Annotated in this window: 45 protein-coding genes and 8 pseudogenes (1 of these 53 running past the window's edge); 25 read left to right on the top strand and 28 right to left on the bottom strand. The window is 68.7% G+C overall.

The features are described 5' to 3' along the window. A protein-coding gene (locus tag KUM49_RS47640; RefSeq protein ID WP_254402901.1) for an NmrA family NAD(P)-binding protein crosses the window boundary here: on the bottom strand, positions 1 to 699 show its 5' portion. 399 nt of this gene lie to the left of the window's left edge; the window shows 699 of its 1,098 coding nt (coding positions 1–699); it begins with the start codon at positions 697 to 699; its stop codon lies off the left edge, out of view. Between the two features lie 90 nt (positions 700 to 789). Here KUM49_RS47640 and KUM49_RS47635 point away from each other — a divergent pair, with 90 nt between their 5' ends. Together KUM49_RS47635 and KUM49_RS47630 are read left to right on the top strand one after the other, a co-directional pair. Next, a complete protein-coding gene (locus KUM49_RS47635; protein ID WP_254402900.1) occupies positions 790 to 1,347 on the top strand; it encodes an AMP-binding protein in 558 nt (185 codons plus the stop codon). A gap of 222 nt (positions 1,348 to 1,569) precedes the next feature. Then, positions 1,570 to 1,806, top strand: coding sequence for a hypothetical protein (locus KUM49_RS47630; protein WP_254402899.1), 237 nt, complete (start codon positions 1,570 to 1,572; stop codon positions 1,804 to 1,806). Between the two features lie 761 nt (positions 1,807 to 2,567). On the opposite strand, the gene KUM49_RS47625 is transcribed toward KUM49_RS47630, so the two are convergent. Together KUM49_RS47625 and KUM49_RS47620 are read right to left on the bottom strand one after the other, a co-directional pair. Continuing rightward, entirely contained in the window at positions 2,568 to 2,903 is a 336-nt protein-coding gene (locus KUM49_RS47625; protein ID WP_217243244.1) for a hypothetical protein, read from the bottom strand. Between the two features lie 210 nt (positions 2,904 to 3,113). Next, positions 3,114 to 5,456 (bottom strand): MMPL family transporter, encoded by a 2,343-nt coding sequence (locus KUM49_RS47620; RefSeq protein ID WP_217243243.1) that lies wholly within the window; start codon positions 5,454 to 5,456, stop codon positions 3,114 to 3,116. A gap of 154 nt (positions 5,457 to 5,610) precedes the next feature. Between KUM49_RS47620 and KUM49_RS47615 the strand changes: the two genes are divergently transcribed. Together KUM49_RS47615 and KUM49_RS47610 are read left to right on the top strand one after the other, a co-directional pair. Continuing rightward, on the top strand, positions 5,611 to 6,258 hold the full coding sequence (locus KUM49_RS47615; protein WP_254402898.1) for a TetR/AcrR family transcriptional regulator: 648 nt from the start codon (positions 5,611 to 5,613) through the stop codon (positions 6,256 to 6,258). A gap of 174 nt (positions 6,259 to 6,432) precedes the next feature. Next, the gene (locus KUM49_RS47610; protein ID WP_217243260.1) at positions 6,433 to 6,588 is read left to right on the top strand and encodes a hypothetical protein; all 156 of its coding nucleotides are present in this window, start codon (positions 6,433 to 6,435) and stop codon (positions 6,586 to 6,588) included. A gap of 443 nt (positions 6,589 to 7,031) precedes the next feature. Here KUM49_RS47610 and KUM49_RS47605 read toward each other — a convergent pair whose 3' ends face one another. Then, on the bottom strand, positions 7,032 to 9,320 hold the full coding sequence (locus tag KUM49_RS47605) for an alpha-L-fucosidase (RefSeq protein WP_308407049.1): 2,289 nt from the start codon (positions 9,318 to 9,320) through the stop codon (positions 7,032 to 7,034). A gap of 639 nt (positions 9,321 to 9,959) precedes the next feature. Here KUM49_RS47605 and KUM49_RS47600 point away from each other — a divergent pair. From KUM49_RS47600 to KUM49_RS47585, 4 genes are all read left to right on the top strand, one after another. After that, a complete protein-coding gene (locus tag KUM49_RS47600; protein ID WP_217243241.1) occupies positions 9,960 to 11,486 on the top strand; it encodes a family 43 glycosylhydrolase in 1,527 nt (508 codons plus the stop codon). A gap of 36 nt (positions 11,487 to 11,522) precedes the next feature. Next, the gene (locus KUM49_RS47595; protein ID WP_217243240.1) at positions 11,523 to 12,968 is read left to right on the top strand and encodes a family 43 glycosylhydrolase; all 1,446 of its coding nucleotides are present in this window, start codon (positions 11,523 to 11,525) and stop codon (positions 12,966 to 12,968) included. 228 nt (positions 12,969 to 13,196) lie between these two features. Further along, positions 13,197 to 13,577 (top strand): hypothetical protein, encoded by a 381-nt coding sequence (locus KUM49_RS47590; protein ID WP_217243239.1) that lies wholly within the window; start codon positions 13,197 to 13,199, stop codon positions 13,575 to 13,577. 43 nt (positions 13,578 to 13,620) lie between these two features. Continuing rightward, a complete protein-coding gene (locus KUM49_RS47585; protein ID WP_217243238.1) occupies positions 13,621 to 16,131 on the top strand; it encodes a DEAD/DEAH box helicase in 2,511 nt (836 codons plus the stop codon). A 312-nt stretch (positions 16,132 to 16,443) separates the two neighbouring features. Here KUM49_RS47585 and KUM49_RS47580 read toward each other — a convergent pair. The 5 genes and pseudogenes from KUM49_RS47580 to KUM49_RS47560 form a co-directional block, all read right to left on the bottom strand. After that, positions 16,444 to 16,925 (bottom strand): annotated as a pseudogene (locus KUM49_RS47580) (VanZ family protein); the annotation flags it as partial. Positions 16,926 to 17,022: 97 nt separating this feature from the next. Next, positions 17,023 to 17,523: a cupin domain-containing protein gene (locus KUM49_RS47575; RefSeq protein ID WP_217243237.1), complete on the bottom strand. Its 501-nt coding sequence runs from the start codon at positions 17,521 to 17,523 to the stop codon at positions 17,023 to 17,025. Between the two features lie 250 nt (positions 17,524 to 17,773). Then, the gene (locus tag KUM49_RS47570; protein WP_217243236.1) at positions 17,774 to 18,724 is read right to left on the bottom strand and encodes an alpha/beta hydrolase; all 951 of its coding nucleotides are present in this window, start codon (positions 18,722 to 18,724) and stop codon (positions 17,774 to 17,776) included. Between the two features lie 29 nt (positions 18,725 to 18,753). Next, positions 18,754 to 19,698, bottom strand: coding sequence for an NADP-dependent oxidoreductase (locus KUM49_RS47565; protein ID WP_217243235.1), 945 nt, complete (start codon positions 19,696 to 19,698; stop codon positions 18,754 to 18,756). 97 nt (positions 19,699 to 19,795) lie between these two features. Further along, positions 19,796 to 20,125, bottom strand: coding sequence for an NAD(P)H-dependent oxidoreductase (locus tag KUM49_RS47560; protein ID WP_254402896.1), 330 nt, complete (start codon positions 20,123 to 20,125; stop codon positions 19,796 to 19,798). 633 nt (positions 20,126 to 20,758) lie between these two features. Here KUM49_RS47560 and KUM49_RS47550 point away from each other — a divergent pair. Then, positions 20,759 to 21,262, top strand: coding sequence for a MarR family winged helix-turn-helix transcriptional regulator (locus KUM49_RS47550; RefSeq protein WP_217243232.1), 504 nt, complete (start codon positions 20,759 to 20,761; stop codon positions 21,260 to 21,262). 250 nt (positions 21,263 to 21,512) lie between these two features. After that, on the top strand, positions 21,513 to 23,570 hold the full coding sequence (locus KUM49_RS47545) for an ATP-binding protein (RefSeq protein ID WP_217243231.1): 2,058 nt from the start codon (positions 21,513 to 21,515) through the stop codon (positions 23,568 to 23,570). Positions 23,571 to 23,966: 396 nt separating this feature from the next. Here the strand turns inward: KUM49_RS47545 and KUM49_RS51020 are convergent, their stop codons facing one another. Continuing rightward, positions 23,967 to 24,392: a hypothetical protein gene (locus tag KUM49_RS51020; RefSeq protein ID WP_374200287.1), complete on the bottom strand. Its 426-nt coding sequence runs from the start codon at positions 24,390 to 24,392 to the stop codon at positions 23,967 to 23,969. Beyond that, positions 24,368 to 24,559 (bottom strand): annotated as a pseudogene (locus KUM49_RS49680) (nucleotide sugar dehydrogenase); the annotation flags it as partial. The pseudogene KUM49_RS49680 and the gene KUM49_RS51020, both read right to left, overlap by 25 nt. Positions 24,560 to 24,582: 23 nt before the next feature. On the opposite strand from KUM49_RS49680, the pseudogene KUM49_RS47535 reads away from it, so the two are divergent. Then, a pseudogene (locus tag KUM49_RS47535) lies at positions 24,583 to 25,170 on the top strand (LysR substrate-binding domain-containing protein); the annotation flags it as partial. Between the two features lie 131 nt (positions 25,171 to 25,301). Here the strand turns inward: KUM49_RS47535 and KUM49_RS47530 are convergent. The 3 genes and pseudogenes from KUM49_RS47530 to KUM49_RS47520 all read right to left on the bottom strand — a co-directional run bounded on the left by KUM49_RS47530 (position 25,302) and on the right by KUM49_RS47520 (position 27,458). Next, on the bottom strand, positions 25,302 to 25,607 hold the full coding sequence (locus KUM49_RS47530; RefSeq protein ID WP_308407046.1) for a DUF4158 domain-containing protein: 306 nt from the start codon (positions 25,605 to 25,607) through the stop codon (positions 25,302 to 25,304). Positions 25,608 to 26,295: 688 nt separating this feature from the next. Next, a pseudogene (locus KUM49_RS47525) lies at positions 26,296 to 26,549 on the bottom strand (decarboxylase); the annotation flags it as partial. 72 nt (positions 26,550 to 26,621) lie between these two features. Beyond that, the gene (locus KUM49_RS47520) at positions 26,622 to 27,458 is read right to left on the bottom strand and encodes an SDR family oxidoreductase (protein ID WP_217243228.1); all 837 of its coding nucleotides are present in this window, start codon (positions 27,456 to 27,458) and stop codon (positions 26,622 to 26,624) included. A 75-nt stretch (positions 27,459 to 27,533) separates the two neighbouring features. Here KUM49_RS47520 and KUM49_RS49675 point away from each other — a divergent pair. Then, positions 27,534 to 27,611: pseudogene (locus KUM49_RS49675) on the top strand (hypothetical protein); the annotation flags it as partial. A gap of 133 nt (positions 27,612 to 27,744) precedes the next feature. On the opposite strand, the gene KUM49_RS47510 reads toward KUM49_RS49675, so the two are convergent. From KUM49_RS47510 to KUM49_RS47475, 8 genes are all read right to left on the bottom strand, one after another. Further along, positions 27,745 to 29,199: a DUF6351 family protein gene (locus tag KUM49_RS47510; protein ID WP_217243227.1), complete on the bottom strand. Its 1,455-nt coding sequence runs from the start codon at positions 29,197 to 29,199 to the stop codon at positions 27,745 to 27,747. 103 nt (positions 29,200 to 29,302) lie between these two features. Next, on the bottom strand, positions 29,303 to 29,629 hold the full coding sequence (locus KUM49_RS47505) for a DUF4387 domain-containing protein (protein WP_217243226.1): 327 nt from the start codon (positions 29,627 to 29,629) through the stop codon (positions 29,303 to 29,305). After that, positions 29,622 to 31,007 (bottom strand): acyclic terpene utilization AtuA family protein, encoded by a 1,386-nt coding sequence (locus tag KUM49_RS47500; RefSeq protein ID WP_217243225.1) that lies wholly within the window; start codon positions 31,005 to 31,007, stop codon positions 29,622 to 29,624. Before KUM49_RS47500 ends, KUM49_RS47505 begins: the two co-directional genes overlap by 8 nt. 42 nt (positions 31,008 to 31,049) lie before the next feature. After that, positions 31,050 to 32,036: a phosphoglycerate dehydrogenase gene (locus KUM49_RS47495; RefSeq protein WP_217243224.1), complete on the bottom strand. Its 987-nt coding sequence runs from the start codon at positions 32,034 to 32,036 to the stop codon at positions 31,050 to 31,052. 61 nt (positions 32,037 to 32,097) lie between these two features. Next, positions 32,098 to 33,372, bottom strand: coding sequence for an MFS transporter (locus KUM49_RS47490; protein ID WP_254402893.1), 1,275 nt, complete (start codon positions 33,370 to 33,372; stop codon positions 32,098 to 32,100). Between the two features lie 190 nt (positions 33,373 to 33,562). Continuing rightward, positions 33,563 to 35,635, bottom strand: a complete 2,073-nt coding sequence (locus tag KUM49_RS47485) for a hydantoinase/oxoprolinase family protein (protein WP_217243223.1) — start codon at positions 35,633 to 35,635, stop codon at positions 33,563 to 33,565. After that, a complete protein-coding gene (locus KUM49_RS47480) occupies positions 35,632 to 37,311 on the bottom strand; it encodes a hydantoinase B/oxoprolinase family protein (protein ID WP_217243222.1) in 1,680 nt (559 codons plus the stop codon). The genes KUM49_RS47485 and KUM49_RS47480 overlap by 4 nt, the downstream gene beginning before the upstream one ends. Next, positions 37,308 to 38,465 carry a tartrate dehydrogenase gene (locus KUM49_RS47475; RefSeq protein ID WP_217243221.1) on the bottom strand — a complete coding sequence of 386 codons (1,158 nt, stop codon included), beginning with the start codon at positions 38,463 to 38,465 and terminating at the stop codon, positions 37,308 to 37,310. The genes KUM49_RS47480 and KUM49_RS47475 overlap by 4 nt, the downstream gene beginning before the upstream one ends. Positions 38,466 to 38,664: 199 nt before the next feature. On the opposite strand from KUM49_RS47475, the gene KUM49_RS47470 reads away from it, so the two are divergent. The 5 genes and pseudogenes from KUM49_RS47470 to KUM49_RS47450 all read left to right on the top strand — a co-directional run. After that, positions 38,665 to 39,591 (top strand): LysR family transcriptional regulator, encoded by a 927-nt coding sequence (locus KUM49_RS47470; protein ID WP_308407044.1) that lies wholly within the window; start codon positions 38,665 to 38,667, stop codon positions 39,589 to 39,591. Between the two features lie 137 nt (positions 39,592 to 39,728). Beyond that, a complete protein-coding gene (locus KUM49_RS47465) occupies positions 39,729 to 41,981 on the top strand; it encodes an MMPL family transporter (protein WP_254402892.1) in 2,253 nt (750 codons plus the stop codon). Between the two features lie 103 nt (positions 41,982 to 42,084). Then, positions 42,085 to 42,804, top strand: a complete 720-nt coding sequence (locus KUM49_RS47460; RefSeq protein ID WP_217243219.1) for a response regulator transcription factor — start codon at positions 42,085 to 42,087, stop codon at positions 42,802 to 42,804. Beyond that, positions 42,801 to 44,216: a HAMP domain-containing sensor histidine kinase gene (locus tag KUM49_RS50585; RefSeq protein WP_217243218.1), complete on the top strand. Its 1,416-nt coding sequence runs from the start codon at positions 42,801 to 42,803 to the stop codon at positions 44,214 to 44,216. The genes KUM49_RS47460 and KUM49_RS50585 overlap by 4 nt, the downstream gene beginning before the upstream one ends. Positions 44,217 to 44,537: 321 nt before the next feature. Then, positions 44,538 to 45,092 (top strand): annotated as a pseudogene (locus KUM49_RS47450) (long-chain fatty acid--CoA ligase); the annotation flags it as partial. Positions 45,093 to 45,151: 59 nt separating this feature from the next. On the opposite strand, the gene KUM49_RS50135 reads toward KUM49_RS47450, so the two are convergent. Next, complete coding sequence (locus KUM49_RS50135; protein WP_217243217.1) at positions 45,152 to 45,832, bottom strand: response regulator transcription factor; 681 nt, start codon at positions 45,830 to 45,832, stop codon at positions 45,152 to 45,154. 609 nt (positions 45,833 to 46,441) lie between these two features. Here KUM49_RS50135 and KUM49_RS50130 point away from each other — a divergent pair. From KUM49_RS50130 to KUM49_RS47405, 7 genes and pseudogenes are all read left to right on the top strand, one after another. Then, positions 46,442 to 46,588 (top strand): alpha/beta hydrolase fold domain-containing protein, encoded by a 147-nt coding sequence (locus KUM49_RS50130; RefSeq protein ID WP_308407043.1) that lies wholly within the window; start codon positions 46,442 to 46,444, stop codon positions 46,586 to 46,588. Between the two features lie 75 nt (positions 46,589 to 46,663). Further along, entirely contained in the window at positions 46,664 to 46,861 is a 198-nt protein-coding gene (locus tag KUM49_RS47435; protein ID WP_217243215.1) for a hypothetical protein, read from the top strand. Between the two features lie 59 nt (positions 46,862 to 46,920). Next, positions 46,921 to 47,406, top strand: a complete 486-nt coding sequence (locus tag KUM49_RS47430) for a MarR family winged helix-turn-helix transcriptional regulator (protein ID WP_217243214.1) — start codon at positions 46,921 to 46,923, stop codon at positions 47,404 to 47,406. Between the two features lie 68 nt (positions 47,407 to 47,474). Further along, positions 47,475 to 48,821 carry an MFS transporter gene (locus KUM49_RS47425; RefSeq protein ID WP_217243254.1) on the top strand — a complete coding sequence of 449 codons (1,347 nt, stop codon included), beginning with the start codon at positions 47,475 to 47,477 and terminating at the stop codon, positions 48,819 to 48,821. 85 nt (positions 48,822 to 48,906) lie between these two features. After that, positions 48,907 to 49,311, top strand: a complete 405-nt coding sequence (locus tag KUM49_RS47420) for a PaaI family thioesterase (RefSeq protein ID WP_217243213.1) — start codon at positions 48,907 to 48,909, stop codon at positions 49,309 to 49,311. A gap of 28 nt (positions 49,312 to 49,339) precedes the next feature. Then, the gene (locus tag KUM49_RS47415; protein ID WP_217243212.1) at positions 49,340 to 49,984 is read left to right on the top strand and encodes a TetR/AcrR family transcriptional regulator; all 645 of its coding nucleotides are present in this window, start codon (positions 49,340 to 49,342) and stop codon (positions 49,982 to 49,984) included. 391 nt (positions 49,985 to 50,375) lie between these two features. Continuing rightward, a pseudogene (locus tag KUM49_RS47405) lies at positions 50,376 to 50,749 on the top strand (transposase); the annotation flags it as partial. Positions 50,750 to 50,973: 224 nt separating this feature from the next. Here the strand turns inward: KUM49_RS47405 and KUM49_RS50580 are convergent. The 4 genes from KUM49_RS50580 to KUM49_RS47390 form a co-directional block, all read right to left on the bottom strand. Beyond that, complete coding sequence (locus KUM49_RS50580; RefSeq protein WP_308407041.1) at positions 50,974 to 51,783, bottom strand: helicase associated domain-containing protein; 810 nt, start codon at positions 51,781 to 51,783, stop codon at positions 50,974 to 50,976. Then, positions 51,672 to 52,784: a DEAD/DEAH box helicase family protein gene (locus tag KUM49_RS50575; protein WP_308407040.1), complete on the bottom strand. Its 1,113-nt coding sequence runs from the start codon at positions 52,782 to 52,784 to the stop codon at positions 51,672 to 51,674. The genes KUM49_RS50580 and KUM49_RS50575 overlap by 112 nt, the downstream gene beginning before the upstream one ends. A gap of 252 nt (positions 52,785 to 53,036) precedes the next feature. After that, positions 53,037 to 54,152, bottom strand: coding sequence for an alkene reductase (locus tag KUM49_RS47395; protein WP_217243211.1), 1,116 nt, complete (start codon positions 54,150 to 54,152; stop codon positions 53,037 to 53,039). Between the two features lie 412 nt (positions 54,153 to 54,564). After that, positions 54,565 to 55,911 (bottom strand): aldehyde dehydrogenase family protein, encoded by a 1,347-nt coding sequence (locus KUM49_RS47390; protein WP_217243210.1) that lies wholly within the window; start codon positions 55,909 to 55,911, stop codon positions 54,565 to 54,567. Positions 55,912 to 56,085: 174 nt separating this feature from the next. Here KUM49_RS47390 and KUM49_RS47385 point away from each other — a divergent pair, with 174 nt between their 5' ends. After that, positions 56,086 to 57,009 carry a helix-turn-helix transcriptional regulator gene (locus KUM49_RS47385; protein WP_217243209.1) on the top strand — a complete coding sequence of 308 codons (924 nt, stop codon included), beginning with the start codon at positions 56,086 to 56,088 and terminating at the stop codon, positions 57,007 to 57,009. A gap of 479 nt (positions 57,010 to 57,488) precedes the next feature. On the opposite strand, the pseudogene KUM49_RS49660 reads toward KUM49_RS47385, so the two are convergent. After that, a pseudogene (locus KUM49_RS49660) lies at positions 57,489 to 57,671 on the bottom strand (TetR/AcrR family transcriptional regulator); the annotation flags it as partial.

Here is a 57,671-nt window from a genome sequence, read left to right as displayed (position 1 = left end):
GGCGTAGGTCATGTGCTCGATGGCGACTTCGAGGTCCATGCCGTTAGCCCGTTCCGGATGGTCGAAGAGCCAGCGGACGTAGAATCCGCAGTCTTCCAGGGCCACGTGCGGGACGGCTCCCTCGCCGAGCGGGACTCGCCACGTGACGACACCGTCCTCGATGGACGGCGTCATGGGCGTGAGCGGTGAGATCACCATCTCGATGTAGGGACCCGAGGTGAAGACCGCCGCTCCCATCCGGTCGCTGTTCTTTTCGTTCTGGAACAGCACCCATTCGGCCATGCGGCCCTTGCCGTCATAGTGGCCGGTGCGGAACCTGGAGTCGTAGCCCGACTTCTTGAGGGCGTAGTCGAGGTTTCCGTAGACGAAGAACTTGATACCTTCTTCGATCGCTATCTCATACGTACGGATGGCCCAGTAGGTCTCCGTCTTCTCGCCGGTGTTGAATCCGTCGATGTTGATGAACGCCCCGTCGCAGCCGCGAAATCCCTCGCGCAGCACGTCCTCGTCGGCGAAGGTCCCTTCGAGGATAGAGACGTTGCCGAGCGCAACGAGCTCCTGGGCTCGGGGGGAGGTGGCGTCTCGGGTGAGGACCTTGACGGAGTACTTCTTGTCCGCGACAAGGGCGCGGACAACGGGCATTCCCTGGGCCCCTGTGCCGCCGATGACGAAGATGGAGGAGGTGGCATGAGTAGACATGGGCGCGACTCCAGACTGAAAACCGATCGGTTTCCATCATCGTACACCGATCGGTTTCCGGGTGGCAACCGCTCATGGCACCGCGGGGCCATGCACGTACGGCTGTTCACCGCCTTCGCGCCGTCCGCCGTGGCCCTGCGGCTCGGTGCAAGTGGAGCGAAGGCCGTCGTGGTCGACGCGGACCAGCGCGGCAAGCTCGCACCCGGGGAGGACATGCCCGCCGACCGGTCCTGGCTGACCGTGGTCGCCGGGGGGCCCGAGAGCGCGGAACTGTCCTTCGGTGAACTGCTCGCCCGGTACTCCGGCCCCGCGCCGCAGGGCCGCCCGGTCGCGACGGACCCGGACGCCCCGCTGGTCCCGTTGTTCACGTCGGGCACCACCGGCGGCCCCAAGGGCGTTCCGGTTCCCGTCCGGGCGCCGGGAGGGGCCCGGCCACCCCCGTCCACTCCAGCGCGGAGAACGGGTCCGGCGCGTGGTCGGCCGGCACAGTCAGGCGCTCGCGGAGTGGTGGTAGTCGGCTGGGATCGAGATGCCGTTGTCTCAGGCGAGTTGGGCCTGCCGGGTGTCGTCGGCGGATCAGCGCAGCACGAGTACGGCCTGCAAGTGAAGTGGTACGTGGCGGACATGTCCTTGGCCTGTTCACGCTGAAAGATCAGCGGCAGGCCTTCCACCAGAGCGTCGATGCTGTTCGCTCGCAAGCTCATCGCCACATGCTTCGTGCGCTTGTTTGGGAACCGGTCGGTCACGTGCCGCTCGGCGTCGGAACCCGGGACGACGTAGACGTTCGGTCGGTTACGAACCGACCGCACAGATCTACCGCAAGAACTCCGCACCTGCGGCGCACCGGGTCACCAACTGATCGAGGAAGGCGTGCAGACCGGTGCTTTCCGCGCCCTCAACGGGCATTTCGCCGCCCATGTCGTGGCAGTCACCATCGACGCGGTGCAGTCGGGGATCCTTCTGGAGAGGACCGGCCTGACCGCCGGCGACGCCTTCTCCGAGCTCGGGGACCTCCTGCAGGACGGGCTCAGTTCGGGACAGGGCGCAGTCGAGCCTCCTGCCGCAGCTGTCCGCTCGTCGAAGGGGCGGATTTCAGCACCCAGTTAAAGCGCGGAGAAAGGGGCGCACTTCGCGGAGAACACGACACGTGCGACGCCTGCGTCGACGTCCTCTAAATACATGCGGCGGGCGCTCCCCAGAGAAACAGCGTCAGGCCACCGCCTCGCGCGAGCGGTAAGTCCATCCCCGCCGCACCGACCGCGCCCGGAAGTGGCCGCTGCACGAGGCTGGGCAGTTCGGGCGTAGGACACACCCGACTTCCGGCGACGAAACCGCCAAGCGCGGCATCAAGACAACGCCCAGCGGTGCAGCTGGCGGGCCCGCCACTCTGTGTCCAAAGGGCCGATCGGCGCTGGTGCGGGATGCGTCCGCGGTGGGTGGGGTTGTCCTGGTTCGCGGCGGTGAGGATTCGGCACCTCGATGTCGGCGGCGGCCTGTTCGATCACTGCCACCAGTCGATGCACACAGCCGCGTCCGCACTGTCTGCCTGCCTGGGCGAAAAGCACCGGTGCTGTCCGTTCCGACCTCGACGTATTTGAATACTCGCCCTGGCCAAGGGGATCACCCGGACCGCCGCAGACGCCACTCCAGCAGGGGCGACTCGTCTTCCTCGTCAGACAGGGCAAGGACACTCCCTCGACACCGGCCCATTGTCGCCATCAACCAGGAAAGGGATTACGCGGCAGTGGGTGCTGTCACGTTGTTGGGCGCGACGGCGGCGCCCTGGCGGCGAGGCCGGTCTTCGGGAACGTGCTCCTGGGGATCTCCTTCACCATCTGCGGGGAAGCCCCGCAGATGAACATGACACATCAACAACCGTCACCGGTGCGGCTGGCCGCACAGCCTGGTGTGTACGGCGCGTCAGGTACGTACGTGCTCCACTCCGCTCTCGTCAGGTCGACCTTGCCAACGCGGGCACAGATTTCGGCTACCGCCCGGCTCGGGTCGACCGTGTAGCGGTGGAGGGGCACGTGACTGCCGGCGACGAGGAGGGTGGTGTCGTCGGAGCTGGAGGCAAGGGAGCGGATCGGCTCGCCGGGAGTGGGGAACGGGCCGCCGAGGGGTTGTTGGGTGACGGAGTCCCAGAGAAGACCCTGCGCCACGGCCGTGTACAGCGCGGGCGGCGCTTCTGCGCGTTTGGCCATCTGACCCCACCTGGTTGAAGAGCAGCGCGTGACGTCCCGAGGCGGCCCCACTGCCGCTCGCCCGCAGGTACGACTACGAGGTGGGGGCCACCGCACCGTTATAGAACGCCTGTCGGCGCCACCGTCGACCGCGGCGAGGATGACACCGGCACCGCGGCCGACGACCGCGGGTTCGGTGTTGTCGGCAGGCGCACGCTCGCCGACGGCGCGTCAGGTCTTCTGTGCTGTGGCGTGTGGCCGAGGTGCGGCAGGATGGGGAAGCGGGATCTTCTGCGCGAGTTTCTCGCCTTCGACGTCCAGATCGGGCAGGAGACGGTCCAGCCACACGGGAATCCACCAGGCCTTCTCCCGTGCGAGTGCCATGGTGGCCGGGATGAACGTCATGCGGATGACGAACGCGTCGATGAGGATGCCCACCGCCAGCGCGAATCCCGCCTGTTTGATCATGGGCTGGGCGTTGAAGATGAATCCGGCGAAGACCGAGACCATGATCGTGGCCGCCGCGATCACAACGGCGCTCGCCCGAGCGAAGCCGGAGACGGTCGCGTCGAGCGGGTCGGCGCCGTGCATGCGGGCCTCACGCATCGAGGTGACCAGGAACACCTGGTAGTCCATGGCCAGTCCGTAGAGCACGCCAGTGACGATGATGGGCAGCAGGCTCATCACGGGTGCGCTCGCGTCGATTCCGAACAGCGCCTGGAGCCAGCCCCATTGGAAGACGGCCGTGGTGATGCCGAAGGTGGCGGCGATGCTGAGCAGGAAGCCGAACGTGGCCATCACTGGGACGACGACCGAGCGGAAGACCAGGAGCAGGACGATCAGCGAGAGCCCGAGGACGGTGGCGACGTAGAGGGGCAGGACGTCCGCGAGGCGGTCGGACACGTCGATCGCGAGGGCGGTGAAGCCGGTGACGCCGATGGCGACGCCCTGGGTTCCGCGGATCTCCCGGCTCTTGTCCCGCACGCAGGTGACGAGGTCCTTGGTGCCGTCGTCGTTCGGGCCGTCGTCGGGGATGAGGCTGAGGACGGCCACGGTGCCGGCGGTGTTCATACCTGCCAGAGAGATCGAAGTGGCGCCCTCGGTGTCCTTCAGCTCGGAGACGACCGCGGCGAGGGCCGCGGGAGTGAGCGGCCGACCGCTCTCGGAGGGGCGGGCGACGAGCATGAGGGGGCCGTTGTAGCCGGGGCCGAAGGTGTCGCTGACCTCCTCGTAGCTCTGGCGCTGTGCGGTGTCGGGGTTGTAGCTGGCGCCGGACGGCAGGCCCATCCTCATGTCGAGGGCGGGCAGCGCCAGAACTAGAGGGATCAGGAACGCCGCCGTGAGAGCGGGGTACTTGTGGCGGACAAGGTGTGATCCCCAGCGGGTTGCCCGTGTCCGTGCCGCGGTCGAGGCCTGCTGCTGCGCCGTGCGTCGGGTTTTGGCCGAGCAGATGCGCTCCTTGACCAGGCCCAGGAGCGCCGGCAGCAGGGTCAGGGCGAGCAGGACGGTGATGGCGATCGTGGCCGCGGCGGCGAGGGCCATGGTGCTGAGCAGGGTGATACCGACCACCAACAGTCCTGCCAGGGCGATGATGACGGTGCTGCCGGCGAAGAAGACCGCGCTGCCGGCGGTGCCGACGGCGCGGCCGGTCGCCTCGTGCGCGTCCAGGCCGGTGTCCAGGATGAGCCGCCGTTGCCTGTTGACGATGAACAGGGCGTAGTCGATGCCGACGGCGAGTCCCAGCATCAGGGCCAGTACGGCGGTGAGCGAGTGGATCTCGAAGACGGTAGAGAGGGTGAAGGCGCCGCCGACGCCCACCGTGACACCGACCAGCGCGATGACCAGGGGCAAGCCCGCCGCCACGACCGACCCCAGGGTGACCAGCAGGACGATGGCTGCCACCACCACGCCGACGATCTCACCGACGCCCACGATCTCGGGTATCTCCAGCATCGCCGCCGACGGCAGGACGTCGAGGTGGCCGCGTTCGGCCTGCCGCTCGGCGGCCTCGACGGTGCTGTCGATCGTGCCGGAGGGCAGCTCGTAGGTCTGCTCGTCGAACTGGAACTGCATCAGGGCGGTGGAGCCGTCGGCCGAGACGACGACCCCGGGCACCGGTCGGCCGTCCTGCAGCAGCGGGGCTGGCACCTTGCCTCCCGTCGGCTGCCCGGCGGCTTCGGCCACCGCCGCCTGGGTCCGCAGCAGCAGACTCTTCTCCCCCTTGGACAACTCGGCGGCGAGGACCTCGCGGGCGTCGATGACGTGGTCGTGGCGGTAGACCGCGTCCACCGCGGCGATGAGGGCGGCGCGGCTGTCGTCGCCGTCGACTCGCGTTCCGTTCTGCGCGCGGAACACCAGCATGCCCTGCCCGCCGGACGCCTCGGGAAGGGACTTCGCCAGATCGTCGATGACCTCCTGGGCGGGGGTGCCGTCGATGCGCACCTCGTTGCTCAGTTTGACCGGGTTGACCACGAGCAGAGCCACCACGGCGAACACCACCGCCAGCCAGCCGGCGATCACATACCAGGGCCTGGCGTAGGCGAAATGCCCCAGCCGGTACAGCAGCACAGACACAGCCTTCTCCCTTCTCCGGCGCACCCCTGCTGGGCACACGCGTCCCACGAAGTGAGAGGGTACTACCAAAGCGATAGTGAACTACCGAAGCGGTAGAGTACTATCACCGCGCAGGTGATTGAGTAGTCTGCGGTGCAGAACGGGAGGGTCAGAAATGCCGAACGCCGCGCCGCGCACACACCGGGTACGCAGGGTTGACGCCCGCTCCAGCATGGAGCGCATCATTGCGGCCGGACGTAATGTCCTCGGCGCGGGTGAGGGCTCGTTGGAGCAGATCGCCGCCGAGGCGGGCGTGGGCATCGCGACGCTCTACCGGCACTTCCCCAACCGGGAGGCCATCGTCCGGGCCGTCCTCGACGACATCCTCGAGACCGACCTCCTCCCACTGATCAACGACGCCACGGCCTCCCGCCACCCACGCCAAACCCTCCTGGACATCGCCACCCGGCTACTCGACCTGATCACCGAGGAGCGAGGACTGGTCACCTTCGCCGCCAACTTCGCCGACGTCGCCGTGGACGCCCTCCAGCGCCTCAGCGAGTCCCTCCGCCCCCTCCTCGAGCACGCACAGGAGCTGGGCGAGATCCGTACCGACCTCACCGCGGACGACATACCGCACTTCCTCGTCATGGGCATCGCAGGCCTCGCGCTCCCCGGCACCGCACCGTCCATGCGCGCACGCTTCATGGCCCTGCTCTTCGACGCGCTCAACCCCGCCAGCGCGTCCCCTCTCCCACCGGCATGCGCAGAAACGGAAGATGACGACCTCCGCGCCGCGATCAGCAGCGCCGTCCGGGACTGACTCCCGGAGCCGAGGCCGGCCCCAAGGGCGCCCTGATCGCTACGAGGCCGAGGACCCCCTCCACCACAGAGTCCGGGTCCCCGGAGGTGAGGGGAGGGCGTGTCGGGCAGTCCTCGCGTGTGTCTGCTCCCTGGGCCAGAACGACCTGGCTCGGCCGATGACCAGCGCCGCCCCGTGCCGGAATCCGAGGGCTACAACGGCTACGCCAAGAACCCGCTGGCCGAGGGCATCGAGGCGGCGGGCTCCCGTCGCATCCGCGGCATCGCGGCCCAGACGATTTTGCTGGCCTTCCAGCTCGCCCACGCCAACCGCCGCAAGATCAAAAAATAGCTTGAGACGCTCGCCCTCGGCGGCGAGCGCCCGGATGCACCTCGTGGCAGACACGTCACGACAAAACTCGACTACGCCGTCCCCGCGTTCCGCAGCTTCAGCGGCCGATTCGCCGTTTCCAGCCGACGCCGACGTATCGCACGGAGACATCGTGGCTCTGGCCTTGGACACCTGGCTCGGCGCAAAGGGTCACCCGCCAGGCCTCACCTCTGCCAAGGCTGCGGCGACATGACCGGGCAGCCCGATCAGCGGCCCCTCCCCCTGCCTTGAGTCGGGCCAGCAGGAGGTCGACGGGTTGCTACGCAGCAGTGGCTCCCCTCATCAGCCTCCCCTTCGACCGCGTGCGGCGGGAGGGCGGGCAGCGGTGACCATGCCTTTGGCGCGGCGACCTGAAGGGGAGGAGGCCGAGCGCCAGTTACCACCGCCCCCTCCCGTGCCGCCGGCTACAGGGCGATGACCTGCCATTCCTGGTTCGACCCGCCGGTGTCGGGCCATTGGATGACCGCGGTGCCGTCGGTGGTGGAGGCGTCCTTGATGTCGGCGCACCAGCCGTTGCGGACGTTGACGAGCCGGTAGTAGCCGCTGGTCGCGGGGACCAGGTTCCACCACTGGTTGCCGCTGTCGTTGTCGGTCCATTGGTCGAGGGCGGCGCCCTGCGCGGAGCCGCTTGGGCTGTTCAGAACCTTGCCGCTGCGGGCGTTGGCCAGCCGGTAGGAGCCGTCGATGTTCGGCAGCAGCTGCCACTGCTGGTTGGTGCCGCCGGTCGACGGCCACTGGATGACGGCCGCGCCGTCGGCGCCTGAGGCTCCGCTGACGTCCAGAACCTTGCCGCTCTTGCGGTTCACCAGCCGGTAGGTGCCCAGGTCCGCGGTGAAGGGGCGGTCGTAGACCTCCAGGTTGCGGATGGAGGCCCATACGCCGGAGGGCAGTCCGGTCACGGTCACCCGTACGTACCTGGCCTGGGCGCTGAACATGGCGACCTGGACCTGTCTTGTGCTGGTGGTGTCCGTGCGGTCGGCCAGCGTGGTCCAGGTCGCGTTGTCGGTGGAGCCCTCGATCCTGTACCGGTAGTTGGTGGCGTTGGACTCCCAGGCGATACGCGCGCCGGTGATCGACTTCGTTGCCCCCAGGTCCACCTTCAGCCAGTGTCCGGTGTTGCCGTTGTTCGCGCACCAACGCGTCGCGGTGGAACCGTCGACCGCCTTCGCCGCGGTGTTTGCCTTGGAGGTTTCCTGGCTGCTCGCCGTGGCGGTCCTGCCAACGGCGATGTCGGCCGGCCGCACGGTACGGTCCAGCACGACGCCGACCACGCTGTCCTCAGGAAGGCGAGTGCGGTTGACACCGGTGACGGTCACCTTGCCGCTGCCGTCCACGCTGTAGGACAGGTCGGTGCCCGAGGCGACGTCGAAGACCCGGGTGACCTTGGCGTCGCCGACGGACGGGGTGGTGAACGACGTACCGCTGTAGGCGGAGAGGAGGTGGATGTAGAAGGTCTTGTCCTTGTACGTGTACCCGTACTGGCCGTCGACGGGGTTCCACGGGCCGCCGCGGGTGCCGTACACGGCTTCACCGCAGGTGCTCAGGAAGGAACCGATCCTGTGGACGAGGGCCGCCTGGGCGCTGGGCACCACACCGGTGCGGTCCGGTCCGACGTTGACCAGACACGTCATGTTCCGCACCCAGGCGTTGACCAGGATGTTCATGGCGGTGCCGAAGGTCATTACGCTCGAGCCGGCCTTGTAGCCCCAGGCACCACCGATGGTGAAGCACTTCTCCGCCACCTTTCCGGTGCGGATGGCACCCGTGGGCACGGAGGGGCCCTCCTCGCTCGCGAAATCGCCGATCCAGCCGGAGCGCAGGGTGGTGACGATGTCGGGCTGGTGCTTGCGCACCAGCCCGGTCAGGCCAAGGGGACGGCCTGTGGCGGGGTCGGTCTCGCTGTACGCCGCGTCCACAGGCCACTCGTTCGCCGTGGCGCGGAACATGCCGGGCTCCCAGAAGAAGGCCGCGTCCCGGTCCGAGCCCTTCTGGCCGAGCCAGCCACCGTCCCACCACAGATCGTCGATCTTGCCGTACTGGGTCACCAGCTCCCTGACCTGCTGGTACACCTCGTTCTTCATGATCCGCGCGTTCTCCTTGTGCGCGGGATCCGTGGTGTAACCCCAGGCGTTCTCCAGGCAGTTGGTGCCGTGGACGTCGTAGTAGCCGGGATAGCGCCAGCTCAGGGGCGAGAAGTACAGGCCCACCTTGAGACCGGCGGCGCGCACTGCGGTGACGTACTGGCCGATGAAGTCGCGTTGCACAGGCGCCTGCCCGCTGTGCCAGGCATGGGGGTGGGTGGACGGCCACAGCGCGAAGCCGTCATGATGACGGGCCGTGAGCACCGTGTACCTCGCGCCCATGTCCTTCGCCAACTGGGCCCAGTCGGCCGGGTTGTACGCGTCGGCGGTGAACTGCTCGCCGGTGGCGTCAGTGACGTACTTCTCGTAGTTCTCAGGGGTGATGGCGGCGTTCTCCATGTACCACTCGCCCTTGGCCGGCCCTGAGTAGACACCCCAGTGGATAAACATGCCGATCTTGGCATCCTGCAGCCACTGGATCTTCTCGTCGGGCTGTTGTTCCACATCCATGTCGAGTTGGGGAATGCGCAGCGGCGGCAGGGACAGCGGTTGGGTGGAGGCGGCATGAGCGGGGGTCGTCAAAGTCTGCGTGACGGCGGCGGCGACCGTCATGGCCGCCATTCCCGTCAGCACTCTTCGTCGAGTGATCGGTTCTGACAAGGGAGATCTCTCCTGAGTGTCCACCGGACAGCACGGACCGTACTGGCTCAGCATCGGGACCAAACCTCGGATGAATCATCAACGGATGGCCGGGGGGAGGGGAGCCACACGAAGGCGTGCACTCCGCTGGATGGCATGGAAAGTATTAATGGGTCAGAAGCGAGCGCATGTCCAGAGGTTGGGAGCAAACTTCCCGGAAGTCACAGGCACCCGACCCCTCGAGAGGCAAGAGAACCCTTAAACATCGGATGTGCGACGCCGGAGGCGATCCGGTCCACCCGGACCAGACACATACGCCGGGCCCGGCGGCCAGGACCCGGGCCCGGCGGCACCACCCGCATGCAGCCTGGGCCGGGATCATGTCCCCATGGGCCCAGGGTTAGACGGCAGCGGGTTCTGGCCGACCAGCTCGGCCACGGAGGCGCTCACTGAGTTCCGGCGACCCTGATGCACGCCCCCACGGGTGAGCCGGCAGGAAGTCCCATGTGACAGGAGTGTTGACGCAAGGCTTCCCGGGCTTTACCTTCTGCCCGAGTTCCGAACGTCATTCGATATATCGGACACATATCGATGGTCTGCCGGGAACGGCCGATGAAGGGGACCTCAGTGATCCACACACGCGCAGGTTTCACCACGCGCTCCCCTCGATGGCCCGCCGCCGTCATCGTTCTTCTCACCCTGCTCCTGGGTGCCGTGACCCAGCCGACCGCCACTGCCGCGGAAGGGAGGCCCTACACCAACCCGATAGAGTCGCAGAAGGGCGCCGACCCCTGGCTGGAGTACTACGAGGGCAACTACTACCTGATCACCACGACGGGTACCGGCGTGTTGACCATGCGGAAGTCGCCCACCCTGGCCGGACTGTCCACCGCCCCGAACGTCCAGGTCTGGAGTGACACCACTCCCACTCGGAACGCCAACATCTGGGCACCGGAACTGCACTTCATCGACGGCAAGTGGTACTTGTACTACTCCGCGGCGCAGGCCGGAGTCGCCTGCTGCGACTCCCAGCGCACGCACGTCCTGGAGAGCGCCGGTACGGACCCCATGGGCCCGTACACCTACAAGAACCAGCTCAGCGGCTCCAATCTGAGCCCCGGCGGCTGGCTCATCGACGCCAGCGTCCTGAGGCACGACAACAAGCTGTACCTGCTCGGCAGCGGCTTCATCGACGGCAGCGCGCAGAGCCTGGTCATCGCCCCGATGAGCAACCCGTACACACTGAGCAGCTCCACCTTCCGCATCATCTCCAGCCCCACCGCGAGCTGGGAGACCTCGGGCGCCCCGGTCAACGAGGGTCCCGAGCCGCTCTATCACGACGGCAGGACCTTCCTCACCTTCTCCGCGAGTGCCTGCGCGACCCCGGACTACAAACTGGGCCAGCTGGAGCTGACCGGCAGCGATCCGCTGCTGGCGTCGTCCTGGACCAAGAAGCCCACCCCGGTCTTCCAGCGCGACGACGCGGCGGGCGTCTACGGCTCCGGCCACAACGGCTTCTTCATGTCGCCCGACGGCACCGAGAACTGGATCGTCTACCACGCCAACAGCACCGCCAACGGCGGCTGCGGCAACACCCGCACCACGCGGGCGCAGAAGTTCACCTGGAACGCGGACGGCACGCCGAACTTCGGCACCCCGGTCGCGCTCGGCACCACGCTGCCCGGCCCGTCGGGCGAGACGGCGACGACCCCGACCGCGTACACCCTGGTGAACCGCAACAGCGGCAAGTGCCTGGACGTCGAGGGCGGCAACACCTTGGACGGCACCAACATCTTCCAGTGGAGCTGCACCGGCGGCGCCAACCAGAAGTGGCGCGTCGAGGACCTCGGCAACGACACCAGCCGACTGGTCAACGTCGCGACCGGCAAGGTCGCGGACACCGCGAACTGCGCCACGGCCGACGGCACGGACATCGCCCAGTGGTCCTGGCTGAACAACAACTGCCAGAAGTTCCGACTGGTCTACACGGCCACCGGCGACTACGTGCGGATCGTGAACGAGAACAGCGGCAAGGTCGCCGACGTCGCCAACTGCGGCACCCAGAACGGGACCAACGTACGGCTGTGGACCTGGCTGAACAACAACTGCCAGCAGTGGAAGCTCGTCCCCACAACCTGAAGCGACCGAGCAGCTCCATCAGGAGAACAACCAACCATGAGACGCCTCATCGCCCGGGTCGTGCCGGCCGCGCTCGCCGCGCTTGCCCTGCTGACCCCCGCCGCCCCCGCACAGGCCGCCGCCCCCGCGTCCCCGGCCGTGACCTTCACCAACCCGATCGCCGAGCAGCGCGCCGACCCGCACATCTTCAAGCACACCGACGGCTACTACTACTTCACCGCCACGGTGCCCGCCTACGACAAGATCGTCATGCGCCGGGCCACCACCCTCCAGGGTCTCGCCACGGCCGCCGAGACCACCATCTGGACCAAGCACGCCAGCGGTGAGATGGGCGCCCACATCTGGGCCCCGGAGATCCACTTCATCGACGGCAAGTGGTACGTCTACTTCGCCGCCGGGGCAAGCAACGACATCTGGAAGATCCGTCCGTACGTCCTGGAGACGAGCGCCGCCAACCCGCTCACCGGCACCTGGACCGAGAAGGGCCGCATCGCCCTGCCGCTCGACACCTTCTCGCTCGACGCAACGACCTTCGTCCACAACGGCACCCGTTACCTCAGCTGGGCACAGAACGACCCCGCCGTCGGCAGTGGAACGAACATCTACCTCGCCCCGATGTCCAACCCCTGGACCATCAGCGGCACCCCGGCGCGGATCGCCACGCCCACCCACTCCTGGGAGACCGTCGGCCATCGCGTCAACGAGGGCCCGGCCGTCATCCAGCGGAACGGCAAGGTCTTCATGACCTTCTCGGCCGCGGCCACCGACGCCAACTACTGCCTCGGCCTGCTGACCGCCAACACCACCGCCGACCTCATGAACCCGGTTTCCTGGACGAAGAACCCGAACCCGGTCTTCAAGAGCAACGACGCGACCGGCCAGTACGGCCCCGGCCACAACACCTTCACCACGTCCGAGGACGGCAAGTCGGACATCCTGGTCTACCACGACCGCAACTACAAGGACATCAGCGGCGACCCGCTCAACGACCCCAACCGACGGACCCGCTACCAGAAGTTCTACTGGAACGCCGACGGCACACCCAACTTCGGCATCCCCGTCGCCGACGGCACGACCCCGGTCCGCCTGTCCTCGTACAACTTCCCGGACCGTTACATCCGCCACTGGGAGTTCCGGGCCAGGACCGAGCCCAACGTCACCAACCTCGCCGACTCCCAGTTCCGCGTCGTCCCCGGCCTCGCCGGGAGCGGCACCGTCTCCCTCGAATCGGCGAACTTCCCCGGCTACTACCTGCGCCACAAGAACTTCGAGGTGTGGGTGGAGAAGAGCGACGGCACGACCCTCTTCAAGAACGACGCCACGTTCCACCAGCGGGCCGGCCTCGCCGACTCGGCGGACGGCGTGTCCTTCGAGTCGTTCAACTTCCCGGGCCGCTACGTCCGGCACTACGAGAACCTGCTCTACGTCCAGCCCGTCAGCACCACGCTCGACCGGGCCGACGCGACGTACTACAAGCAGTAGCACCCCGTGCGGGTGCGGTCGGCTTCTCCTCCAGGAGGCCGACCGCACCAGCACCGTTTCCAGCCGCCGCCCTCGCACTCCTCACAGGCGCCCGTCCAGCGGGCGCCATCCTTCATTGACGTGGTACCGAGCGGTCGCGCCGATCTCCAGGACCGGGGGCACGATCGGGTGCGGGCGTGCAGCCTTGATCCGCACGCATGCTATTCATGCTCGTAACAACAGGAGACGGTGCGTCAGCTGCTGAGCCGCAGCCCGGCCCCCGGCCTGTTCGTCCGGTTTCTCGAAGAGACGACCCGGTGGGACAACGTCGGTGTCTTCGGCATCAAGCGCAAGAACGCACTGCTCGACGCTCCCCTGGACTACAGCCGCTACCTGCGCCTGCGCCGGCAGGGATCCCAGTTCGGCGGCTTCGCCTACGTCTACGCGGAGTACAGCACCATCAATCTCCGGCTCAACTACACCCAACACCAGCTCGACGAGCTCGGCATCACATCCGCCCGGACCCTGACCACCGGGCACCGGGAATACCGCGTCAGCGTCGACCTCACCGACGAGACGAGCCTGGCTGACGCCCTTCAACTGGCCGAACTCGCCTACAACGCCACCTGAACGCAGACAGTCCATAGCCCCGAGACCAGCAGGAAGAGCCGGCGTGGACCTACGACCTCACCAGCGAGAAGCCGTCGACGCGATCCTCCGGGCCCTCGAACTGCCCGCCCGAAAGCTCACGCCCGCGGAAGGACTACGCACCCAGGTGGTCATGGCGACCGGATCCGGCAAGACCCTCGTCGCCGCCCGCTGCGCCGAAGAACTCCACGCGGGCCGTGTCCTCGTCCTCGTGCCCTCGCTGGATCTGCTCGCCCAGACCGAGACCGCCTGGCGAGCCGGCGCTCGGACGGGCCCGATGATCGGGGTCTCCTCCCTGCGCGGGGACCAGGTGACATTCCCCAACACCACGGACGTGGACCAGCTGGTCTCCTGGGTGCGCCCGTTCGACAAGGTCACCGTCTTCGCCACGTACGCCTCGCTCGGGCTCGGCACACTGGAACGGGCCCACGAGGGCGGCCTTCCTGGTTGGGACCTGATCGTCGTGGACGAAGCCCACCGGTGTTCCGGCCGGATCGGTAAGCCATGGGCAGTCGTGCACAACAACCAGAAGATCCCCTCCCTGCGCCGCCTCTACATGACGGCCACGCCCCGGCTGTGGCAGCTCGACGAGGACTCCGAACAGGGCGCGCCGGGCGAGCTGGTGGCGAGCATGGAGGACGACCCCAACTCGCCGTTCGGCAGCAGATGTTTCACCCTGACGCTGTCGGAGGCGATCGACCGGGGCATCTGTGCCGCGTACCAGGTGGTGTGCTCGGACATCACCGACACCCAGCTCCAGGCGGCCATGCTGCTCGGTGCCGAGGGGCGGTCGGACCAGGTGCGTGGGGCCCGGCTCGCCGCGCTGCAGACGGCGTTGGTGAAGGCGGCTTCGGAGGAGGGCTTCCGCCGCACGCTCACGTTCCATCACGTGGTCAAGGAGGCCGAGGCTTTCGCGGCCGGCCTTCCCGAGGTCGCCGCGCAGTTGCACGACGCGGCCCCAGAGCTGTACCCGGCCACCGTCTGGGCGGACTGGCTGTGCGGCGACCACAAGCCCAGCCACCGGCGGCGGGTTCTCGGGGAGTTCGCCGACGGAATCGCCACGGACGGCACCGTCGTGGAGAAGGGCTTTCTGAGCTCGGTGAAGGTGCTGGGCGAAGGCGTAGACACTCGAAATTGTGACTCCGTGTACTTCGCAGACGTGCGCGGCTCGATGCCGGATCTGGTCCAGGCCGTGGGGCGGGCGCTGCGGATGCAGCCCGGCGAGGGCAAGATGGCGTCCCTCGTTGTGCCCGTGCTGCTGGGGCCCGGGGAGACGGCGGACAACATGCTCACGAGCCAGGCGTTCGGCGGCCTCGCAAGGCTTTTGGAGGCCCTACGCGCGCACGACGCCCGCATCGTCGAGCAGCTCGCTGAGCAGCAGGCCCAAAGCCGCTCCAGGGGCGTCCAGACGCGCGGGAAGGGCGAGGAGGAGGGCACTGGCGGGGGCGGCGCCTCAATGCCGGCGAAGGCGCTGTTGAAGTTCTCCACGCCGCGTGACCCGGCCGCGCTGGCCGCGTTCATCAACCTGCGGGTCCTCAACCCCGAGCACGAGCACTGGCGGCGGGGCATCGAGGCCGCCGTCATCCACGCCCGCGAGATGGGGGACCTCAAGGTCCAGTTCACCTACTGCGTGCCGACGGGTGACGAGGCGGTAGCCGCGGGGTGGCCGGCCTCGCTCGCCAATTTCCCGCTGGGGCAATGGGTCGCCGACGCCCGAAGGTTCTACGCCCGCGGGGACATGGACGAGGACCGCATCGAGCAGCTGGAGAAGCTCGGCATGGTGTGGTCGCACTACGACGTCGCGTGGGAGGAAGGCCTCGCGGCCGTTCGAGGGTGGGCTGCCGAAAACGGGCACGCTCTCGCCCCGCTCGATGCCACGTACCAGGGGGCCAAGGTTGGGATCTTTCTTAAAAACGCCAGGGCGGCGGCGCGGAAGGCTGCCGAGATCGAGCAGCGGCGCGCCGAAGGGCTCCCGGTCCAGTCGGCGGCCGGGGCACTGTCACAGGACCGGCGCGAACAGCTCGAGGAGATCGACCCGTCATGGTGCCCGGCCTGGCCCGTGGAATGGCAACGCGCCTTCCACCTCACCCGACAACACCTGGAAGCCGGCGGCACACTGCCCACCGAACCGGGCGACGTCATCCACCAGGGCGAAGACCTCGGACGATGGGTGAGATCGGCCCGACTCGGCTGGGACAAGCTCACCACCGTGCAACAGTGGCTGTGCGAGCACATCCTCGGCATCGAGCCCGCCACCGAGGACGAGAAGCCCAGGCCGCGTACCTCGCAAGCCGACAAATGGGCGGTGCACTACGAGGCCGCCACGCAGTACTACCAGTGCGAAGGACACCTGAAGGTACCGCGTAAGCACGTCGAGACGATCGTCGTCGGCCACGGCGACGGCGACAGCGGCGAGGACCAGGAGGAACGGGAGCTCCGCCTCGGGGCATGGGTCAGCAACCAGCGCAGCAGAGCCGCGACGCTCACCCCGGAGCGGGTCAAGCAGCTGTCCGCGATCGGCATGCGGTGGTCGTAGAAGTATCTGACGTTACGTAATCAAGTGGGCTCAGCCATGGCGGTTCTTCAGGGGCGCTGTATGTCGGTCCTCTGCTGTGGCGTGGATCCTGGTGCTGTTTCCCGGTCGAACGCGTCAGGCGGGAGCCCGTGGGCGAGTGCGGACCGGAGAGCCCGGACGTAGTTGAGGAGTTCGGTCGTGCCGACGACGCCGTTGCGCTCGTCGGCTGCGTATTCGCTGGCTTCTGTAGCTGGCCTGGAGGCGAGGTGGCCGGCATCGGCGCAGGTAGCAAGTCGGCTTTTCTCTAGGGGGTTTTGGGACCGAGGATTGGGCCTATGCCGGATCCGTGGAAGTCACCGGGCGTTTGGTGAAGCGGTGCCACCAGTGGCGGCGTCGGGGATGCACTGCGCGGCCGAGCCGGAGGCCGATCAGCAGGTAGTCGATGAGGGCACCCGTGGTGTTGAGCAGAACGTCATCGATGTCGAAGCGCGCCCGGTGATGAGGGCGCCTTGGACGAGTTCGACGAGGATCATCACGAGAGCGGTGGCTGCCGCTACGCGGAGCAGTCCTCGTGTTCGGGGCACGAGTACGGGCAGCAGTACGCCGAAGGGTATCCCCATCACGATATTGCCGCCGAACTGCTTGACCGTGTCACCGGACGTGGGCTGCGCGAGGTAGGCACGGATGGAGTCACCGGGGCGCAGGTTGCTGTGTGTCAGGGGCACGGATGCTGCTGATGGTTCGAGGATCAGGCGGGCCAGCACTACCGCGAATGCCACCGTTCCCGCGAAGGCCAGCATCATGGCCAGTATCCGGCCGAGCGCAGACAGGTCCGAACAATCTGGCCCTGACTGTCCAGCTCAGCGGGAACTTCACCCTGTCGACCGGTACCGGGCTTGCCGGCCTTGCGAGTCACAGGAACTCGCTCCGATAGGTTGAGGCCAACTCGGCCGCGCGGCGGCGGCGCTCCGCGAGCTCGCCCTGCGACAGCTGTGGCGGCGGCGCGTCCTTGCCCGCGACGACATCGCCGATGCGCGTGAAGTACTCGTCCTGGCCGGCCGGGGTGCACATGCACAGCATGCGGGCCGGCGCACCCGAGGCGTTGCGGAAGTTGTGCGGGGCGTTGGCCGGGATGTTCACTGTGGACCCGGCCCGCACCGTGTGCTTCTCGCCGCGGAAGGTGAACTCGATCTCGCCCTCGAGGACCGTGAACATCTCCTCGAAGTCGTGCCGGTGCGGCGGCGGACCACCGCCGTCGGGCACGCGCATGTCGATCAGGCAGTACCGGCCGTCGGTCTGCTCGCCGGTGACCAACATGGCGTACGTGTTGCCCACCAAAGAGATGTACGTCGTACCGGGATCGTCGGGGTCCGCCACGGTCAGCGAACGGGACAGGTCGTCATCAGGAATCATCGAAATCGTCTCCTTCAAAGGTCAGTCAGGTGAGGATCAAGTGCCGGGCAGCTGGCATGCAGCCCGGCAGTCTCCCGGCCATCGATGCGCACGCTGCCCGAAGTGGTCCGGCCCGGCGGCGCGGTGCTTCAGTGTGTTCTTGCCGGTGTCCGAGGGGCCCCATCGCGGCGGGCAACGGGGCGAGGGCCCGCCTGTGTGGCGGGGTTGCATACCCCTCCTGCGGTACGGAGTGAGCGCGTTCGGTGCCGGCTCAGATCGACTTGAGGACGCGGATGCGGTCGGCGATGGCGCGGCGGGCGACGTCGGAGGTGAAGGCGATGGAGTCGAACTCGTGCGGGGCGCCGGGGTGCAGGTGGAATTCGACCGGCACGCCGGCGCGGCTGAGCTTGGTGGCGTAAGCGGTGTCTTCGTCGCGGAAGACGTCGAGCTGGCCGACCTCGATGTAGGCCGGCGGCAGGCCGGTCGCGTCCTCGAGCCGGGCCGGGGCCGCCGTGGCCGGGACGTCGGGCCCGCCGGCGGCCTCGCCGAGCAGGGCCGGCCAGGCGGTGAGGCTGTCGTCGTAGGACCACAGCACGTAGGGCGCGATGTGGGGGTCGGGGGTGGTGGTGCGGTCGTCGAGCATCGGCATGATGAGGATCTGGCGGGCGATCTTCGGGCCGCCGCGCTCGCGGGCGAGGATCGTCAGTCCTGCGGCCATGCCGCCTCCCGCGCTGTCACCCATCACACCGATCCGGTCGGGGTCGATGCCGAGTTCGGCGGCGTGTGCGTGCAGCCAGCGCAGTGCGGTGTAGGCGTCCTCGAGCGGGGTCGGGAAGGGGTGCTCGGGGGCGCGGCGGTACTGGACTGACAGCATCGGCACGCCGCTGGCGGAGACGTAGCGGGAGACCGGGCCGTCGAACAGGTCGATGTGGCCGAAGATGTATCCGCCGCCGTGGAAGAACAGCACGGCCGGGCCCGGCACCGCGCCGTCCTTGGTGTACCAGCGCATGGTGATCCGCGCGCCGTCGCCTGCAGTCGTGTGGTGCTCGCTGGTCTGCGCGTCGGCTGGGATCGGCTGGGCCGTTCCCGCGGCGCCGATGATCGGCTCCCACATGGCGCGCCGCGCCGCGATGTCCCCCACTACCGGTGGTGTGGCGTCCGCCATCGCGCCGGCCATCGGGGCCAGCGCCTCGGCGATTTCGGGATCCAGACTGAGTGCCATGGCCTTTTCCTTTCGGTGGAGGATCGGCGTCAGGCGACGGGCGGGACGACGATGACCTTGCCGTGCACGGTGCCTTCGGCGGCCCGGGCGTGGAGCGCCGGCAGGTCGGCCAGCGGCAGCCGCTCGGCGACGTCGACGCGCAGCTCGCCACGGTCGGTCGACACCACGAGTTGGGCCAGCTGGTCGGCGTCGCTGCGGACGAACAGGTCGATGCCCCGCACGTCGCGCTCCTCGTCGCTGGGGGCGGGCATCCATACCGTGGTGTTCACGACGACCCCGCCGGCACGGACCAGCGTGACGAGCGCGGCCAGTTCGTCCGGGGCGACCGGTGCGAGGTTGAGTGCGACGTCGACCGGTTCGGTCACCGCGGCGGTCACGCTGGTGGTGGTGTGGTCGATGACTTCGTCGGCGCCGGCCGATGTGACCGCCGCGCTGCTGCGCGGACTGGCTGTGGCGATGACGTGGGCGCCTGCCGTCTTGGCCAGTTGTACGGCGTAGCCGCCGACCGCTCCACCGGCTCCGTTGATCAGCACGCGTTGCCCGGCAGTGAGCTTGGCGTGGTCGAACAGCGCCTGGTACGCGGTCAGGCCCACCAGCGGGAGTGCGGCGGCGTCGGCCAGGGGGATGTTCTTGGGGGCCGGGGTCAGGACGTCGGCTGGCGCGAGAACGTACTGCGCGGCGGCTCCGGTGCCGTCCATCGGCAGGAAGCCGACGACGTCGTCGCCAACGGCGAGGCTGTCGACGCCCGCGCCGACAGCGTCGATGGTGCCGGCGACGTCGATGCCGGGAGTGTGCGGCAGCACCACCGGTATGGGGCCTTGCATGAAACCGCCGCGGATGTTGCCGTCGACGGAGTTGAACGACGTCGCGGCGACGCGGATGCGGACCTGCCCGGCCCCGGGGACGGGCTGCTCCACGTCCTCGTAGCGCAGGACACTGGGGTCGCCGTACTCGTGGAAACGCACTGCCTTCATGGGGGTTCTCACCTTCACTGCGATTGGAGTTGCTTCGAATTCGAAGCAACTATTGATGACGGTACATCTGCTTCGAATTCGAAGCAAGTGGTGTCGGTCACTGCCGGCGGGAGCGCATCGCCGTGGCGAGCTCGACGGCGGCTCGGTCGATGCAGGCGCGCAGCCGCCCCGCGTCGCTGCCAACCGTGGTCTGCCAGTCGGCGGGGCCCGCGACGACGACCGTGGGCACGGGTTCGGCATGCACGCTGGTCAGGCGCCTGCGCATCACCTGCGCGATGTCAGGTGGCTGCCGGTCGGAACTGCTGTTAAGCGCCAGCAGCACCGGCATGCCAGAGAGGACTTTGTCCCCGAGGACGGCGAAGAACGAGTCGAACACCTCGCTCGGAGATGCGGCGAGCACCGGGGTCGCCACCACCAGCCAGCCCATCGGCCGCCACGACCGCCGCGATCGCCTCCCGCAGGTCGAGACTGACGCGGCCCTGGGCGGAGTACTGGGCGAGATCGGCCACCAGCCGGTGCAGCTCCACCACCTCCACCTCGGCGCGCGCGCCCCCGGCCGCCAGCGACCGGCACACCGCCTCCGCAACCCAGTCCGCGAGCAGGCGAGTCGAGCGCCCGTAACCGACGCCGGCGCACAGGACTGCCAGGGACACCGGGCTCCACGCGGCGGTGCTCATCCCGGCGTCGTGTTCATGGCTTCTGCGCTGCGGCCGGGCTGTCGTGCCGTCACCGGGGAGGGCCGAGGACGACGTTGCGCGAGGCAGGGGATGTTCATGGCCGGTCCTCGGGATACGTGGGCGGCGGCGCCGTCCTTCTGCTCGTAACCCTGTGCCGCGGCACTGTCCGAACTCCATGTTCCGCGGTGCTCAGTCGGGCCCAACACTGCCCACACGGTGTGCTCACGAGGTCACTACTTAGGGCCGGGCGACCCTCGCGCCCGTCCGATCCACCTGCCCGGGGTGACACCGGAACTCACGGAGGAGTTCAGTTCCAGCTCCGCCTGGGATGGCTGGACGACGCCACGCCACACGCTTCGAATTCGAAGCAGTAGACTTCGGTCATGCCTGATTCAACGCCGTCGCTCGACCCCGTACAGCTCGGCGCCTACTTCGACCTCATCGAGGTGACCAGCCTGCTCCGGCACGCGGTCGAGCAGCAGCTGCGCGAGGCCGGCGATCTCAGCTATGTGCAGTTCCAGCTGCTGGCCCGCCTCGGGGACTCTCCGACGGGCAGTCACCGCATGACCGACCTGGCCGACGGCGTCGTCTACAGCCGCAGCGGCCTGACCTACCAGGTGGATCTGCTCCAGAAGGAGGGCCTGGTCGTCCGCGCTCCCTCGCCGGACGACGAACGAAGCATCACCGTCACCCTCACCGACGCCGGGCGTGAGCTGCTTGCGAAGGTGCTGCCGGGCCACATCGAGGTGGTCAGCGGCCTGCTGTTCGAGCCGCTTTCGCGCGACGACGTCGAAGCTCTCGCCGGCCTGCTGGCGCCGGTGCGCGACCACATGCGCTCGATGCCGTCCCGCTCGGCCGCGCCTCGCCGCCGCAAAGGCGGAGCATAAGGACTCGACCCAGGCCACGCAGAAGGGGCAACGACACGTCCCGCTCGACGCCGGGCCCAGGGGAATTGACGAGCGCGCCGAGGACAGGGACTGAGGCGCAACACCCGGACGACACCGAGTCGATGCTGCACACATCCGAGTAGCGCCTCCTGTCCCGGGATGCTGCCCCGCGCTCTGTACCACTCACGTAGAAAGCGCTTCATCACACCGATCTTCGACGGCAAAATGGGCCTGACGAAAGGAGCTTGTATTGGGAGCGGCGGGACTGGCGGACCGACTGGCCGCGGCACGAGCCGGAGCGCTGGTGGGCAGGGAGCCGGAGCGGGCGGTGCTCGACCTGATGCTGTCGGGCGCGGCGCACGCTCCGCTCGTCGCCTACCTGCACGGCCCCGGCGGCATCGGCAAGTCCTCGCTCGTGCGCTACGCCGCCCGGCAGGCGGAACTCGCCGGCCGCCGCGTGGTGCATGTGGACGCCCGGTTCCTCGACGCCGACCCGCGCAGGATGGAGGAGGCCGCCGCCCCGGCGTGCGCCGAACCAGGCGCGGTGCTGCTCATCGACACCTTCGAACACTGCCAGCCACTCGAGACGTGGCTGCGCGAGACCTTCCTGCTGCGGCTCGCCGACCAGGCGATCGTGGTGGTGGCCGGCAGGACCGCCCCCGACGCCGAATGGTCGCTGGACCCCGGGTGGGCGCAACTGTTCACCGCACTGCCCGTACGGCCGCTCGATCCCGCCGAGTCCGACGCCCTGCTCGCCGCCCGGGGGGTCCCCGCCGAGCAGCGCGGCGCCTTCGTCGCCTTCGCGGGAGGCAGCCCGCTCGCCCTCTCACTGGCCGCCTCCGTGCCCCCGGCCGCACCCGGCGCGCCGTGGTACCCCACCGGCGACACACTGACGACCCTGGTCGAGAGGCTGGTCGGCGACCTGCCCAGCGCCCTCCATCGACGCGCCCTCGAAGTCGTCGCACAGACCTATGTCACCCGCGAGCCCCTGCTGCGCGCGGTACTGGGTGACGAGGACACCAATACGGTGTTCCCCTGGCTGCGCCAGCTGCCCTACATCGAGGTCACACCGGAAGGGCTGCACCCGCACGACGCGGTGCGGGCGACCCTCGAGGCCGACCTGCGCTGGCGGGACCCCGAGCGCTACGACGACATCCGCGCCCGCATCTCCCTCGCCGGCCTGGAAGCCGTACGCTCCGCCACCGCCGACGACGCGCTCTTACGAGTCGCGGAATGGATGTTCCTCTTCCGCGACCAGGGCGGCCCGGACAACCTGTACAACTACCGGACGCACCCTCACATCGAGGACACTCCGCTCCGGCCCGACGACGTACCCGCCGTGCTGCGCATGGCCGAGGAGGCCGAGGGCCCGGCATCGGCAGCCGCGGTCGCGCACTGGCTGCGCCGCCAGCCGGACGCCTTCCGCGTCCACCGCTACACCGGCTCCACCACACCTGTTTCGTTCATGGCCATCCTGCGGCTGCACGCACCGCTGCCCGATGACCGCGCCGAGGACCCGGTCATCGCAGCGGTCTGGAACCTCGTGGAGACGGCCACACCCCTCGGACCGGGCGAGCACCTGGGCATCCGCCGCTTCGCGGTGCAGCCCGGCGGGGGCCAGCGGCCCTCGCCCCTGATGGAACTCATCAGCCGGCGCACCCTCGCCGAGGAGATGAGGATCCACGGACGCGCGGTCACCTTCACCGTCTTCGAAGACGCCGACCTGTGGGGGCGCTACCTCGCCGAGGCCGGGATGCCGGAGGTCACGGCCGTGGACGTCGGCGGCCTGCGACAGCATGTCTTCGGCCGGGACTGGCGACGGCAAGCAGTGGAACAGTGGGTGCAAAACCGGGCGCGCACCGCGGTCACGCCCCTGGCGACATGGCCCGCAACCGCCTCCGCGAGCGGCCCGGGCGACCAGCTGCCGCGCGCCGCGTTCGAGGAAGGCGTACTCGATGCGCTGCGCACCTGGCACACCCCGCGCGAATTCGCGACCAGCGTCCTGCTGCACTCCCATCTCGTGGCGCCGGGCTCATCCGACCCGGCCGCGGACCTGCGCGGCGCCATCACCACCGCACTCGACGCGATACAGATCGACCCGGCGGGCGTCAAAGCCCACGAGGCCCTCACCGCCGCCTACATCTCGGCCTCCCGCACCCACAAGGCCGCCGCCCGACGACTCGGGGTGCCCTACGGCACCTACCGGCGCCACCTCGCCCTGGCCAAGGAACGCCTCGTCGAACAACTGCTGCGCCAACCGGCCACGAGATCCACACCGACCGCGCCGCACTCGATACCGGAGGAGTGAGGCCAGCGCGGTACCGCAGGGCAACGTCCTCCGCGAGAAGCGCGTACTGCCACTCGTTGAGCCGAGTGCCGCGGTCGTGGACTCACAGTCGGTGAAGGCGGACGCCGCCGTCACGCACGCCTCGCGGGAGTTCGACGCCGGGAAGAGACAAATGGACACAAGCGGCACCCGCTCAATGACACCCTCGGGCTCCTTCAGGCCGTGCTGGTCACGCCGGCGTCCACGACCGACAGGGACGCCGTCCACATCCTGCTGCCCGTGGCGAAAAAGGTCGCTTCCGGCGGCTGGCGCGCATCGGGCCGACGGCGGTCCCACCGGCCACCTCACCGACTGGACCGTCCAGCACCTCGGCCTCGTTGTCGACATCATCGGCCGCAGCGACGACGTCCAAGGCTTTCAGCTGCACCCGCACGACGCGGTGCGGTCTTGTTGTTGCTGTTCACCCCGGGATTCGGGCTCGATGCGCCGGACACGGCGAGTGATCGCTTGGGGATCGTGGCGGCCGAGGGCAACTACCAGAGCCAGCGGTCGAGGAACTCGGCCCAGATGAACCCGTTGTAGCCGTCGAAGGCAGGTGGATCGATCTTCTTGAGTTCGCCAGCGAGCATGCTGAAGCTCGGCCAGGGCTTCGTCCTCGCGGTCATCCGGGTCGCTGAGGATCTCGGACTCGCTGACGTGCAGGCCGTAATGGTGCAGGGTCTGCAGCCACAGGTCGATGGAGGAGTTGGCGAACCATGCCTCGCCTTGCGGAAGGACGTAGTGGACCGTGCCTGTCCCGGGTTCGACGCCGAACGACCGTACACCGGGTCGATCGGCAGGCAGTGACCGCCGATGCCGGGGCCGGGGTCGAAGCGCATGAAGCCGAACGGTTTCGTCGCGGCGCCCTGAAGCGCCGCGCGCAGGTCCAGGCCGATGTCGCGGGCCATCTCGTCCAGCTCGTTGACCAGGGCAATGTTCACGGCCCTGAACGTGTTCTCCAACACCTTCGCGCGTTAGCCTCAGCACCGGGGCCGAGACGGCACCGGCCCTGGTGGACAGGCTGATTCGCGGCAACAGCGGACTCGAGGTCGGCGCGGTCCCGATGGCGACACCGGAGATCTCCCCCGCGGTCGCCGACGGCCGCATCGATGCCGGGATCACCCGCGGTGAACAGCCGGGCCGTGGCGTGCGCCGGTTCCTGCTGCGGCGTGCGCGCATCGGGGTCCAGCTGGCGCAGCACCATCCGCTGGCCGAACACCCGGAGATCGAGATCGCCGACGCGGCCGCGTATCCGCTGCGACTCCCGGACCGTGCGGCCAACCCCGTGATCCACGATCAGCCGTCCGCACTGTTCCGAGACACCCGACCACACCCCCGATTCCACACGCCCGCAGTCTCTTTCGACATGTCTCAGCGCGACCTGCGCGACGGCGTCACCCTCGCCCCGGCCGGAGAAGCCGCGGCCACGGTACAACCGGCCGGTCTCACCTGGCGACCACTGCGAGGCGCGCCCAGGCTGACGATCCACCTGGTCCTGCCACGCGAGCAGTCACCACTACACCGCCGCATCCGTGCCGTCGCCAAAACCCTGGCGCACGAGCTGCACTGGCTGCCGGACTGACGCGCAAGCGGTCAAGCGAGACGGGCGCCTGCGGTCACGAGGCCGAAGACCCTGCGCCCGGCGGACTTCGCGGTGATGGCGACGACGGCGGTCTTGCTGAATGTCCGACACGAACTCGCTACGCCGGCGGATCAGCATCCGATGATGGCCCCGGTCCGGTCCGAGTCGTACACCGCGGCGACGTCCTCGCCCAGCCCGAGATCTCGGCGGATGTGGGCCACTGCATCCGGGACGTCATCCAGCCGGGGGAAATAGCCCATCCGGTTGAAGTACTTCAGCTGCACCATCAGTGCCAGCAGGTGGTTGTCCGACCGCACCTGCCCACTCGCCCACGCGATCTCCTCCGTCTGCGGCGTGTAGAACACGTGCAACTCCCCAGGCCGACAGGAACCGCTTGAACCGCGGATACGCGGTCCGCTCGATCGACGTCTCGCCACAACCCCAGACCCGTAAATATCAACCCATACGGATCGAGGAACGTACCAAAAGATCAACTACGAAGGCTGAGATCCGCTTCCTATGACCGTCCTCACGCCTCACGCACACACAGGTGACTGCTGGTTGGGCGTGGCGTCGTCCTGGTCGGCGACGGAGACCAGGGCCACGATCCGCTCGGTGCTCCCTACTGTCAGCCGCGAGAAGATCCTCGCGTTAAGTCAGAGAAGTGACCAGCCCGAAGCTGATGGCGCCCGACCAGATGCTCCGGGCATGAGAGACCTCCGACGACGGCCCCGAGCAGCACCAGACTACGCACGCCCCAGGCGCCGCGCACACCTGCGACCGGCGCCCCCGCGCACCTACGGATCGCGGCAAGCTCGTCAGGACGGCGCCCGTCTCCTCGTCGGCGAGCGTGACCCGGGCGCCGTCGAGCAGGCGGTGCGCCTCGAACCACGCGGCGGCCTTGGCGTCGGCGATCGCCCGCTCCTCCCACCAGCCCTGCATCACCGGCAGACCGCCGGCCCACAGCGTCACCCGGTAGCGGCCCTGCGGCGGCCGGCCTGCGCTCCAGTCGAGCAGTGCGCCGGCGAGCATGCAGTCCCGGCACTGATCGAGCCAGCGCGGCCCCAGACCCGGCACGCACACGACGCGCGTCGCGACGGCCAGGGCCCGGCACGGGCGGCCGCAAGCGGCGGCGATGCCCGCCTTCTTCACCGCGGCGTCGTCGAGGTCGAAGGCGGTCAGACCGTCGACCGTAGTCAGCTCGCAGCAGGCGATGACTGCCGTGTCGAAGCGCAGGGTCGCCAGGAAGGCGAGGGTGAGGGGCCGGTGAGGGCTCGTTCGGCGGCGCGGCTCTGTCCGCCGGGCACGACCAGGGTGGCGGGTCCGGGTGTCTCGGCGAGCAGTTTGATGGCCTGCAGGGACAGGGGCGCACTGACCACGCCCCAGATGATGTTCGCCGAGAACACCTGCGAGCAACGCCCAGCGTCGCGCTGGAACGATGTGAAGCGAGGTCACCCAGAATCCCCGTTCACCACCGCGAGAGCGGTGCCGCGATGTGCGTCGTGCTCGGCGAGTCGGGCGACGAGTGATGCCCGTATGTCGTCGTAGGTGTCGGACCCGAGAGGGAGTCGCAGCGGCGTGGCTGCGGAGTCGACGAGCTCGATCATCGCCTGTGTGATCTTGTGCGGGTCGTTCGGCAAGGGAAAGGCGCCCGATGCGATGGCTCGCCGCACCTCGCCTGCCGGGGTGTTCTCGTACTCCGGCATCACTGGCGCGGTGTCGAGGGCACTGGCGAATCCGGTCGATGTCGCACCGGGTTCGACGATGGTCAAGCTGATGCCGAACGGGGCGATCTCGCGAGCCACCGTCTCGCAGAAGCCCTCGATTCCCCATTTCGAAGCGTGGTAGTAGCTGAAGTTCGGGTATGTCGTCTGGCCGCCTGCCGTGGACACCTGCATAATGCGTCCTTGCCCCTGGGCGCGCAGATGCGGCAGGGCCGCACGGATGACATGGATCGATCCCAGGAGGTTGGTGTCGATCACGCGTTTGATCTGTGCGTCAGTAGCTTCTTCCACCGAGGCGAAGACGCCGTAGCCGGCGTTGTTGACGACCACGTCGATCGTGCCGAGCGCCGCGAAAGCGTCGGTCACAACCCGGCGGACCTGCTCGGAATCGGTGACGTCGAGCCGGGCAGACCAGAGGCGCTCACCGTACCGAGCGCGCAGATCGTCCAGCGTCTCGGGCCTGCGCACGGTCGCGGCGACCCGGTCACCACGGGCCAGCAGGTCCTCGGTGAGCAGGCGCCCGAAACCCGAAGAAGTGCCGGTGATGAACCATGTGGATGACATGGCGCTCCTTTCGCCGATCGTGTTAGGAGTTCAAGTTGACTTCAGGGCAAGCTCGTTAGGCAGTGAACGCGACGAATGCCGAGAATTCCGTCCTGCCTATTCGGCGAGGTCAGCGCTCTGACCGGCCTGGCCGCACACACCTTGCGCTTCTATGAGCAGGAGGGACTGCTCACCGCCGTACGGCGCAACGCTGCGGGCAGCGGGTCTTCAGAGAGAAAGACGCGCGTGGCGCGGGGTGTGCAGGCCCCGCCACGGGAGAGGGGACTCGGGACCGCGGAGGGCGGTTTCATGGTGCGATGCCCACGCCTTCGATACGGCTCCACACCTGTTCCTGCGCGGCGGACATTGCGGGCCAGTGGAGGCCGCCGGGCCGGGGGCGGACCTGGGCGGCGAACGGGGCTGGGCGGAACGCCGGATCATAGAAGCAGCCACCACCGTAGAGGTAGTCGAACGCGCCGCACGCACGCGCGATCGAGCCGGGGGTGGGCTTCCGGCCGGTGCGCGCCCATGTGTCCAAAGTCGCAAGAGAGTTGGCGTACTCGGCGTTGCTGAGCCCGCTGTGATCGCTCTCCCTCGTGAAGGTCTGGACGAGGTTCTCACTTCTGCCGGTGGCCCGGACCGTGGCGCGATAGGCCGCCTCGTGCTCGACGAAGACCTGTGGGTCGTCGATGGCGTGCAACGTGAGGACCGGGAGCGCGATCCGTCTGGTGAGGTCGCTGTCGTAGGAGAGGTCGCGGCGCGCGGTGGGGTCGGCCGAGAAGCGCGCCACGTCGGCGTTGAGCGCCTTGTCGTCGTGCGAACCGTCGTAGCGGACCCCTCGGTTGCTGAACGGGTTACGGCCGTCGAGCCGATTGGACACGATGTCCCGGACGAGGAAGATCGCGTACTGCATGTTCGTGGCCAGGGACCGCTCCGGGATGCGGGTGACGGCCAGGATGTCGTCGAGGTTGCGTTGCTGCTCGGCGGTCCGGTCGGCCGGGGCGGAGTCGATGCCGGTGCACTCCTGGAGGCGGCTGTGGATCTCGTCGGGTGTCATCGGGGAGTTCGCGGGCAGCCCTTGCCACAACGGGTACTGCGGCTCGCTGGGACGGGGCAGGTTGCGGCAGTAGTACTGGTAGACCGTCCGCAGGTCCACGCGCGTGTCGTAGCCACGCGAGCCGCCGGCCAGGAAGCCGTTGGTCAGCAGGACTCCGTCGTAGGCGCCACGCTCGCGGCCGTAGGTCTCGGCGACCTTGGCGGCGACATTGCCGCCCCAGGACTGGCCGTGCAGGTAGGTGCGGTCGGGGCGGCCGAAGTGGCTGACGAACAGGCGGCGTACGTTCTCCGTGTCGGCGGCGGCCATCCTGACCCCGTAGCCGCCGCGCCGGTACGAGGAGCCCACCCAGGCATAGCCCTCGTCGACCATCACCGCCCAGCGTTTCAGGTCCTCGGTGCTGGTGGACTCGTCGTAGGAGAAGTCGGGACCGCCGTGGGAGTGGACGACGAGGGAGCCGTTCCAGTGTTCAGGGAGGGCCATCGTGTAGTACGCGCCGTTGGCGTCCCGGCCGGTGTAGCAGTTGGCCTTGTCCTCCAGGTGGCCCGGGCAGGCGGCGGGAGTGGGGCGCGTGGTGTCGGCCAGGGAGGCGGGTGCGATGCCGAGCGTGCCCACCATCGCGGCCGCGACCAGTGCCGTCAGCATCACCGAACGGCGTCCGCGAACCCGAGGACGGGTACCGGGCCCGGGCACGGCAGGTGTGTTCAAGGAACTGCTCCTTCGGGTGCTTGTGGGGCGGATTGGTGAAGGACCGCGTCTGGCAGTCGCGTTCGGGGCTACCGCCGGGGCCGCCCCTTCTTCCGGGCGGCGGTCAGACTGGCACAGGCAGAACCGCCAGCGGCACATGGTGCTGACCTGAGTGGACGTCACGGTCACGCAGTGACGCCTGGCTTACGGGACGCGGGAAAGAGATCTTGACGACGTTCAGCGACGGGATGCGGAACATCCGCACGTCGGCCTCGTCGAGTCCGTAGAGCCGGGCGATCGTGCCCTCGTTGAGGAACCTCTCGTCGGCCGCGATGCGATAGCCGTCCGCGTCACGCATGAACAGCTCCATGGTGACCCAGAACGGCCCGGCGTTCTTGGAGCGGACTTCATACGCCAGGTCGCCCAGGGTGGTGGGGACGGTCTCAGCCATGGTGGGAGGCCTCCTCGAACTCGGTGCGGAACATGTCGGTGGGAGTGACGGTGTCGACGACGTGGTTGAGCACGAACTCGTACGCCGGGCCGCGCTCCACCTCGGCCGGCGAGGTGGCGAACGCCAGGCTCGGCAGATAGTCCATGTCGGCCGTCGGCAGGTGGAGCATCAAGGGGTTGGCGATCTTCGCGACGGCGGTGGCGGTGCTCTGGTCCGGGGCATTGACGAGGAGCATGACTCCCACCTCGCGAGGCGGACCCACTACCGGATCGAGATCCCCCAGGATGGCGTTGTGCCCGTACAGGCGCAGGTCGAAGGCGTACTTCTCCTCGCTGAGGCCGATCGTCTGCTCCACCCGCTGCCTGATCATCGTCCGCATGAGATCGGCCCAGTCGTCAATGTTGGCAAGAATGTGCGGGTCCCGGACTGCGCTGAACGACATCGTCTCGTAGCCGGTGATTCGGGCGCCTTCGAGTTTGATGGTGTGCTGGTCGGCGACATGGAACTGCGAACCCTCGACCCGCACCGTGCGGTCGTCCAGGGCGGTGTAGACGGCTTCACGGACGTCCAGGGTGCCGTCCGGCTCGCGCATCTGGAACGGGTCCACCGTCTCGTAGAGCATGTGAGCGGCGACCAGGATCGGTGTACAGGCGGCCGTCGGATCGAGCGGCTCGATGGTGAAGCCGTCTGCGTCGATGGTGGCCAGAACCCCACCCGTGCGCGGATTGCTGGTGCACTGTCCGCCGCACTCGATGATCTTGGCGGCGTGCCATGCCGGGCCGGCCGGCATCCCCTTCATCAGCGGATAGGCGGCGGCGATGGCGGTGTCGGTCGCGCGGCCGGCGAGCACGACCTGTGCACCTGCCTCCAACGCCGCGACGATCGGCTCGTGTCCCATCGCACCCACGATGTGCGTGCAGCTCTGCAGTGTCTTCGGCTCCAGTTCGCCCAGCGGAGGCAGGGCATGAATGCGGCCCTCGTCCAGGCGCTTGAGGAGCGTGCCGGTCGACTGCTCGCTGTAGATACGCGCCACCCGCAGCCGGAGTCCCTCGGTCGCCAGGATGTCGGCGACGATGTCGGCGACCCAGTCGACACCGGAGTCGGTTCCGCTGGTGCCGCACGAGCCCACGATCAGTGGGATGCCGGCCTCCGCCGCCGCCCTGAGAAGGACGCGCAGGTCACGGGCGACCGCCGCGCGGCTGGTCTTGGGCTGCGACGCGCCGAGATAGTAGGGACCGGAGTCGGTGCTGCCCGCGTCGACGGAGATGACATCGGCGCCGAGCGCCAGGCCCCGCTCGATCGTGGCCTCGGGAAAGCCGGCTCCGAGCATGCCGGTCGGTGCCAGGACCTTGACCTGGTCAACCCGTTCGTTTTCCATGTTCCTCTTTCTTTTCGGTACCGGGCACGGGGCGGGCGGATGTCACCCGTCGACCCGGACTGTGGGGGCTTGGGGCAGCAGGTGGGCGTTCACCGCGAACCGGGGGCGGCCCGCGAGGGCGGCCACCACCTCGGCCGCGCCCTCGAGGCCGGCGGCTGCACGGGCTTCGGCGGTCTGGCCCGCGAGGTGCGAGAAGACGACGATCCCCTCGACGTCCCGCAGCGGGCTGTCGGCCGGGAGCGGCTCCTCACTCACCACGTCGAGCGCCGCCCCGGCGATCTCGCCGGTCCGCACGGCGTCGACGAGGGCATGCTCGTCGACGACGGCCCCCCGCGCGGTGTTGACCAGCACCGCCGTCGGCTTCATCCGCCGGAAGGCGGAGACGTCCAGGAGACCGCGTGTGCGGTCCGTCAGCGCGGTGTGCACCGATACGTAGTCGCAGGCCTCGAGCAACTCGGGGAGCGCGACGAACCGCACCGACGGGTCCGATCGCTCGTCCTCCGGCACACCGGTCGTGCACAGCACCTCCATGCCGAAGGCTCGCGCCAGCGGCACCACGGCGCGCGCTGCCGCCCCGTATCCGATCAGGCCGAGCGCCGACCCGCGCAACTCGTGACCGTCCTCCCTCGGCCAGCCGCCGGCAGCGACGCCCGCCGCGCTGTGCACCAGTCGCCGGGCGGCCGCCAGCAGCAGACCGAGGGTGTACTCGGCCACGGCGTTGGCGTTGATTCCCGGCAGATTGCTCACCGTGATGCCGAGCCTGCCCGCGGCGACGACGTCGATCGAGTCGTAGCCGACGCCGGTGCGCACGAGGGCGCGCAGCCGGGGAGCTTCGGAGAGGACCTGGGCGGTCAGGGGCTCATGGGCGACGAGCGCCGCGTCGATCCCGTCGAGCGCGGCGACGAGTTGCTCCCGACCGTGTCGGCCGACGAGCGGGGCGTGTACCGTCGTGTGGCCGTGCGCCCGAAGATAGTGATCGACCTCGTCGCCGGGCCGTAGGTAGTCTGTGGTGATCAGAATGCGGGACACGGTTCCTCGTCTCTGGCTGCGTCCCGCGCTGGGCCCGCGCCGCGTTGCGGGGATGGGCTGGTTACTTGGCGAGCATCAGGCTGGCGCGACGCTGAAGCACGCTGATCCTGGCTACGACGATGATCGACAGCGCGGCGACCATGGCGACGTCGATGAACATCAGGGGCCAGCCGGTGATGTCGACCATCCCGCCGACCAGCGCGGGGCCCAGGAAGCCGCCACCGGCCCAGCCGACGGTGTACATACCGGCGTACGTCCCGAAGACGCGCGCCGAGGGTGCGAGGTTCCACAGGACGACCACCGCGTTGACCAGAAAGCAGGTCGCGCCGGCCGCCGCGAGGCACAGGGCCACCGTGGCCCCCGTCGGGGTCTGGATGAGTGTCCCCAGCACCATGGCGCCGGCGAAGACCGACATCCCCACGGCCATGACCCGCAGCCGCCCGTACCGCTCGGCGAGCACGGCTGCAGGGTAGGCCGCCAGGATGAAGGCGATACCGCTGGGCAGGGTGAGACCGCCGGCGGCTCCCCGTGACATGTCCAGGGCTTCCATCCCGTACGGCGTGATCAACGACCGGGACGCGGACCACGCGCTGCCGAAGAGGAGAATCGCGAGGAGCAGCAGGAGCCGGCTGCGATCGGCGTCCCTGAGGATCTCCACGAAGGTGTCCCGGACCCGTCGCTCGGGGCGTTCGGCGCTGTCCTCCTCATCGCACTCGGCCACCGCTGCCTGGTAGGCCGGAGACCGGTTGTCGCGCACGGTGGCCGCGAGCACCCCGATCGAGATCAGCATGATGATCGCGGGTATCGCGAACGCGAGACTCAGGTGATTGTCGACCAGCAAAATACTGATGAGCGCGGCGACGATGGCCGTGACACTCGAGGCGATCTTGACCGCGGCGTTGGCCCGGCTTCGGCGCTCGGGTGCGATGAAGTCCGGAACGAGCGCTTCGGCGATCGGCTTGAAGGTGTTGGCGACGAGCGCGTACGAGAACATCACCACGATCAACAGCGGCAAGGACGCCGCGCTGTGCGGGATGAGGACGAACAGCGCGGCGGCGATCGGCATTCCGACCACCAGGTAGGGCATCCGCCGGCCCCAGGAGGTCCTCGTCCGGTCGGACCGGTTGCCGATCCACGGCTGGATGAAGATGCCTAGCAGGTTGTCCATGCCCATCAGCAGACCCACGACGGCCGCGCTGGTGATGTGCTCCCGCAGGAGCGGCGGAACCTGAGACTCGTAGAAGTTCCAGGTCGACTCCTGTGCGAAGACCGCGAGAGCGACCAGAAACGTGATGCGCCGGGTGGGTGTGCGCTGCCCTGCAGACACCGTCGTCATGAGGGTCGTCCCTTCGCGCCGCCATCATGCTGGGCAGCTGCTGGATAGGTTGTCGGTGTGGGCGTGAGCGGCGTCGATCCGTTTGCCGCCGCAGGTGGGGCAGCCACTCCTCGGACGGGTCGCCGACCGTCCCGCCGCCTTCGGCGGCTGCGCGACGCTGCACTCTTCGGGGACGACTGGGGAGGGGGGTTCAGTCCCGGCCGACCTCGATCAGGAGGGTCAGGTCGTCGGTGACCCGGATCCTGCAGTCCGGCCCGAAGGAGCAGGACGATTCGCGCTCCTCGAAGATCGCCGGACCTGCCAGCTCGGTTCCCGGCGTGAGCTCGTAGCGGTTCCACACGGTGGCCTCAAGCAGGCCGTGTCCGGGAAAGTACACCGACCGGACGCCGCGGCTCGCCGCACCTCCCCGGGCATGGCTGCCCTCGATCGACAGTTCATGACGGGGCAGTCGCACAGAAAGTCGCCAGTTCACGACTTCCACTGCACCGTCGAGGCAACGGCCGAACACGGCACGGTATGTGGACTCGAAGGCGGCCCGGATGCGTCCGAGACCGGCTGGACCGAAGTCCTGCTCGGGCACGGTGACCTCGATCTCGAAACCCTGGCCGAGGTAACGCATGTCGGCCGAGCGGCGTACCCGCACGAGCTCCGGGTCTCCCGCCTGGAGCGTCTCGGTGGCGCGGAGCGTCATCTCGTCGTACAGCGCGGCGACCTGGTCCCAGTCGATGTCGGCGAGAGGCGACGGCAGACTGCGGACCTCGTCGACCGTGGGAGCGGCGGCGAGGAGCCCCCAGGCGGACATCACCCCAGCCCGCATCGGCACGATCACTCGGGGGATCTTCAGCGACTTCGCCAGCCCGTAGGCATGGGCGGGTCCGGCTCCACCGAAGGCCAGCAGCGCGAAGTCGGCCGGGTCCTTGCCCTGCTCGGACAGGTGCATACGGGCGGCGGCGGCCATGCTTTCGGTGACCACCTCCACGATCCCGGCGGCGGCGTCAGCGGTGTCGAGTCCCAGGGGGCCCGCCACCTCACGGGTCAGCGCCTTGTGGGCCTCGCGCGTCCGCAGCCTCATCTCGCCGCCGAGGAAGTTCTCCGCGTCGAGATAGCCCAGCAGCAGGTCGGCGTCCGTCACGGTGGGTCGCTCGCCTCCACGCCCGTAGGCGACAGGCCCGGGCACCGAGCCGGCGCTGCGCGGTCCCACCTTCAGCAGCCCGAGTGCGTCGGGTGCCGCGATCGAGCCGCCTCCCGACCCGATCTCGATCATGTCGACGACGGTCAGGCGCACCGGCAGCCCCGAGCCGGGCTTGAACTTGTCGACCCGCCCCGCCTCGAAGTCGTGCTTGAGCCTGGGCCTGCCCCCCTGGACGACAGCGATCTTCGCCGTGGTCCCGCCCATGTCGAAGGAGACCACGTCCTGCTCCCCCAACGTCCTGGCGACGGCGGCAGCGGCGATGGCACCGGCCGCGGGGCCCGACTCGAGCAGCCGTACCGGGAACCGCTTGGCGTCCTCGAGGGTCGTGACACCACCGCCGGAGAGCATGATGCGAAGGGGCGCGTCGATCCCCATGACGGTCAGATCGTCACGCAGGTCGTCGAGGTAGCGCGACATCAGGGGCTGCACATACGCGTTCAGGCAGACGGTACCGGCCCGCTCGTACTCACCGATGACCGGGGCCACGGCGCTGGAGAGGGTGACGGGGAGGTCGGGGTGTGCCCGCGCGATCAGGTCCCGCACCCGGTGCTCGTGACGGGCGTCGCGGTAGGAGTGCATCAGGGCCACGGCCAGTGCCTCGATGCCCTGGTCCGTCAGATCCCGCACAGCTGCGAGGACGGCACGCTCGTCGAGCGGTTCGAGTTCACTGCCGTCCGCGGCGATTCTCCCGGGTACGCCACGGCGCAGAGGGCGCGGCACCAGCGGTTGAGCCGGCCGGGCGAGCAGATCGGTGGTGTCGAACCTCGTCTCCCGTCCCATTTCGAGGGAATCGCTGAACCCGCTGGTGCTCAGCAGACCGACGACCGCTCCGGTGCGTTCCAGCAGCGTGTTCGTCACCAGCGTGGTGCCGTGCACGATGCCCGCGACCTCTCCGGGCGTCGTGGACGTCTCCTCCAGCAGCCGGGCGATCCCCGCGGTGATGGCCTCGTTGGGAGCGTGGGGCGTGGTGGGCAGCTTCCCGGGCCGGATCAGTTGCCTTCGCGGGTCGTGCAGCAGCAGATCGGTGAACGTCCCGCCGACGTCGACGCCGATCCGGACCGTGCGGCTCATCGGCCCACCTCCTCACATGCGCTACCGCCCGCCGTCCGGGCTGTGCGCGGGTTCTGCTGACTGGCCGGGACGGTGTAGCCGGCGATCTCGTCGGCGGTCAGGAGCTCGGGCTCACGCTCCTTCGGGGGGCCGAACCCGCCGCCGCCGGCGAAGGAGATGACCACCGATGCGCCGGGGGCGAGCTGCGAGATCGACTTCAGGGGGGCGCGCTCGCCGGAGTCCAGGACGACCTGTGCGGTGGCCCCGGGTTCGCCGCCGGCGAGTCCGAGCGCCGGATGTTGTTCGCGGTCCCCGAGCAGCACCATCTGCACGGGTCGGCTCATCGGATTCAGTACCTCGATGTCCTGGCCCAGTCCTCCGCGGCGTCGGCCCCGTCCGCCCGATCCGGCGCGCAACTCCTTGCGGAGGAAGCGCAGCGGAGACGCGGCCTCCAGTGCCTCGATGCTGCCGCCGCCGGAGTTGGTGGGGAAGGCGGTGGTGGAGAGCCCGTCCGACTCCTTGGACGCGCCCATGCCCGCGTTGGCGAAGAGCATGAGGCTGAAAGGCCGGCCGGAGTCGTCGACCCCGGCGAAGCGGACGCGCAGGGCGGGGGCGCCGCCGCTGTCGGCGATGACACGGTCGGGCAGCACCGGGGCCAGTGCCTGGTACACCGCGCAGGACAACAGGTGCCCGGTGAGGTGCCGTGCCACGACGGGCGCGGGAAACCTCGGGTTGACGATCGTGCCTTCCGGCGCGGTGACCTGGATGGACCGGTAGGAGCCCCAGTTGGTCCGCGTGGACGGATCCAGCAGGATCTTCAGCGGATACATGGAGTAGGCGCGGGTGTAGTTCAACGTCGAGTTCGTCGCGAAGGGCACCTGGGGGGAGCTGCCGGTGTAGTCGATCTCGACCTCCTCGCCGCGAACGGTCACCGCGCACTCGATGTGCGTGGGATGCCCTTCGACGCCGTCCGCGTCCAGGGAGGCGCGGTAGACGCCGTCGGGCACGTCGCGGACGCCCGCGCGCATCGCGGCGTCGGTCAGCGCGTGGACCTGGTCCGCGAACGCCTCGAAGTCCGGTTCACGGAAGTCGGTGAGGAACTCCTGGGCGCGTCGGCGGCACACGGCGTGCGCCGCGGCCTGCGCCTCCAGGTCGCCCCAGACCTGGTCCGCCAGCCGTACGTTCGCCAGCAGCAGGTCCTTGACTCCCTGCTCGACTTGTCCGGCCCGGAACAGGCGCAGTGGAGGGATCAAGATGCCCTCGCAGAGCAGCTCGGTCGCGCTCATCGAAGGTGTGCCACCGATGTCCGGTGAGTGCGCCACGGTGCCCGCGAACGCGACGAGCCGTCCTCGGTGGAAGACCGGGGAGATCATCGCGATGTCGGGCAGGTGCCCGGTGGCGATCCACGGGTCGTTCGTGATGACGCTGTCGCCGTCCTGCCATTCGTCCGCCGGGAATCGTTCGATGACCAGCGCGGTCAGCGAACTCATCAGAGCGGCGAAGGCGGGGATGCCGGCTCGTGACTCGGCCATCGTGCGTCCCGCGCGGTCCATCAGGACGACGGTGTAGTCGTTCGACTCCCGGATGATCGTGGAGAAGGCCGTGCGCAGCATCGTGGAGGCCGCCTCGTCGGTGGCGGCGGCAAGCCGGTCCCAGCGCACTTCGAGGCCGACCGGGTCGGAGAGAGGTCTGATCATGACGCCGCGACCCCCTCTTCGACCGTGCGGCCGGCCGCGTCGCCGGCCGCCACTCCCCCGTCGTGGCCGGCGAGAGACGTCGCGGCGATCCGGGCCGCGACGGCCTTGCCCAGCCCCACCGTCGTTCCCGTGCCCCCGAGGTCGGGGGTGAGCACACCGGGCTGCTCCTCCAGAACGCTCTCGATCGCAGCCACGACATGCGCGGCCGCCTCGTGCTCGCCGAGGTGGGTGAGCATCATGGCGCCGCTCCAGATCTGGCCGACAGGGTTGGCCACACCGAGACCGGCGATGTCCGGTGCCGACCCGTGCACCGGCTCGAAGAGGCTGGGGAAGGAGCGGTCGGGGTTGATGTTGGCGCTGGGGGCGATGCCTATCGTTCCGGTGCAGGCCGGGCCGAGGTCGGAGAGGATGTCACCGAACAGGTTGCTGGCGACGACCACGTCATACCGTTCGGGCTGGAGTACGAACTTCGCGGTCAGGATGTCGATGTGGTCCTTGTCGGCGGTCACTTCGGGGTACCGGGCGGCCATCTCGGTTGCGCGCTCGTCCCAGTAGGGCATGGAGATCGAGATCCCGTTGCTCTTCGTCGCCCAGGTCAGATGCTTGCTCGGGCGGGACGCGGCGAGTTCGAAGGCATAGCGCAGGACACGGTCGACGCCGGTCCGTGTCATGACCGTCTCCTGGACCACTGTCTCGCGATCGGTTCCTTCGAAGATCCGGCCGCCGATGCTGGAGTACTCGCCCTCGGTGTTCTCCCGCACGACATAGAAGTCGATGTCGCCCGGCTGGTGGTCACGCAGCGGACTGCGCACACCGCGCAGCAGTCGCACGGGGCGCAAATTGACGTACTGGTCGAAGCCCCGCCGCATCTGCAGCAGACTCCCCCACAGCGAGACATGGTCCGGGACCACCTCCGGCCATCCGACCGCACCGAAGAAGATCGCGTCGAACGCGCCGAGTACGTCCCTCCAGTTGTCGGGCAGCATCATGCCGTGGCGCAGCCAGTAGTCGGCGCCGGCGAAGTCGAACTCGGTGACGTCGAGTTGGAACCCGTGCACCTCGGCGGCGGCACGCAGGCACCTCAGCCCCTCCGGGACGACCTCGCGGCCGATCCCGTCACCCGGAATCGCTGCGATGCGATAACTCTGCGGCACGAAGGCACTCCCCATCCAAGGATCGATGCGCAAGTCCGGTGGCGAGCACTCTGTCCAGAGGCGTTCCGGTCACGGCGCGGCTGAGTCCCACCTTGGCTAGCGGAAACGCTCGTTACAAGCCTGTAACGGGCAAGGTAGGTTTTCCCCTATGGAAAGCTCTCGGCGTTCTCGTCGCCCGTGGTCCAGGAGCCGTTCAGCCGTGGACGACCTCCAGTTCTTTCACGTGGTCGCGTCGAGCGAGACGCTGACGGCCGCCTCGCGAGAACTCGGTTGCTCCCTTCCCGTCGTCAGCAAACGCCTCAGCGCGCTGGAGCATCGCCTGGCTGTCCGGCTCGTTCAGCGCGGCGCCCGCCGACTGATGCTGACTTCGGAGGGCGAGCTCTACGCGGCGCGCGTCGAGGCGATCCTCGACCAGGTACGCGAGCTCGAGGACACGATCACCGACACAGCCGGGGGGTTGCGCGGATCCCTCGTCGTCGAAGCCACACTGGGTCTCGGCCGCGCGCATATCGCGCCGCTGCTCGGCGAGTTCGCCGCGGCCCACCCCGAACTGCACGTCCGTATGCAGACGTCCGCTCTTCCGCTACGGCCCCACCAGCGTGAGTTCGACGTGGCCGTCCACGTCGGCATGCCGCCCGATTCCTCGCTTCGCATGCGGCGTCTGGCCAAGAACCGGCGCGTGCCCTGCGCGGCGCCGTCCTACCTCGCCGCGCACGGCACCCCGGAAAGCATCGAGGATCTGGCCCACCACAACTGCATCGTGCTGCGGGAGAACGAGAGCGATTTCGCCCTCTGGCGCTTCGGGGATGCGGACCGTCCCCGACACGTGCGAGTGCAGGGCAGTCTGTCCAGCAACGACGGTGACGTGGTGACCGGTTGGGCGCTGGACGGCCGTGGTGTGATCATGCGCTCGGAGTGGCATGTCAGGCCACATCTGAATCGCGGCGAGCTCATCCGGGTCCTGCCGCACCTGTCGACACCGGCCTCCGACATCTATGCCCTCCTGGAGGAGGACGGGCATGTCCCGCGACGTGTCAACGCACTCATCGACTACCTCGCCGCACGACTCCCCCTACGGCTGGATCACGCCAGGGACCAGTCCGAGGACAAGCGGAGCGCCGACTAGCCCATGCCTGCTGACCGGCATGCCTGACGGTGCTGGAGTCGAACCGTCAAGAAACCCTCAGGTTCTCTGTGAGGCGGTCGTCAAGTCCCTTGAAAAGGATGTGGCGAGTCGTCTTCCGAACAGTGAGGGAATCTTTGATGGCTACGCTCTTGTACCGGCTGGGCGCATTGGGTGCCCGGCGGTGGCGAACGATGTTGATCGGGTGGCTCCTGGCCCTCGTTGCGGTGGTCGGTCTGGGGGTTTCCTTCGCCGGCTCCTTCGCCGACAGCAGCTCCATCCCTGGATCGCCGGCCCAGACGGCCCTGACGAAGATGGAACGGCACTTCCCCGAGCCGGACGTCCAGTCGGCGCAGATCGTGTTCCAGGCTCCGCCCGGCCGCAAGGTGACCGAACCGGATCTGCGTAAGTCCCTGGAGACCACGCTGGAGGCCACGGGCCGGGTCTCCGGTGTCGGCGAGGTCAGTGCCCCGTCCGAGCGTGACGCCGTCTCCGAGGACGGGCGCACCGCGGTGGCGGAGGTCACCTTCACCACGAAGGAGGCCGATGACGTGCCGACCGGCACGCTGGACGCGGTGAAGGCCGCCGGAAGCGCAGCCGAGCGGGCGGGCCTGCGGACCATCTACGGCGGTGAGCCTTACGAAACCTCGCATCCGCCCGTGGGGCCCAGCGAGCTGATCGGACTGGGCGTGGCCCTGGTCATCCTCGTGATCACGTTCGGGTCGCTGCTCGCCGCCGGTCTGCCGCTGATCACCGCGGTGCTCGGCATCATCGGTACGGTGGCCGCGATGATGGGGTTGGCGACGGTGTTCGACGTCTCCGACAACGCACCCACCCTGGCGATCATGCTCGGACTCGCCGTCGGCATCGACTACGCCCTGTTCATCCTCTCCCGTCATCGCGCCCAGCTGGGTACCGGTATGCCGGTCAGGGAGTCCATCGCCAGGGCCACCGCCACCGCGGGCAGTGCCGTTGTATTCGCCGGCGCCACCGTCCTCATCGCGCTCGCCGGCCTGTCGGTGGCCGGTGTGCCGATGCTCACCTCCATGGGGCTGGCCTCGGCCGGAGCGGTCACGGTCGCCGTCATCACCGCACTGCCCCTGCTGCCCGCGCTGATGGGGATGGCCAGCCACCGGCTCACGCCCAAAGCACCCCGGTCCGCGGCCCCGCGCCGCAGGTTCCTGCCCATCGGCCGTAAGCGCTCCATGCGGTCGGCGTCGCACAGCGGCCGGACGGCCACGATGGGCGTGCGCTGGACCCAGGGCGTCCTGCGCCACCCCGTACGCAACCTGATCCTGGGCACCGTCGTCCTGATCGCTCTGGCCGTTCCCGGCATGGAGCTGAAGCTGGCACTCACCGACGAGGGTTCCAGTGCCACAAGCAACTCCAGCCGCCAGGCCTACGACGTGATCAGTGACGCCTTCGGTCCCGGCGCCAACGGCCCCCTCGTCGTACTCGTCGAGAACGACGACCCGGCCGCCGTCACCTCCACGGCCACCGCCGTCGAGGACGAACTGCGAGAGGTCCGGGGCATCGCGGACGTCAGCGATGTCGACATGGCCAAGGACGAGACGGCCGCACGCATCCAGATCATCCCCGACACCGGACCGCGGTCCGAGGAGACCAGCAACCTCGTCTCCCGGCTGCGCACCCAGATGCAGCCGTTGGCACAGTCCAGCGGCAGCCATGTCGCCGTCACCGGTATGACCGCGGTCAGCATCGACGTCTCCGACAAGCTCAGCGGCGCACTCGTGCCCTTCGTGATCGTCGTCGTCGGCCTCTCCCTGCTCCTGCTGATGATCGCGTTCCGGTCGATCGCCATCCCGGTCAAGGCGACCATCGGGTTCCTGCTGTCCGCGGGCGCCGCCTTCGGAGCCACCGTCGCGGTCTTCCAGTGGGGCTGGCTGGCCGGCCCGCTGGGCGTGCCCAGCGAGGGTCCGGTGGCCAGCTTCGTGCCCATCATCGTGATGTCCGTGCTCTTCGGGCTGGCCATGGACTACGAGGTGTTCCTCGTCTCCGCCATGCGGGAGGACTACAACCGCCACCGCGACGCCCACACGGCCATCCTCAACGGAGCCCGCAACGCCGCCCGTGTGGTAACTTCTGCGGCGCTCATCATGATCTCGGTGTTCGTCAGTTTCCTGTTCTCCCACGACGCCGACATCATGCCGATCGCCTTCGCCCTGGCTTTCGGCGTCATGGTCGACGCCTTCCTGGTGCGGATGACCCTCGTGCCGGCGACCCTGGCACTCCTCGGGGACCGGGCCTGGCGGCTGCCGCGACGCCTTGACCGCGTGCTGCCCCATCTCGACGTCGAGGGCGAGAACTTCCACACCCCCGAACCGGCGGCCCCGCACGACCCAGTCAAGGAATCCACCCCAGCAACCCTGTGACGAAACCATGATCAGCAGAGCCGCTACCGGGATACGCCCCAAGTCCGCCGCACCGGCAGAGACGGCGGACGTCGGTCAACCGCTGCCGCCACCAGGAGCACACATGAACGCCGTCAACCCGCCGGGGAACACCGACCGCGTCCTCGTCATCGACGATGATCCCGGCATCAGGCGCCTGCTGATCTCGGCACTGCAGTTCGCCGGATTCGAAGTCGAGACGGCGGGCGACCTGAGCGAGGCCCTCGACCAGGTCGCCCGCCGCCCCCCGGACGTCATCGTTCTCGACGTGATGCTCCCCGGCGCCGACGGCTTCGAGATCCTCCAACTCCTGCGCGCCCGCGCCATCGACGTCCCCGTCCTCTTCCTCACCGCGCGCGACGCCGTCGAAGACCGGGTACGAGGACTGCGCCTGGGCGGCGACGACTACGTCACCAAACCCTTCAGCGTCGTCGAAGTCGGCGCCCGCCTGCAGGCCCTGCTGCGCCGCGCCCGCGGTGGAACCCCCGCCGCCGAGGAAACACGCCTGTGCTGTGGCGACCTCACGCTCGACGACCTCCGGCACGAAGTCCGCCGAGGCGGCCAGACCGTCGAACTCTCCCCCACTGAGTACCGTCTGCTGCACTACCTGCTGAGTCACCAGGGGCAGGTTCTCTCCCGCGCCCAGATCCTTGAGGCCGTGTGGCAGTACGACTTCGGCGGGGACTCCGTGGTCGTCGAGCGTTTCATCTCCAACCTCCGACGCAAGATCGACCATGGCCGTACGCCGCTGCTGCACACCGTCCGCGGCGTCGGCTACACACTTCGAGAGCAGGACGACACGTGAGACTCCGCGGCCGTCTTCCCTGGGCCTTCTCCAGCGTCCGCCTGCGCCTGCTCGCCGGGCTGGCCGTTCTCCTGGTCGTCGGACTGGTCGCCAGCGCCGTCATCAGCGCCCTCCTCCTGGAAGACTTCCTGGACAAGCGCAACCAGGACACCCTCAAAGCGAACGCCCAGCGGTTGACTCGGGTCATCGGCCAGGGACCGCAGACCGCCAATGCCGACCAGCTCGGTGCCCTCCTCGGTTCGCCCCTGGGCACGGTGGCCGTCGACGAGGACAACAACGTCCTGCTGAGCACCGGCTCCGCGTCCCGGGCCGCCGACGATGTGGCGGCACTCAGCGCGACGGCACCGACGGGAAGGGTGGTCACCCTGGATGGCGGCGACCTCAGCGCCGTACGCATCCCCAGCCCCGGCCTGATCATCGACCGCGGGCCGGCCGAAGGCACCGTGGCACCGGCGACGGTCATCCTCACCATCGACACCTCCGTCGACGACGCCACCACCGACGCGCTCATCCGACGTCAACTGACCTTGATCGGCGGCGCGTTGCTGGTGCTGCTGGCCCTGTCCGTCATCGTTCTGCGTCTCGGCATGCGCCCGCTCGCCCGCATGGCCCGAAGCGCCGACGCCATCGCCGCGGGCTCCCTGACCGAACGGCTGCCCGCGCACCGCAACGGCAGCGAAGCCGATTTGCTGGCCAAGGCGGTCAACCGGGCGTTCGACGCCCAGGCCCGCGCGGAGGCCACCGTTCGCTCGCTGGCCGCCGACACCTCTCACGAACTGCGCACGCCCCTGTCCACCATCTCCGGCTGGCTCGACCTGCACCGCCAAGGCGGCCTTTCCGGTCAAGGCCTGGAAATCGCACTCGACCACATCGAGGACGAAGTGGGCCGGATGCGCCTGCTCGTGGAGGATCTCGCGCTGCTCGCCCGCCTGGACGCCGGCCGACCCGTCGATCAGGACGACGTGGACCTCACCGTCCTGGCCGCCGGCGTCATCGAGGACGCCCAGATCATCTACCCCCAACGCGACATCGCCATGGCACCCGCACTGCCCGCACCCGTCGTCGGCGATGCCGCCCGTCTGCAACAGGTCCTGCGCAATCTCGTCGGCAACGCCGTCCAGCACACGCCGGCTCAGACCTCCGTGCGCGTCGAGGTCGCCCTCACCGGTGAGACCGTGCAGCTGAGTGTCATCGACAACGGCCCTGGAATCGCACCGGAAGACCTCCCCCGCGTCTTCGAGCGTTTCTGGCGCGCCGAGGCCAGCCGCAGCCGCGCCTACGGCGGTTCCGGTCTCGGCCTGGCCATCGTGGAGGCCATCGTCCACGCCCACCACGGACAGGTGGACGTGCACTCAGACCTGGGAGCCGGAACCACCGTCACCATCCGGCTCCCGCGCGGCCATCGCCCGTGATGACCCGCGCACGTCACCTGACCGGCTGACCCACACCAGCCCCGCGCTCCCACGCCTGCCTCGCACAGTTAGCACATGCTCCGGGCGTGACCACACCACCGCAGCGCTGCACCACAACACACAGACACCTGTGGGGAATCGTCCACCGTCCGTCGCGGGACCCTTCCTGGAGCGCGTGACGGTCACCCCGGAGGCCGATGCCTACCGCTACCCGGTGTCGCCGTCCTCCGCCGAGGTCCCGGCCGACTGGAAATCACTCAGCTGGACGCCGGCCGCCGAGCGGGTCTACAACATCGCGGCCGGCCTGATCCTCCTGCGCGGCCCGGCGTCATGCAGGGCTACCACGGGCTGCCCGAGAAGACCGCCAAGGTCCTGGAGCCCCACGGCTGGATCCATACCAACGACACAGGCGAACTCTCGAACGACGGCTATCTGCGCATCACCGACCGCAACAAGGACCTCATCAAGAGGTCCGGCGGCCAGTACATCCCCCACCGAGATCGAGGGCAGTTCCAGGCGGTCTGCCCGTACCTCTCCAACATCCTCGTCCGCGACGCTGACCGGAACTTCAGCACCGCCCCGATCGCGCCCGACGAGCCGGCGATCCTCCAGTGGGCCCGGAGAACGGGCTGGCGGGGAAGTCGTACGAGGAGGTCGTCTCGGCACCCTCCTCGGTCGAGCGGATCGACGGGTATGTGCGACAGCTCAAGCCGGGCTTCAACGGTGGCAGTGCATCAAGAGGTTCGGGCTGCTGTCCCGCGAGACCTGAATGTGGACCGTGGCGAGATCACCCGACCTGAGACAGAGGCGGTCGGTGGTCGAGCGCGCATGCAGAACCTCATCGACGAGATGCACCAGGGCACACGCGAGGCGTAGGCCTGGCATGCACCTGGACAACACGACTTCCTGTTACCCGGGTTGTCAGTCGCCCGGGGCTACGAGGCTGCTTGCAGCCGGGGGGCGATGAAACTGGTGGGTGTCATGCCCGGCACGATGAGCCCGCTCTCATAGGCGAAGGCGATCAGGTGTCCGCGTCGGCGGATTCCCAGCTTGCTGAGCATGTGCGTGATGTGGGTCTTCACGGTGAGGGGACTGAGACCGAGGTCGCGGGCGATGGAGGCACTGTCCTGGCCGCTCGACAACATGGTGAGGATCTCGCGTTCTCGGACGGAGAGATCCCCGGTGAGCTCGGGCGTGACCCGCCCTTGCGCCTTCTTGACAGCCGGGGCTGTCCCCAGGGCGACGACGAGCCCGCCCCGGCACACGGTTTCCAGAGCGGCGATGAACTGGGAGGCGCTGACATCCGCGCCGAGGACCCCCGTGGCGCCAGCACGCACCTGAGCATCGACCTCCTGATCACTGGGAGCGCCGAAGACGACGGTTCTCGCCGCGGCACGGATCTCGGTGATCTGGGCAGTGAAGTCATCCAGTTGCCCGGTGTAATAGGAGCGGTCGAGCACGGCGACGTCCGCGTCGACACCGGCATCGAGCAGATCTATCAGGTCCCTGCCGTGCGCGGCAGTGCCAGCCACCCTCATGGTGCCGCTCGCATCGATCACCTTGGTCAGCGCGGCCCGCACCAGGGTCGGCCCGCCTGCGACGATTACCTTGTTCACGGGTCCTTCTTCTCGGCTCGACAGCCGTTCCGTCACCGCCCGTCCGGCACACATGCTCAGACCTGACTGGTTTCCGGGATGACCTGACCCATCATTCAGACGGCACTTGACGGTCGGCCCGCCGCGCACCTGAGCGTTCCTTGACGGTTGCCGAGTGACGGCCTCCACCTTCGGCCGCCAGGACTCGGTCGAATTGCACTCACCCGCAACGTCGTGCCCGGCACCGGACAACTACTTCGCCGTCCTTCCCGTCGTCCAGTGGTTCCCCGGCTCCCATGTGTCCGCGTCCCCCCGCCCCGTGCGCCGGAGGTCCCACAGCCATGACCCACCATCGACTTGATCAACAGGTCGCCGGCCGATGGGCGACCGCGAAACGGGAAGGCGGACCGGTCCTCCCGACCTACGGGCGCTATGGGCGACAACCACCTCCGCAGCCGGTGCTGACCGCCCGCCGCCGCGGAGCGAACCACCGCCGCGAGCGAACGACTCCCGTGATGGTGGCCGGAGTGCGCACCGTGTCGCGCCACCCGACGGGCGCTCGCTCCCCATCCGCGTCCATCCCGGCGCACGCGACGACTGCGTCGTGCTCTTCTTCCACGGCGGCGGCTTGTGAAGGGCGGCCTCGACACACACGACGGGCAGGCGTGGATGCCGCGCGATGTGACCGAGCGCCCCGTCGTCTCCGTCCACAACCGCCTCGCGCCCGAGCACCGGTTCCCGTGCGCCTACGACGATGCCGTCGACGCCGTCCAGTAGGTGCGGGCTCGCTCGTCTCGAGCCGCTTGCACCGACCGTGCTGGTCGGTGCGGTCCTTGGTTCGTCCTGGACCCGTTGCGCGCCGACGCCCGCCTGTTCCGGGAGCGGCTGCTTGTGAAGGGTGTGACGGTGCTGCCCTTCGAGGAGCCGCCCCTGCCGCACGGATTCTGGGAGTACGCGCCACTCGCCGACACCGCGGCGGACGCCGCGATCACAATGTGGGAGGCCTTCCGAGATCTCCTCGACAGCACCACCGACAGGCAGGCTCCATGAACGCGACTATCTATACAGCCCAGGTTGTACAGCCTGGGCTGTATATTTAGCATGGGGGCATGACGCCAGCGGACGAAGAGCCCTTGACCGAGGCCGTCATTCAGGCTGCCGGCGACATCTGGGTGGTGTTCGGCCGGCTCCGCCGCAAGCTGCGAGCCCTGGAAGCGGCCGAGGAAGCGATGGGCCGGGGCGGAGGCGGGGAGAGGGAACCTTCCCCGCCGCAGAGTTCCGTCCTGCGCCGCCTCGCCAGGAACGGTCCCGCCTCCGCCAGTGATCTCGCCGCTGCTGAGGGCGTACGGCCTCAGTCGATGGCCAAGACCGTCATCGCCCTTGAAGAGGCCGGGCTCGTCTCACGCAGCCCGGACCCCGATGACGGGCGGCGGCAACTCGTCTCCCTCACCGACCGGGGGCACCAACAGCGCAGGGGCGAGCGCCTCGCCCGTCAGGCGTGGCTCGCCCGGGCCCTGCAAGCGCACGGCACCGAGGAGGAGGTGCGGGCGGTCATCACCGCAATGGCGCTGCTCGACAAGGTGGCGCAGGGGTGACGCGTCCAGCCTCGCGCAGACGGCGTCGGGCAGAGACGGGCGGCTTCGACCGGCGCCTGATCGCACCGATGATCCTGGGCTCGATTCTCAACCCCATCAACTCTTCCATGCTCGCAGTCGCGTTGGTGCCCATCGGCCGCGCCTTCGACGTGCCTCCCTCACAGACGGCATGGCTCGTCTCGGGTCTCTACCTCGCGACGGCCGTCGGCCAGCCGGTGATCGGCCGGCTTGTCGACGCGTTCGGTCCGCGTCGGCTCTACTTGCTGGGCACCGCGCTGGCCGGCCTGGCCGGACTGCTCGGCACCCTCGCTCCGAACTTGTGGGTACTGGTCGCTTCCCGCGTCCTTCTCGGATTCGGCACCTCGGCGGCCTACCCGGCGTCCATGTCGTTGCTGCGCTCCGAGTCGGAGCGCACCGGCCGGAAGAACCCGAGTGGCGTCCTCGCCGCGCTGTCGATTTCCAATCAGGTCATCGCGGTCGTCGGGCCGGCTCTCGGTGGCCTGCTGATCGGCACCGGTGGCTGGCACCTGATCTTCGGCATCAACGTGCCGCTGTCGCTCATGTGCCTTGTCCTGGGCGCACTGTGGCTGCCACGCGCGACGCCACCGGGCAGGACGGTACACGTCGATGTGCCGGGCATGCTGTGGTTCGCCGGATCACTGACCGCGTTCATGTTCTTCCTGATGAACCCGGCGGTCGCACACTGGTATCTGCCGGTGCTCGGCCTGGCTGCGGGCTCGGTGTTCGTGCGTCGCGAACTCGGCATGGCCCAGCCGTTCATAGATCTTCGAGTCCTCGGCGGCAACGTACCGCTGCTTGTCACGTTCACCCGTCAGTGCCTCGCCTACACCACGTCGTACGCCTTCTTCTACGGCTACAGCCAGTGGCTCCAAGAGGGCCGAGGGCTCATCGCGTCACAGGCAGGTCTGCTTCTGCTGCCGCTGTCCGCGACGGCCATCGGTGTCACCGCGCTCACGGGACGCCGCAGCCGGGTACGGGGCAAACTCGTTGTCGGCGCGCTCTTCCAATGCCTCGGCTGCGCGGCATTGTTGCTCCTGCACGCCGACAGCCCGATTTGGCTGCTTGTCGTGCTCAGCGCGGTCGTCGGCATCCCGCACGGCCTGATCGGACTGGCCAACCAGAATGCCCTGTACGCACAGGCCGACCCGGCCCGCATAGGCTCGTCCGCGGGACTGCTGCGCACGTTCATGTACATCGGCGCACTGTTCGCGGCAGCGGCGAGCGCCGTGTTCTTCCGCGACGGCGCCACCAGTCCCGGACTGCATGCCATGGCCTGGCCGCTCCTCGGTGTGGCCGCCGTGTTCCTGGTCCTGTGCACGGCCGACCGCTCGCTGGGCCGCGGCACGACACTTGGCGAAACGACCCCCGCTCCCCGCAAAGGCGCTTATCCGTAGCCGTCGTACGTGGTCGGACATCCCCGGTTGACGGCCTGAGTTAACGTCGATAACTTATCGTACGTAACTCAGAGGGGAGCAGCCCATGCCCGCGCTCGCAGCCAACGACGTCTACGCACTCGCGCCGTACGCCAAGACCCTCGGAGTCGTGTTCGACGAAATGACGGCAGCCGGCGTTCGAGCCACGCTGCCACACGATCTCTCGCTCTCCACGGTGGGCGGTGGCCTCCATGGAGGAGCGTTGATGGGCCTCGCCGATGTGAGCGCCGCCGTGTGCGCCGCCCTCAACGGCCCGGTCGGCGCCGCACCGGCCACTGTGGAGTCGACCACGCACTTCCTTCGGCCTGCACACACAGACGTCGTTGCCACAGCTCGCCCCCTGCGCGTCGGTCGTAACACCGTCATCGAGGTCGACGTGCACGACGCCGAAGGCGAACTGTGCGCCCGGGTAACCCAGGTGGTCACCGCCGTCAAGCCGAAGACATCCTGATGCCGCTTCCTCCGCAAGGCCCCTTCCTGTGACCGGCTTCCGCGTTCGCGCCGCCAAGGGCCAGGGCGGCCTGCTCCGCGAGCAGCTTCTCGACATCGCCGATCAACTGCTGGAAGAGGGCGGTGCCGACGCTCTAACGATTCGGGCGGTGGCGACACGCGCGGGGGTCACCCCGCCGGCCGTCTACCTCCACTTCGCCTCGAAGACGGAACTCGTCCACGCCACGTGCCTGCGTGTGTGGAGTTCACTGTTCCTCGAGTTGGAAGAAGTGTCCCGGGGGGTCCCGGATCCGGTGACGGTGCTCTACGAAACCTGCGTCGCCTACGTCGCGTTCGGGCTTCGCCATCCCTCCCCGTACCGACTGGTGATGGATGGCGAGGCCACCAAGGCCAGTCGCCAGAACGCGGATGCGTGTTTCCGCTATTTCCGGGACAAGGTCACAGCCTGTCTCGATGCCGGGGTACCGGTGGAGAGCACCACCGAAACCGCCAGGCTGCTGTGTGCCGGCGTGCACGGCGCCGTCTGTCTCCTGATCCACCAGGAACGTGACGCATGGCCTCGGGACACCGCTCGCTATGTCACCCGGGTGGCGTCCGCGGCCGTCCACGGCGCCCTTCTCACCGCTTCTCACGCGTCTCCCCCCTCGATGTCCGCCGTGATGCAGTCGGGCTGAACCCGGTTCGACGACGGAGTCCGGTGCCCGACGGCTCACGGCGCCCAACGCAGCGAAGCCCTGCCGTACGTCGCCGCAGGCACATCACCCGAGCGAGCCTGCCCTCGAAGCACTCCAGCCGGGACAGGCGACCACAGGCCTTGCCGAGCATCGCACTGCTGTCGAACTTACGGGCTTCCTGGTAGGTGACCGTTTTCAGTGACTTGCCCAGCCACAGCCCGCCGGTGTAGCGGGCGGCGCCGGGCGTCGGCAGCCCATGGTTGGTTCGGATGGCTCTGTCACGTAAGCGACGCAGGTTCGGCAACGGTCCGAGTCGCCACCCCTGGTCCGGCCCATGTTCGGCCTGGCTGAGCAGACCGACGGCGACGGTGAAGGGGCCGACCGCCTCGTCTATCAGAACCGGACGGGCTGTCAGTGGCGCTATTGCCCCACGACTTTCCTGCCTGGTCGGCGGTGTTCTACTACTTCGGTCTGTGGCGCGAGGACGTGCTCGACCAGCGGATTCAGGAACTCCTGCGCTGCCAGGTGAGGGAGAGAGCCCGGCGATTAGAGGACCCGTCCCTCTTGATCATCGATACCCAGTCCGTCCGCGCGGCTGCCGGTGTCCCGAAGATTACGACGGGACTGGATGCCAACAAGAAGGTGTCGGGGCGCAAGCGGGGACTGGCCGTCGACGTGCTGGGGCTGATCATCGGCGTCGTCGTCCTGGCCGCATCCGCCCATGACAACGCCGCCGGCACCGCCCTGCTCGACCAGGCCGCCGAACGCTGCGAGCCCATCCAGCCGGTCGCGCACCCATATCGCCGTCGTGCCGCCCGGGTTGCTCGCCCGCGCGACCTGCGCAGTCAGAGGCGGGACTTGCTCACCGAAACGGGGACGGAGGGACAACGGACACCTCGACAGCTGCATCGGTCACCGGAACTACCCGAGCTTGCCCGTTGACCATGCTGCCGCACCGCGAAACTCCAAGATCCCCGACAGAGTCAAGCTCAGGGCTGGTCAGCCGGGATGATCCCGTGCCCGCCGAGGGTTTCGGACAACAACTTGGCGTGTTTGCTGGGTAGTTGTCCGGCGTTGAGTTTGGTGCGGGCCTTGGCCAGCCAGGGTCCGATCATGACGCGCTCGCCGTCGACTTCGATCCACTCGCGGGCGCCGGGAGTGCGTCCCCATCGTTCGAGGAACAGGCTGAGGATGTGTGCAGTCTGCGCTAAGGTACGCCTCCGCGGGGTGGCGGCCGCGCCTGTTCCGTCCTGACGGTATATCAGGATGCGGTCGGGGGTGAGGTCGAGGCGGGTAAGTAGGTCCCGCTGGCCGGGATCGAGTTGGTGCCAGGCCGTGAACTGGCGGTGCAGCCAGCTGCCCGCCTTCACTCCGGGGATCACTGTGTCGCGGGCCAGCGTGCTGGGGTGGTTGCCGGCTTGGATGTGGCGTCGCAGCACGTGGTACTTGCGGTGCCAGTCGGGGCCGTGCGGGAGATTCCAGTCTGGGTCGAGGGCGGCGAGCCGGGCTTCGCGGTCGGGGGCGAGGGGGCCTTTGCGCGCCAGTGCGCGCTGGTCGACGAGGAACTGGCCGCCGGGTTCTTGCGCGGGGATGGCGAGGTGGCCCTGCTCAGCGTGGTAGGCCTCGGCGGTGGCCATGTGGCCCTGCCAGGCGGCCTCATGCTCGTCCCAGGTCATGCCGAGCGCCTCTAGGTCGGCGATCCAGCTCTCTTCGAGGGCGCCGGCTTGGTAGGCGGTGCGCTGGCTGCTGATGTAGGCGCCCAGCCGGTAGCCGTAGGCATCCTCGTAGTCGGTCGGCACGCGCAGGTGGCCGTGCTCGGCTCGCTGTGGACGAACTGGCGGGCGAAATCTGATGCGTCGGCGATCTGCTGGAAGTAGACGAACACGTGGCGCAGGTCGTGTTCGCGCATGGCCTTGAGCATGGCCAGGTGCAGGGCGGTGGTGCGGCGTGCGGTGGGCCCGGCTTCCGGGTCGGTGAGCGCGGTGCGCAGGTCGTCGTCGGTGACAGTGGGCACGACGAGCTGGTAGTCGGCCAGGACTCCGTCGTCGATGGCGTCGGCGTGGGAGTAGGTGTGCAGGCGGGGGCCGAAGATTTTCGGCTGGTCCATGGTGGCCAGCAGCGTGGGGTCATCCCAGTGCGGGGCCGTTGCGGTCGTGCGTTTGGGGGTCGGGCCGGTGGTGGGCGGCTCGGCCAGGCGCGGTGCCTCCCACACGTAGGGGGTGGCGGTGAGGTAGAGACGGCGGTCGGCCGGGATACGGCTGTTGTCGTGCAGCACGGTCCAGTTCTTGGTCCAGGTGCCGGCCGTGGCGTGGGCCTCGTCAACGACCAGGAGGTCGAAGACGGGGGCGGGGAAGACGGCGGAGTGCTGGGCTTCCTCGATTTTGGACAGGGAGTCGAAGGTGAAGAACACCGTTGCTCGGGGGTGGCGGGCCAGCCAGTAGGCCAGGTACTCCCCCGCGTTGGTGGAATCGGCCTCGGCTGCGGCCAGCACCGGATGAGAGGCGGCGCGCAGCGACGAGACGGTGATCATCGGCTCGCGGCGGAGGTCGGCGCGGGCGGCGGCCGCCCACTGGGCGATCAGGTCCAGGCTCGGCACTGCCACCGCCAGATGCCGCACTCCCAGCTCCTCGGAGGCGCGCAGTGCGAGGAGGGTTTTGCCGGTGCCGCAGGCCGAGACGACGTGACCGCGAGTGTGCGGGCGGCGCAGGTGACGGACCGTGTTGGCGATGCCCTCCTGCTGATCGGTGCGCAGGGCCAGGCGCGCGGTGTGCTGTGTGTTTGCGGGGCTGGATGGCGTCACGCGGGTCCTCGGCGTACGGCGCAGGCAGGGCAGGTAGCCATTCTGGCCCGAGAGAGTAACTCCGTGACCTGGTTCCCTGCGATCTGGGCCGCCTGCGCGATGCGATGGGCACACTCGCCGTCGCGCTGAGCGTCCGTGTATTTCACTCCTCCGGTCGAGGCGGTTGCGGTGCTCCCATTCCACAGTGTCGCCGGTCGGGCGCCTGTCCATGGGTGAGTGGGGCTGCCGCATGGACAGGCGTGACCGTGGGCCTCAGGCCGCTTCGTGGAAGGGGTAGTCGGTGTAGCCCTCGGCGCCCTGCCCGTAGAACAGTTCCGGCCGCGGCTCGTTCTGCGGGTGGCCACCTTGCCAGCGCTCGACCAGGTCGGGGTTGGCGATGAGGGCCCGGCCCACGGCCACGGCGTCGGCGTGGTCGGCCTCGATCTGCTGGAGCGCCCGCTCGCGAGTGGTCTGCCCCCCGCCGAGGGGGCCGTTGTTGACGATCAGCTTGCCGTCGAAGCGCCGCCGCAGCTCCTGTACAAGGTCGCCGCCCGGCTCGATGTGCAGTACGGAGAGGTAGGCCAGGCCCAGCGGGCGCAGTTGGTCGAGCAGGGTGCCGTAGGTGGCCAGGACGTCGTCCCGGTCGGTCTCGAAGACGTCCCCGAAGTCGACCTCCGGCGAGATCCGCAGCCCGACCCGCTCGGCGCCGACGGCCTGGGCGATGGCCGTGACGACGTCGACGACGAAGCGGGCGCGGTTGTGCGGCGAGCCGCCGTATTCATCGGTGCGCTGGTTGGCCGCCGGGGAGAGGAACTGGTGGAGCAGGTAGCCGTTGGCGCCGTGGATTTCCACGCCGTCCGCTCCCGCCTCGATGGCCCGGCGGGCGGCGGTGACGAAGTCCTCCAGGGCTGCACGGATCTCTGCGGTGGTCATCGCTTCCGGTACGGGGTAGGGCTGCTCGCCCTTCTCGGTGAACGTCTCGCCGGTCTTGGCGATCGCGCTGGGGGCGAGGATGCGGCGGCCGCCGTTGATGTCGGGGTGGGTTTGGCGGCCGGCGTGCATGATCTGCAGGACGATGCGGCCGCCCTCGGCGTGCACCGCCTCGAACACCCGCTGCCAGCCGGCCGCCTGCTCGTCGGTGGCGATGCCCGGCTCACCGACATATCCCTGCGAGGCGTGGTCGGGGTAGGTGCCCTCGGCGATGATCAGCCCGACGCTCGCCCGCTGCCGGTAGTACTCGACCATCAGGTCCCCGGGGATGCCGGAGGAACCGGCCCGGACTCGGGTCATCGGTGCCATGACGATGCGGTTGGCGAGCTCGATCTTCCCGAGAGAGACGGGGGAGAAAAGCGATGGAACGGGTGAAACTTCTGAGATGTTGACAGTCATGGGTTTCTTTCTTTCTGCAATAGGGAGGGAAACGGGATGAAGGTCTGCGACGCAGGGGGTCCACGCTGTCCCGGCGGAGGTGGGGATGCGGTCCTCGGGCAGGTGCGGGCCCGCTGACGGTGACGCGGTTCCATGACCGCGATCGGGTGTGGGTGGTGTTGGCGGCGAACGCGGTGAGAACCGCATGCCGTCGGCGCCGGTGTCGACGCCGACGGCATGCGCAACTGCCCGCCGGAGTATGGGCGTTCGCTCCTTGCGCACGATCAGCAGCCGGCCAGCTGACGAAGTCATGGGTGGCGCCGCCGGAGTCGGTACGGATCGGTGTCTGCACTCCGCGCCGCGACCGACTCCCTCGACGCGCCCCCGCGAAGTGGCTCGCCCATCGGGCAGCCTGCTTCACGAAAGCGCGAGGCTAGCTGAGCGGTACATCCGCGACACCCTTGAGGTGGCTGAACGTCTCCAGGGAGTACCGACCGTGGTAGCGGCCCATGCCGCTTTCGCCGACACCGCCGAACGGCAGGCCGGGCATGAGCAGTTGCATCACCGGCTGGCCCCAGGCGACGCCGCCGGAGGACGTCTCGTTCACCAGGCGCGACTTGGTGGCCTCGGAGGTGGTGAAGGCGTAGAGCGCGAGGGGCTTGTCGCGTTCGTTGATGAAGGCGATGGCGGCATCGAGGTCTTCGACTTCGACGACGGAGATGATCGGACCGAAGATCTCCTCCTGCATGACCGGCGATGCGGGGTCGACGTCGGTGAGCACGGTCGGTGCGATGAACAGGTCGTCACGGTCGTGCTGGCCTCCCACTGCCACCTTGCCGGAGTCCAGCAGACGAGTGAGCCGGTCGAAGTGCCGCTCGTTGATGATCCGGCCGAAGCCGGCTGAGGTCTGCGGAGCGGCGCCGAACTGGGCGGTGACCGCCGCGCGGAGGGCGGGGACCAGTGCGGCGGCGGTGGCAGGATCGGCCAGGACATAGTCGGGGGCTACGCACTGCTGTCCGGCGTTGCCGAACTTGGCCCCCACCAGCCGCTTCGCGGTCTCGTCCACGTCGGCGTCGGGCGCCACGAAGACCGGCGACTTGCCTCCGAGTTCGAGCGTGACGGGGGTGAGGTTCTTGGCGGCTGCGGCCATGACGATCCGGCCGACGGTGCCGTTGCCGGTGTAGAAGATGTGGTCGAAGCGCTGTGCCAGCAGGGCCGTGGTCTCCTCGGCGCCCCCTTCGACGACGGTGAGCACGTCGGCGTCGAAGTACTGTCGCAGGAGGCGTGACGCGACCGCCGAGGTGTGCACCGAGATCTCGCTCGGCTTGGCCACCACGGTGTTTCCGGCGGCCAGTGCGCCGATGATGGGGTCGATGAGAAGGTGCAGCGGGAAATTCCAGGGAGCGATCACCAGCACGACCCCGAGCGGGTCGTACGTGGTGTAGGCCGTGGTCGTGGGGCCGAAGTGGGCGGGAACCTCCACCGGGCGGGGCTGAAGCCAGTTTTCGAGGTTCGCCAGCGTCTCGTCGATGTCGGCGACGGTGAAGTCGATCTCCTGCGTCTTCGCCTCGGCGGGGTTCTTCCGCAGATCCTTCCAGAGCGCTTCGATCAGCTCCTGCTCGTTCTCGACCAGCAGCGCCCGCAGCCGCCGCAGCTGCTCGACGCGCCAGTCCAGTCCGCGGGTGACGCCGGTGTTGAACGTCGCACGAAGGCGGCCGACCACCTCCGCGGCCGTTTCGCTCTGGTGCGTCCTCGACTCGGTCCCCTGTGTAGTGGTCATGGGGTGTGCTCCGTTCTTGATGCAAGCCACGCCCCGGCTGCCTTCCAGCCGGGCACGGTCTCCAGCGTGCTGGGCGGTCCGGTCTTCACCCAGGTCACGGCTTTGCGTATGCCGGCGATGCCTACCACTGGCTGGGGCAGGAAGGTGTGCGTCCGACCGTGGATACTCGGAGGCATGGACGAATACCCCGAACCGGCGCACGAGCCCGCCGACGGCGCTCTGGACCCGCGTGCCGAGCTCAGCGAGTTCCTGCGCACCCGGCGGGCCCGGCTGAAGCCGGAGGACGTGGGCCTGCGGAGCTTCGGACGGTACCGGCGGGTGCCGGGCCTGCGCCGCGAGGAGCTGGCGCAGCTGGCCGGAGTGTCGGTGGCCTATTACACGCGCCTGGAACAGGGCAACGGGCAGCACGTGTCGGCGGAGGTCCTCGACGCCATCGCCCGCGCGCTCAGGCTGAGCGACGCCGAGCACGCCCACCTCACACACCTGGCGAAGCCGAAACAGCACAAGAAGAAGCCGGCCGTCCGCGCCCAGCAGGTGCGGGGCCCCCTGCGGTCGCTGCTGGAGACCATGGACGGCGTCCCGGCGATCCTCGTGGGGCGGCGCTCGGACATCCTCGCCTGGAACCGGATGGCCGCGGCGGTCTTCGGCGACTGGGCCGAGCTGCCCGCGCACGAGCGGAACTGGGCGCGGCTGGTGTTCCTGAGGCCCGAGTACCGCGACCTGTTCGTGGACTGGGAGCACAAAGCGAACGACGTCGTCGCTCAGCTGCGCATGGACGCCGGCTCCCATCCCAACGACCCCCTGCTGTCCGCGCTGGTGGGCGAACTCTCCGTGAAGAGCCAGGAGTTCCGGCGGGTGTGGGCCGCCCACGACGTCAAGGACAAGTGCCACGGCATCCAGCGCCTGCACCACCCGCTCGTCGGCGAACTCGACCTCCGCCTCGAGTCGTTCCACCTGGCCGACGACCACGAACGGATGCTGGTGACGTACCACGCCCAACCCGGTTCCCCGTCCGCGGAGGCACTACGACTGCTGGCCAGCTGGGGCACCGACGCGACAAGGACGGGAGCCGGGATGCCGCCGGCACACACGGCTTGATGAACAGTTGATCATCGGTAGTTGGCTGCGCGCCACGCCCAGCTGCCCTTCGCACGCCAGACGCCTCCGGGGCCGGTGTCGGATTCAGGACGGCGCGGGCGTGCTGCGGGTGGGCAGTGGAAGAACGGTGCCACCGCTGCGCAGGGCGTCGTTTCGAGGGCCGGCTGGCGGATGGCCTCCTCGTACAGGTTCCGGCGGCCTGACTTCTCCCCGCACGTCTGCCGCGTCGACATGAGGTACCGCTCCAGGTGACGCACCCGCAGCTCCTCCACCCGTCGCGGCGGTTCCGTAGGCCCGTTGACCGTGGACACCTCCCGGTCCCAGCTCGTGTCTTACAGACGAGGTCCACGCTCGTCGCGACGACGCCACCACTCGTACGGCGCCCGGTCATCCATGGACGCGTCGCATTAGTCAACACTGGTCTCGCGCGAACCACAGAACGTCGAAGTACGTGCGCCGATCCCGGGCTAACCAGCTGACTACGGCTTTGGCCAGCTGCCCAACGCGAGGTTCGCGACTTGCAGCAGCTCAGAGCGGGAACTACCACTCGCGGCCTGGACGGCGATCCCATTGGCGACTGTTCTCAGGTAGAGCGCGAGAAGATGAGGATCTGTGGAAGGCGGAAGGTCACCGGTGTCCACCGCCTGTTGGAACCGGCGCGT

The organism is Streptomyces sp. AC555_RSS877 (genome assembly GCF_019049245.1).
GTDB lineage: Bacteria > Actinomycetota > Actinomycetes > Streptomycetales > Streptomycetaceae > Streptomyces.
Note: the sequence above shows the minus strand (reverse complement) of the source record. Positions and strands in the feature narration are given on the sequence as shown.

Excerpts from the sequence above, each read along its gene's own strand:
- KUM49_RS47625 (WP_217243244.1), bottom strand. The coding sequence starts at position 2,903 with ATGGCCAAACGCGCAGAAGCGCCGCCCGCGCTGTACACGGCCGTGGCG.
- KUM49_RS47560 (WP_254402896.1), bottom strand. The coding sequence starts at position 20,125 with ATGGGCTGGCTGGTGGTGGCGACCCCGGTGCTCGCCGCATCTCCGAGC.
- KUM49_RS47575 (WP_217243237.1), bottom strand. The coding sequence starts at position 17,523 with ATGATTCCTGATGACGACCTGTCCCGTTCGCTGACCGTGGCGGACCCC.
- KUM49_RS47520 (WP_217243228.1), bottom strand. The coding sequence starts at position 27,458 with ATGTCATCCACATGGTTCATCACCGGCACTTCTTCGGGTTTCGGGCGC.
- KUM49_RS47425 (WP_217243254.1), top strand. The coding sequence starts at position 47,475 with ATGATCCTGGGCTCGATTCTCAACCCCATCAACTCTTCCATGCTCGCA.
- KUM49_RS47500 (WP_217243225.1), bottom strand. The coding sequence starts at position 31,007 with ATGGAAAACGAACGGGTTGACCAGGTCAAGGTCCTGGCACCGACCGGC.
- KUM49_RS47395 (WP_217243211.1), bottom strand. The coding sequence starts at position 54,152 with ATGACTGTCAACATCTCAGAAGTTTCACCCGTTCCATCGCTTTTCTCC.
- KUM49_RS47385 (WP_217243209.1), top strand. The coding sequence starts at position 56,086 with ATGGACGAATACCCCGAACCGGCGCACGAGCCCGCCGACGGCGCTCTG.
- KUM49_RS47605 (WP_308407049.1), bottom strand. The coding sequence starts at position 9,320 with ATGACGGTCGCCGCCGCCGTCACGCAGACTTTGACGACCCCCGCTCAT.
- KUM49_RS47615 (WP_254402898.1), top strand. The coding sequence starts at position 5,611 with ATGCCGAACGCCGCGCCGCGCACACACCGGGTACGCAGGGTTGACGCC.
- KUM49_RS47635 (WP_254402900.1), top strand. The coding sequence starts at position 790 with ATGCACGTACGGCTGTTCACCGCCTTCGCGCCGTCCGCCGTGGCCCTG.
- KUM49_RS47465 (WP_254402892.1), top strand. The coding sequence starts at position 39,729 with ATGGCTACGCTCTTGTACCGGCTGGGCGCATTGGGTGCCCGGCGGTGG.
- KUM49_RS47390 (WP_217243210.1), bottom strand. The coding sequence starts at position 55,911 with ATGACCACTACACAGGGGACCGAGTCGAGGACGCACCAGAGCGAAACG.
- KUM49_RS47565 (WP_217243235.1), bottom strand. The coding sequence starts at position 19,698 with ATGAAGGCAGTGCGTTTCCACGAGTACGGCGACCCCAGTGTCCTGCGC.
- KUM49_RS47460 (WP_217243219.1), top strand. The coding sequence starts at position 42,085 with ATGAACGCCGTCAACCCGCCGGGGAACACCGACCGCGTCCTCGTCATC.
- KUM49_RS47490 (WP_254402893.1), bottom strand. The coding sequence starts at position 33,372 with ATGACGACGGTGTCTGCAGGGCAGCGCACACCCACCCGGCGCATCACG.
- KUM49_RS47600 (WP_217243241.1), top strand. The coding sequence starts at position 9,960 with ATGAAGGGGACCTCAGTGATCCACACACGCGCAGGTTTCACCACGCGC.
- KUM49_RS47485 (WP_217243223.1), bottom strand. The coding sequence starts at position 35,635 with ATGAGCCGCACGGTCCGGATCGGCGTCGACGTCGGCGGGACGTTCACC.
- KUM49_RS47570 (WP_217243236.1), bottom strand. The coding sequence starts at position 18,724 with ATGGCACTCAGTCTGGATCCCGAAATCGCCGAGGCGCTGGCCCCGATG.
- KUM49_RS47550 (WP_217243232.1), top strand. The coding sequence starts at position 20,759 with ATGCCTGATTCAACGCCGTCGCTCGACCCCGTACAGCTCGGCGCCTAC.
- KUM49_RS47480 (WP_217243222.1), bottom strand. The coding sequence starts at position 37,311 with ATGATCAGACCTCTCTCCGACCCGGTCGGCCTCGAAGTGCGCTGGGAC.
- KUM49_RS47430 (WP_217243214.1), top strand. The coding sequence starts at position 46,921 with ATGACGCCAGCGGACGAAGAGCCCTTGACCGAGGCCGTCATTCAGGCT.
- KUM49_RS47505 (WP_217243226.1), bottom strand. The coding sequence starts at position 29,629 with ATGGCTGAGACCGTCCCCACCACCCTGGGCGACCTGGCGTATGAAGTC.
- KUM49_RS47420 (WP_217243213.1), top strand. The coding sequence starts at position 48,907 with ATGCCCGCGCTCGCAGCCAACGACGTCTACGCACTCGCGCCGTACGCC.
- KUM49_RS47595 (WP_217243240.1), top strand. The coding sequence starts at position 11,523 with ATGAGACGCCTCATCGCCCGGGTCGTGCCGGCCGCGCTCGCCGCGCTT.